This window comes from Microbacterium sp. ZW T6_19, from assembly GCF_044987465.1.
In the GTDB taxonomy this organism is placed as follows: Bacteria; Actinomycetota; Actinomycetes; order Actinomycetales; family Microbacteriaceae; genus Microbacterium; species Microbacterium natoriense_A.
On the sequence record NZ_JBJDRH010000005.1, the window covers coordinates 225,518 to 283,188 of the forward strand.

Genomic DNA, 57,671 nt, shown 5'->3' on the forward strand with positions numbered 1-57,671 from the left:
GCGGTGGACACGTCTTCTTCGACGATGGTCATCGTGACTCCTTCGACGGTGCCGCGGCGTCGGTGCTGCGCGGCTCTGGTCCGAAGGTAGGTCTGCAACCGTTGCACGCTCGTGCGTCACGTTGCATCGGGTTGCGCGATGCCGGATCAGGCCTCTGCTTCGAGCCGCTCGATGCGGGCCACGAGCGCGGCGCGCTTCGGCGAGCGCGCGGGAAGCATCTCGAGTGCGAGCCTCAGCACCTCGGCGTCGTTCTGCCCCTCGGGTATCTCGGCATAGGCGAGCAGGACGTCGAGGCTGGCCTCGGAGAACATCACTTCGCGCAGCGCGGCGCGCAGCGTCTCGCGGAACTCCTCCACACCGGGAGAGGTCGACTCGGGAAGCACGGGGCCGCGGTATGCGGTGAGAGCGACCCTGTGCGCTCCTCGATCGAGCAGTGACAGCACGTCCTGCGCATCCGTCTCCAGCGGCATGGGCAGCCGGTACGGACGCGACTCGGGGATCAGACCGCACGCCGTGCGCTCGAGGACCTTGCGCAGCCGCACCATCTCGGGGCGGAGCGTGTCGGGCGACGCCCCCTCGCCGTAGACGAGTTCGGTGAGCCGCTCGGCCGACAGCCCCTGCCGGTGCACGGCGAGCATGAGCATGATGGCCGCGTGCCGTCCGCTGAGCTCGATCACCCTCTCACCGAACTCGGTGTCGGTCTCGAGCCGGGCGCGATCGCGTCCGAGGACATGCAGGATGCCGCGCACCGTGCCCGTGCCGCTGCGGGAAGGGGTCGGCGGACGGGAGGAATCGGCGCGTTCACGCAACCTCGCGACGAGCATCTCCGACTCCACCGCCCGCGCCGTCGCGTCGACGAGAAGGCGCGCCTGCCGGCTCACCACCTCGTCACCGCCGGTGATGTCGATGACACCGAGCAACTGGTGCGTCTCGGGGTCTCGCACCGGAGCCGCGGTGCACGACCACGGATGCACGAGCCGGTTGTAGTGCTCTGCCCCGCGGATCTGCACAGACTGACCGAGCGTGAGGGCGGTGCCGGGTGCCGTGGTGCCGACGGCGTCTTCAGCCCAGTTCGCCCCGGCGACGAAACCCATTCCGTCGGTGAGCGAGCGCAACTGACTGTCGCCCTCGATCCAGAGCAGGCGTCCGGCCCGATCGCCGACCGCGACGACCACGCCGGAGTCCTCCGCCGATCCGGGCAGCAGCAGCGCCCTGATCATGTCCATCGCCGAAGCGAGCGGATGCGCCAGCCGATAGCGGTCGAGCTCTTCGCTGACCAGTTCGAGCTGCGGCGCACCTTCCGGGCCGACCCGACTGCGCCACGAACGCTCCCACGACTCCCGCACGAGCGGGCGCACCTGCTGAAGTCTGCGGTCGTCGAGGTTCCCGGCGATGAGCTCCTCGTGGGCACGCTCGATCAGAAGTCGCGACGCCTCAGGCGGGGCATCCCGTGACGCATTCCACGACGCAGCCACAGCGGTCTCCGATCATCGTGAGCGGACGGTCTCAGTGTACGAGCAGGGCGGTCGCGGGGGAACAGGGTTCACGTACCGTGTGCCTCGGCGATTCGCATCCGAGCGCCACGTTTTCGGTTCTCACGCTCTCGTGCCGTCGTCCCGGCGATCGGTCGCCGCCGGGCCTCAGCTCCGGCTCGCCCACCAGTCGCGCAGGCGCTGCTCGGCGGCATCCGCTCCGATCACTCCCTCGTCGAGGCGCAGTTCCAGCAGGAACCGGTAGGCCTCGCCGACCTCCCGACCCGGGGCGATGCCGAGGATCTGCTGGATCTGGTTGCCGTCGAGCTCGGGGCGGATGCTGTCGAGCTCCTCCTGTTCGCGGAGCGCCGCGATGCGGGACTCGATGTCGTCGTATGCGCTCGCCAGCCGGGCCGCCTTGCGCTTGTTGCGCGTCGTGACATCGGCGCGGGTCAGGATGTGCAGGCGCTCGAGGAGTTCACCGGCGTCGCGCACATAGCGGCGCACCGCGGCATCGGTCCACGCGCCCTCCGCATAGCCGAAGAAGCGCAGGTGCAGTTCGATGAGGGTCGCCACCGCATCCGTCGTATCGGTGTCGAACCGCAGCGACTGCAGGCGCTTGCGGGCCATGCGCGAACCGACCACGTCGTGGTGGTGGAAGCTCACCACACCGCCGTCTTCGAGCTTGCGGGTGCGGGGCTTGCCGATGTCGTGCAGCAGGGCGGCGATGCGCAGCGGCACGTCGGGCGCGGCGCCGGGGTGACGCGTGTGCTCGAGCTCGATCGCCTGGGTGAGCACCGTCAGCGAGTGCTCGTAGACGTCCTTGTGGTGATGGTGCTCGTCGATCTCGAGGCGCAAGGCGCTGATCTCGGGAAGGAACTCGTCGACGAGTCCGGTGTCGACCAGGACGCGGATGCCGCGCACCGGGTCGTCGGTCTGCATGAGGCGTACGAGTTCGCCCTGGATGCGCTCGGGGCTGACGATCTTGAGCGTCTCGCGCAGCTGCGCGATCGCCTGTTCGGTGGCCTGCTCGATCGAGAAGCCGAGCTGCGCGCTGAACCGGGCGGCGCGGAGCATGCGCAGCGGGTCATCGCCGAACGAGACGTGCGGGTCGGTCGGCGTGCGCAGGACGCCGGAGATCAGGTCTTCCACTCCGCCTGTGGGGTCGACGAGCTTCACGGACGGAACCTGCAGGGCCATCGCGTTGACGGTGAAGTCCCGCCGGACGAGATCGCCGTCGATCGTGTCGCCGAACTCGACCGTGGGCTTGCGGGTCACGCCGTCGTAGCTGTCGGCGCGGTACGTGGTGATCTCGACCTGTTCGCCCTGCACACGGGCGCCGATCGTCCCGAACGCACGGCCGATGTCCCAGCGCGCGGTGGAGATCGGCGTGACGATCTTCAGGATGTCGTCGGGGTGCGCGTTCGTCGTGAAGTCGAGGTCGTGCGTGGGGCGTCCGAGCAGGGCGTCGCGCACCGGCCCGCCGACGACGGCGAGGTCGAAGCCGGCCGCGGCGAACGCCTCGGCGAGGGTGCGGACGACCGGGTTCTCGGCGAGCGCGCCGAGACGGGCGAGGCCGTCGGCCATGTTGAGCATGGGTTCCAGCGTACCGGGCAGGTGCGCACAGGTTCACTTGGGAGGGGTGGCCGTGTGAAAAGTCGGAGCCGTGGCGTGACACGCCGTGCCGCGGCATCCGTCACCGCCGTGTCGACTCGAAAGTCCGACTTTTCGCACACGAGGATGCCGGACGTCTGGCCGCCCGGTACGGCGCGCGTCAGAACAGCGGGTTCTCTCCTCGGGCCTGTGCGATCGCCTGCGTCTGGGAGCGCAGGTGCGTCATGAGCATGGCGCTGAGCCCGAGTCCGCCGAGCAGAGCGACCCCGACGAGCACCAGGCGGCCGTTGTCGGGGTCGACCATGCCCAGCACGTAGACCACGATGACGGTGAGAGCGAGCAGCGCCCCCTCGACCACGGCGAAGACGATGAACTTCCGGTTCAGTCGGGCGGCGTAATCCTTGCGGACCGCTGCGACCCTGGCGTCGATCGACGAGTCGTCTGCGTGGCTCATGCCGTCAACGGTAGTGCAGTGCGTTCGCCGACGGAGCCAAGGGACGGATGCCGCGGCATCCGTCCCTTGCACGCTCAGGCTCTGCGCTTGCCGCGCAGCAACATCCCCGCGCCCAGCGCGAGGAGCACCAGCGCCGCGAGCCCGAGTCCGCCGAGCCACAGCCCCGAAGCACCGGTCGCGGCGAGGCCTCCGCCGTCGGGACCGCTCGAGCCGCTGCCGGAATCCGCCCCGCCGTCGCTCCCGTCGCTGCCGCCGCCGGTCTCACCGGCGATCGTCGTGAAGGTGCGCACCGCCGAGTACTCCACGCCGCCGAACGGCCCCGTCGTGCGGACGAACCATCCATGCGTCCCCTCGGAGAGTTCCTTCCAGGTGACCGCCGTCGCCTCTCCGCTGACGACGCCCTCTGCGCAGCCGACCTCTGTCGAGGTGAGGATATCCGCGCGGAACGAGTCGGTCGCGAGGGTCTTGGCAGTCGGCGCGATGCCGCCCGCCGCGTACGGGATCTCGAACTCCTGCATGCCCGCCGGGCTGTTCAGCGACGGCTCGTCGGAGTCGAAGTCGTCGAGCGACGGCGAGTAGGTACGCACGACGATGCGGCCGCCCTCGTTGTCGAAGTGCAGCAGGCGCAGGTACCCGAGGCCGCCCTCAGGCAGGCCCTGGTAGTCGAACAGCATCGAGTACACGGTGCGGTCCGCCGTGCCGTCTCCGTCGTCGTCGAAGTCGTCGAGCCGGGTGTAGGCATCGTGATAGTGCCCCGACCCGACGGCGATCACGTTGGCGTTCGGCGCCACGACCTCGTCGTAGATACGCTGCGGGAACGGGCCGAGACCGCCCGTCGTCAGCATGTACTCGTGCAGGTTGATCATGACCTTGCGCTCGGGGTACTGCGCGATGACCGAGTTCATCCACGCGATATCCGCCGAGTTCGACGCGGTGTCGTTGGGGTCGGGCCAGCCCATGTACATCATGAGCAGGTCGATGCCGTCGACGCTGACGAGGTCGTAGTGACCGCGATTGTCCTTGTAGGAGCCGCCGTACCAGGGGTTCTGCTCGAACCGCGACGCGCCGAAGTACGAGCTGTACGGTCCGTAATCCCCGTCGAAGTGGCCGACATCGTGGTTGCCCGCGAGCACACCGTACGGAAGACCGGCCTCGTCGAGGATGTCGTAGGCGGCATCCGCGTTCTCCCACTGATGCTGCTCGTTCTGATTGTCGACGATGTCGCCGGTGTGCGTCACGTACTGCAGGTTGAGGTTCTCGCGCTCCGCGACGAGGAACTCGTTGATGTCGATCTGGTGCTGGTAGTAGGTGTCCGAACCGCCGGTGCCGGCGCCGTGGCCCTCGTTGCTGTTGTAGTACTGCGTGTCGGACTGCCAGGCGAGGGTGAAGTCGTACTGCTCACGCGGGGTGGCGCCGGCGTTGTAGTCGGTCACCTGCGACTCGCGGCCGCTCAGGTCGGTCGCCGCCCACCCTTCCGAGTGCTGCACGAGGAAGGTGAGCTGGCCATTCTGCGCGTGCCCGGCGACGGGCACCTGTGCGTCGAGGGTGAAGCTGGTCGGCGCTTTCCCGGTGGTGACATGGCGATCGACCTCCTCCCACGCACCCCGGGTGGTCTGCACGTACAGCAGCACCTTCGCGTCGGCGTTCGCGGAGCCCGCCCAGGCCACCCGCACGTCGGAGCCTTCGTCGGCGCCCTCGGGCACGGCGACCGTGAACAGTTGGTACGGCATGGCGGTGTCGCTGGTCTCGGCGACCTCGAGACCGTCGGCGCCGGTCAGCTTGGCGAGGTCGTCGGCGCTCAGGGGTTCACCCTCACGATCGGTCGAGCTTGCGTCGGTCGTGGTGCCCGAGACGACATGCACCGATGAGTCGGCGGCCGTGTACGTGTAACCCTCGGCGAAGCACACCGCGAGCCGGTCGTCGACGTTGGATCCCGGAATCGCGCTGAGCTCGACGGAGTCGCCCTCGATCACCGCGCCGTCGGCGGGGTTCACGAGCATGGTGTGCGGCAGCTCGTCGGCGGTCGTGAAGCTCACGGTGCTCGTCGACACGTTGCCGACCGCATCCGACGCCGTGACGACCGCGACGTGGTCGCCCGGCGTCAACGTGAGCGAAGAGGTATCCGTCGGCAGGGTGATCTCCTCGCCGTCGAGAGATGCGGTCATCGACGCGAAACCCGATCCTGCATCCGTCGCCGATGCGTCGATCGTGAAGGGTCCGCGGTACGACTCGCCCTCGGCGAGGCTGGTCGTGATCTCGGGTGCCGTGTTGTCGACGACGACTGTGCGCGTGACGGTCTCAGCGACGGCCGCACGGGCAGCTGCAGCCTGACCGGCGGACGCCGTGATCCCGTGCGGTCCGTCTGCGACGGCTGTCGTGTCCCACATCGTCGAGACCGAGTCGAACGCGTCGTCGGGGATCGTGAACGTCGCGAGGAAGTAGACGAGGTTCGCGTCGCTGAGGTTGATCCGCTCGGCGGAGTCACTCGGGCACGCGCGAGCAGCGGCCTCCTGTCCCTCACCGGCACCCGAGCACGAGGTGGGGCGCAGCACACGCCCGTCGGGCAGCGCCAGACGCGGATTCATGATCGTGTAGTCGTCGTTGTTCTCATTCGGGTCGGGCTGCGGCCATGCCTTCGTGCCCGCGTAGACCCCGATCGTGAGCTGCTGGCCGTTGACCACCTCGTCGACCGGGACCGAGGCGTCGACCGTCACGATGCGGTCGTAGAAGCCCCCGTCGAAGATCTCCAGCACGTTGTCGCCGAGCTTGATGCCGTTGCGGAAGAACGCATCGGTGGCCGTCGCCTCGATCGCGAACACCGGGGCCTTCTCGAGGGATGCGGTGCCGTCGGCGATCGTCGAGCCGTCGATGCTGAGCTCGAGGGCCCCGACGTCGCCGTCGGTCGTGGCGACGACGGGAGTCTGGCCGTTCACGAACTGCCCGTCCGCGACGTTCAGTCGCACGGGCTCTTCAGCGGAGTGGTCGAGCGTGAGACGCACAGGACCCAGCGTGCTGACCTGGCTGCCGTCGCCTGCGGTGACGGTGTACTCCACCCAGCGCTTGCCGTACACATCGACCGCCGGAATCGAGTACAGATAGCGTCCGGCTGCGGAGAACGTGAGATTGCGCGTCTCGGTTCCGCCGAGGTCGTCGGTGACCGTGAGAGTCACGCGGCGCACGAGCAGGTCGTCGGTGATGTCGAAGCCCAGCTCGATGCCTCCCGTGTCGGGAACTTCGGATCCTCCGGTGAGGTCGACGATCACAGGCGCGGTTCCCGGCGCGGGGTACGGCACGAACGACACGGCGACCTGATCGTCGGTCACTGCACCGGGAGTCGGCGCGGCCAGGCCGAGCATGGTCTGCGTGGTGCCGGCGGGGTCGGGAGGAGTCCACAGGGCGGATGCCGCGGCGCCCGGGTTCCACGAGTACTGGATGGCAGTGCTCGCCGTCGTCTGCGCATCGTCGAAATAGTAGGCGCGAGAGATGTCGTGCCCGCTCTTCGTCTGCAGTTGCAGGCCTCGCGACCCCCCGTTCGCCATGCCGCCCGACGAGATCGTGAGGAGGTCGACGCCCAGCTCGAGATCGGTGCCGAACGCGCTGTTGAAGTCGGCCGCGGTGAGGCCGGCCGCGATCACGGCCGGGTTCTGGATCCACAGCACCAGCGTGCCGCCCGCCGGGATCACGGGTTCCCCCGGACTTGCGGGCCACAGCGTCGACGCGTTGGACTTCGGGTTGGTCAGGTCGTTGTCGGTGGTCAGGTAACTGAGCACGTAGTCGCCGAAGTTCACGGGGGCGTCGGCGGCGTTGTAGATCTCGATGAACTCGTAGGCGTCCGAACCCGAGACGTTCGCGGTGTCGGGGGCGACTTCGGTGATCTGCAGGACGGGACCGTCCGAGTCCGGATCCGTGGGCTTGGTGAGGGCGCTGGTGACCTGTTCGACCGTGATCGCTCCGGGGGTCGGCAGGGCGGTGGCGCCGGTGATGTCGTAGGCGAGCAGGCGGGCGTCGGGGGTCCCGATCAGGTCGGGCACGCCGAACTGCGCATTCCACGGCGTGGTGCCCACGGCATCGTCTGCCGGGACCCAGGCGCGTGTAAGGGTGGAGCCGTTCGCATCGGTCAGGCTGAAGCCGCGGTCGCCGCCATTCGCGAAGCCCGCCTGCGGGCCGAACCGGTAGATCGGAGTGTCCGCTGCCATGCCGTAGAAGGCCCGGAGTTGATCCTTGGTGAGGCTGCGACGCGCATCGCCGGGCGCGTAGTTCATCCAGAACACGGCCGAGGAGCCCGCGGGGATGGTCGCAGGCGCGTCGGCCTCGCCGTCGAGGTGGATCAGCGGCTGAACGGTGCCGGTGTTCCAGCGACTGGTGTGGTACCGGATCTGGATGCCGGCGGCCTCGAGGTCGATCGCGGCATCCGTCGTGTTGGTCACCTCGAGGAACTCGTAGGTGTCGGCGCCGGGGTTGTCGCCGTTGATCTCTGTGATCACGAGAGGCCAGTAGGCGCTCGCATTGCTCGCGGGGGTCGGTTGCGGTGCCACGAGCGGCGCGACATCGGATGCCGGCGGCTGCGCCGTCGATGGAGTCTTCGGGTCTTCGGTCGGCGTCGGGTCAGTCGGAGCCGGGGTCGGCGTCGGGTCGGCGGGCGCCGCGGTCGGCGTAGGAGTCGCGACCTCCTCTGCGGGCATCGTCGGCTCAGGCGAGGGCTGCGGTGACGACGTGTCCTCGTTGATGGCGGCAGCGGCGATGTCAGGAACCACGCCGGAGCTCAGCGCGGTGGCGACGACCAGCGCGCTCAAGGTGCTGGCGAGGGCGCGGCGGAGCGGTGAAGAGAGCATGAGAGACCTGTTCGGAGAGAGCGATCGGCAGACGTGCCTCCGACCTTTCTATGGCTTCGACGTGGCGCAGAGGTTGCCGGATGACTGCTCCCGGTTCACCCGGTTTGAACGGATGGTTAACGTCCCGCACGGCCGCCTCTCATCGACACCACGCGCCGCGCGTAGGATCGGCACGTGACCGACGACGACTCCCGCGGACGAACCGATCGGCGCGGGTTCCTGAAGTTGGGCGGCGCCGCTCTGGCGGGCGCCGCGATCGGCGGCGCGGGCGGCGCAGCCGTCGGAGCGTCCCTCGACGGCGCCGGCCACCACGGATTCGAGGCGGAGCCCGACCCGTTCGCGGCGCTCACGCCCCGGAGTGAACCGGGCTTCGACCACATCGTGGTGCTGATGGGCGAGAACCGCTCCTTCGACAATCTGCTCGGCTTTCTCCACACCCCCGACACGCTGCCCTCAGGCGAGAAGTTCGACGGGCTCGCGTTCGGCGCCCACAGCAACACGGCGCCCGACGGCACGGTCGTCGACGCTCACGTCTATCAGGGCCCGACCGATCGGATCATGAGCCTCCCCGATCCGGATCCGGGCGAGGAGTACCCGCACGTCAACACGCAGCTGTTCGGCACGATCGACCCGCCCGGAAACGCGGAGCTCTTCATCGATCAGATGACCGCGCCGTTCAACGCGCCCGAGCGCGGTGCGAAGGCCGACATGTCGGGGTTCCTGAAGGACTACATCGTGAACTTCCGTCGGCTCCGGCGAGGGGTCGAACCCTCGGTCGACGAGGCCAGGCACATCATGGGCTCGTTCTCGCCCGACATGCTGCCCGTGCTCTCGACCCTCGCGTCGGAGTTCGCCGTCTTCGACCACTGGTACGCAGCCGTGCCGTCGCAGACTTTCTGCAACCGTTCGTTCTTCCACGCTTCGACGTCGCACGGCTTCGTGACGAACGTCGGCGGTGGCGGGTACCGCAAGTGGCTCGACGCCCCGGAGACGCCGACGATCTTCAACCGTCTCGAAGACGCGGGACTCACCTGGAAGGTCTACTTCGACCAACTGCAACTGGTCTCGTTCACCGGGATGCTGCACGCTGCGGCTCTCGAGAAGTACTGGCGCACCTCGCATTTCGGCACGATGGAGGACTTCTACGCCGACGCGAAGAACGGCAGCCTCCCCGCCTACGCGTTCATCGAGCCTCGCATGGTCTACGACCACAACGACTTCCACCCGCCGTTCGGGAGGCTGCGTGAAGGCGACGTCGACGGGGATCCGGTGTTCGACAGCGCCATCTCCGACGTGCGTGCGGGCGACCGCCTCGTGCACGACGTGTACGAGGCGGTGCGCACGAGCGCCTCGCCGCACGGATCGAACGCCGTCAACACCCTGCTGCTCATCACGTTCGACGAGCACGGCGGTTGCTACGACCACGTGCCGCCGCCCGCGGCGACGAAGCCGACCCCCGAGTCGGGTGATGGCGAGATGGGATTCGCCTTCGATCGACTCGGATGCCGGGTGCCCGCCATCGCCGTATCGGCCTATACGAAGCGCGGCACGATCGTCCACGACGAGATGCATCACGGATCGGTCACCGCCACGCTCTCGCGCCTGCACGGCTTGAAGCCGCTGAACGACCGCGACGCCTCGGCGAACGCGCTGATGAACGTCGTGAACCTCGACCGACCGCGTCATCCGTCCGACTGGCCGATCACGGTACCCGCCTACACTCCGCCGAACCCCGAGCAGGGGCCGCCCGTCGATGCCGACCGCGACAAGCCGCTGACGCCGCCCGCCCGCGGACTGCTCGGCCTGCTGATCGCGCGCTACGGTCGCCCCGACGAGCCCGAGCCCGAGACGTTCGCCGATACGTTCCGCCTGCTGCACGAGCACGGCGAGGAGCTGTTCGGACCGCCCCAGGACCGCTGACCTGCGCACGAGGCCGGATCAGCACGCGTCAGCGCGCGGAAAGTCGGAGACTCCGCGCGCCACGCCGCACCACCGCATCCGCCGCCGGCGCGTCGTCACGCGACTCCGACTCTTCACATGGCGGACCGCTCGTCAGTCGTCCTTCGAGCGGCGACGCGAGACCACGAAGAGCACTCCGCCGATCACGAGCACGGCGGCGCCGATGCCGGCCCAGAGGAAGGTCTCGGGCGCGAGACCCGTGGCGGGAAGACGGGTGCTGCCGCTCGTCCCCGGGTCGGTGGGCGTCGGTGTCGGCGTGGGCGTGACCACGACGGCGGCGAGTGTGAAGTCCTGCTCGCCGAAGACCTCGCCGGCTGCGGTGATCACGACGGTCCGAGTGGCGTTTCCGACGATCGTGCTCCCCGACGGCGCGGTGACCGTGATCGTGTAGGTCCCCGGCGGGAGCGTGCCCAGACCGTAGGCGCCGTCGGCATCCGTGGTGAGCGAGTGCGAGCCGTCAGGTCCCTCGACCATGATCGCCACACCGGGTGCAGGGGTTCCGCCGTCTGTGCGCACCGTGCCGTCGATCGCTCCGAGGCGGGCGAGTTCGAAGTCCACGTCTTCGACGTCGGCCTCGCCGACGCTCTCATCGCGGGCGACCGGGCCCGACGCGATGTACCCGCCAGGCACCTCGATGCCGACGGAGTAGTCGCCGAGGGGCAGTCGCGGGAAGGAGTAGTCGCCGTTCGCATCGGTGACGGTCGAGAGCATCGAGCCTCCCGGTCCGGATGCCGTCACGGTGACGCCCGCGACGCCGGTGCCGTTCGATCGCACGGTGCCACTCAGTGACGGATTCTCGGCGACGACGAAGTCGACGCCGCTGATCGGCGTCTCGCTGTCCTCGGGCACGGTGAACGGCGGCGCCGAGGTCACGAGCGTGTAGCCGTCGGGGGTCGTGATCGTGGCGGTGTGCTCTCCGACCTCGACCTCGTCGATGATGTAGCGGCCGTCCGCGTCCGTCGTCGTGCTGCGGCCGTCGATCGTCACGGTGACCCCGGCGATCGGATTCCCGTCGACGTCCGTGACGCGTCCCTCGACCGACACGGGCACGATGTCGCGCACGGTGAAGTCTGCGACACCGTCTTCGTCCGTCAGGTCGACGTCCTGCGAGACCGCGCTCTCGGAGATCTTGCCATCCGGCGGCGTGACGCGCACCGTGTAGCCGTCGGTGGCGACGAATCCCGGGAACGCGTACGTTCCGCCGGCAGTCGTGGTGGTGGTCCCGACGACCGCGCCGTTCGCGTCGGTGAGGGTCAGCTCGACGCCCTCGAGCGGCCCGTCTGCGACGTCGGTCACGGTGCCGGTGATGTCACGCGCGATCGACGCGAACCACGTCTGGTACACGGGGAAGCCGGCGCGCCGCGTGAAGAAGAACGTCAGCGAGCTGATCGGGGTCGACGGCTCGAACCACGCGGCCGCGCCGCTGGTGTCGGCAGCCGCCTGATTGCCGGTCAGCGTGAGCGTCGCCGGGTCCCAGCTCGGGATGTCGGCGGCGACGCCTGTGCAAGACGGCTTTCCGGCGACTCCCGGCGCGCAGTAGTTGAAGCCCCCTCGGAAACCGAGCTCCGTCGCATCGAGAACGTGTCCGTCGCCCGCCACGGCGTGGATGCGCACGGAATCGGCGTCGATGTCGCCGAGCACGAACGTCCAACCCGATGCCGGGGTGGGCGACGCGAACGAGTACGTCGTCGTGGACGGGCTGGTGGCGTTATCGGCCTTGGGGCGGAGGTTGACGTACGACTGGTTGATGCTGCTGCCGTACTTCGCTCCGACCGGCGTTCCCTCCGAGAGCCAGGTCGAGGCTCCGGAGATGACGCCGACCTGTCCCCCGCGGGAGTCGCTCGTGACCGTTGCGCTGAGCACCGGCTGCGCCGCGATCTGCACCGACGACGTGTAAGCGCCTGCCGAGCCGCTCAACGGCTGCCAGCTCGCCCACGAGGTGGTCGTCGCTGCCGCCGCGGGCACTGCTCCGACCACGATCGCGACGAGCGCGATCACTCCTGCAAGAATTCCACCCCGGTGTGCACGCATGGCGCCAGAGTACCGGCATGCTGGAGCCTTGGCCAGGGTCGCGCACGACGCTGACCTACGCGGTCCGAGGCCTCGCGAAGCGGACGCCGCGGACCTGCTCAAACCGGGTCGCCCTGAACGGGACCCTCCGTGTTCGGCTTCCATCCGAGTGCCGGCGCCACGTGCGTCGCGAACGACTCGAGCACGTGCAGGTTGTACGCGGGGCCGAGCTGATTCGGGATCGTCAGCATGAGGGTGTCGGCGGCCATCACGGCCTCGTCGGCGAGGAGCTGCTGGATCAGCACGTCCGGCTCTGCGGCATAGGTCTTGCCGAAGGTGGAGCGGAATCCGTCGATGATGCCGACCTGGTCGGCGTTCTCCTCGCTGCGGAGCCCGAAGTACGCCCGATCCATGTCGGACACGAGGGGGAACACGCTGCGGCTGACCGAGACACGTGGCGCACCCGTGTGGCCGGCCTCCTTGTAAGCGGCGCGGAACAGATCGATCTGCTCCCGCTGCAGCTCGTGGAACGGCTGCCCGGTCGCCTCGGTGAGCAGTGTCGAGCTCATCAGGTTGAGCCCCTTGCGGCCGGTGTCCTCAGCGGTTGCGCGCGAGCCGGCTCCCCACCAGATGTGATCGCGCAGCGTGGGCGACTGCGGCTCGATCGACAGGTAGTGACCCGCCCCGACCATCCGCGGGTCCCCGGGTGCGACCCTGGCTCCGTCGATCGCCTCGAGGAACAGGTCGAACTTCTCACGGGCCATCACGCTGCCGCGCTCGGTGTCCTCCTCGTCGACGAATCCGAAGGTCTCGTAGCCTCGCAACGCCGTCTCGGGTGAGCCACGGCTCACACCCAGCGCGATACGGCCGTCGGCGATGTAGTCGAGGGCGGCGGCCTCTTCGGCGAACTGGAACGGGTTCTCGTACCGCATGTCGATGACGCCCGTGCCGACTTCGATGCGCTTGGTGCGCGCAGCCATAGCGCTCAGCAGAGGCATGGGAGACGCGGCCTGGCGCGCCCAGTGGTGCACGCGCACATACGCCCCGTTGACGCCGATCTCATCGGCGCCCTCGGCGATCTCGATGGTCTGCTTCAGCATGTCGCCGGCCGTGCGCGTCGACGAACCGGGCACGTCGGCGTAGTGACCGAACGAGAGGAATCCGAAAGCCTTCATGTTTATATGCAACAGAATGGATGCTGCGCTATTCCCTTCTCGAGCACCGCTCAGCCGAGCAGGAACCCGTCGAGCACGAGCTGGCGGATGCGGGGCTCGATGTCGGCCCACAGATCTGCCAGCGGCACCTCGAAGAGGTCGGCGAGGGCGGAGACGATCTGGACCACAGTCAGTTCGCCATCGCACGCGCCGACGAACGCGGCGAGCGCGGGGTCGACGGCGACCGTACGGCCGAAACCGCCGCCCTGGCGCAGCTCGATCACGCTCGGGTCATCGTTGCCGGGCAGCAGATGCCGCGCCTCGGTGACATCGGCGGCCGTGATCAGGGTGTCGGGCAATCCGCCCTCGGCGATCAGATCGTGGGCGGCGAGCCCCTGACGCAGCGCTCCGCCGACGTTCGACACCGGCTGCGGCATCCGCTCCGTCCTCCGCAGCGGCGCACGAGTCGAGCCTGCACTCGACGACCGCGGACGCCGCAGCAGGACATAGCCGAATCCGACGGCCGTGACGCCGCGAACGGCGAAGTCGTCGAGCCACGCGGACAGCAGCGGCGTGAACGCGGCATCACGCGGAGTGGTGCCGCCGTCACGGATCCACAGTTCGGCGTATCCGAGGGGCGACAGCTCTTCGCGCTGGATCGCCCAGAGGTCGATGTCGTCGGGCACCCAGGATGCGAGGCGGTCGAGTCCGCGCTCGTCGTCTCGCTTCGCCTGCTCAGGAAGCCGGGCAGACGAGGCGCGCGACTCCCAGTTGCCGAGCAGCTGAGCGATGCCGCCCGCGGTCAGATACGCCGCGACGCTGCGCACGAACTTCTCGACGAGCGCATCGCCGACCAGGCCGCCGTCGCGGTACTCGTACTCGGGCACGCCCTCAGCCCGTGGGGTGATCACGAACGGGGGGTTCGACACGATCAGATCGAACGCCTCGCCCTCGACCGGCTGGAACATGCTCCCCAGACGGAACTCGATGTTGCGCACCCCGTTGAGCAGCGCGTTCAGCTCGGCGAAGGCGAGGGCGCGAACGGAGATGTCGGTGGCCACGACCGATGCCGCGTGCCGCGCGATGAGGAGAGCCTGGATGCCGCATCCCGTGCCGAGATCGAGGGCGCGGTCGACCTCGATGGGCGTCACGATCTCAGCGAGCGTGCGTGAGGCGCCGCCGACGCCGAGGACGTGGTCGGCCGGGAGCGGTCCGTCGAGGGCGACTTCGTCGAGATCGCTCGCGATCCACCACTCGCCGATGCCGTCTGCGTCGACGAACGACTGCGGTCGCAGCAGCGCAGTGGGACGCACGGAATCCCGGTCGGCGACGGCCAGACCCAGGCTCTCGATCCCGTCGACTCCCACGTGCGCTAGAGCTGTCGCGACGGCCTCACGCGGCTGCGGCATGCCCAGGACGAACAGCCGGCCCAGCGTCGCGAGCACGCCGTCATCGCCGGTGATCGCACGGAGGATCGGCTCGCGCAGCCCCCGGGCGAGCGCGTCATCGGCCTCTTCGCCCCACAGGCGACGCAAGGGCTCGGAGCGGAAGTCGGCCGAATCGAGATCGGCCGCCAGAGCGGCGCACAACAGGGGGTCGGGCGTGGGGGGAGCGCTGTCGGACACGGCCGTCACTCTACGCGTCTTCAGGGATCTCTCCTACGCGCCCACCTAGAATCACAAGGTCAGCACTCACGATCAGCCCCTTCTCGGGCGTTCGAGGAAGACCCCCATGACCGTGACCATCCCCGAGAACGGTTTCCGCGCGCGCCTCGCCTGCGGAACCGTCGCCTTCGCGATGGCACTGGGCATCGGCGTCGTCGCCAGTCCCGCCGCACAGGCAGCGCAGAAGAGCGACTCCGAACCGCCCGTGCTGCATGTGTCCGCAGGATCGAACGGCGTCCTCTCCCCCGGGCTGTCGACGACGGCATCCGTCACTGTGCAGAACGACGCCGACACCTCGCTGTCTTCGGGCCGTGTGACGGTCTCGATCAACCGCACCCCGCTGGCAGGGGCCGAGGCCGTCGGCTCCTGGCTCGACTCGGGCGAGGTTGCGGGTGAGTTCGACGTGATCGCCGAAGACAGCACCGAACCGGTGGATGCGGGGTCGTCCTCGACGACCAGCATCGGCATCTCTCAGGATCTCCTGGCGACTCTCACGCCCGGCGTCTACCCCGTGCGAGCCGCGTTGAGCGGCACCGACGGCGCGTCGGGCGAAGACGTCTCGACGACGAGCGTTCTGGTGATCTCGGCGGATCCGCACCCGCCCGTGACCGTGTTCGTGCCGATCACTGCGACCCCGGCAGACGGAGCCGCCCTTCTCGGCTCGGACGAGCTGACGGAGCTCACGGCGGCCGACGGCGACCTCACGGCGCAACTCGACGGCGTCAGCGGCACCTCGGCCGTGCTCGCGATCGACCCTGCGATCGTCGCAGCCATCCGCGTACTGGGTTCCGCCGCACCCACGACTGCGGTCGAATGGCTGACGCGCCTCGAGAACCTGCCGAACGAGCGGTTCGTGCTGCAGTTCGGCGACGCCGACGCCACGACCCAGGCGCAGGCCGATCTACCAGCCCTGCTGACGCCGACGACTCTCGCGCCCTTCCTCGACCCGGCGAACTTCGCCTCCGCTCCCCCCGCGTCTGCCCTCCCGACCCCGACGGGCACGCCGTCGCCGGCGGCCACCGACGGCCCGATGCTGCCGGACGACGCGGCACTGACGACGATCGAGGGGGCGGCCGAGGGAATCCTCTGGCCGCGGGCGGATGTCACCGCCGACGACCTCGCCGCATTCCGCACCTATCTCGCCGGGACGGCGACGACCATCCTGCCCTCGACCGCGCTCGACGGCGCGGCGACCGGGCACGTGCTGGCCGGGGCAGAAGACGTGCTCGTGACGGATGCCGCGGCGTCCGATGCCCTGTCAGAGGCGGCCGGAGAGTCCGACGCCGACGCCCGCGCGCAGTCTCTGGCCGCAGCCAACGCCTATCTGTTCCTCGCAGGGCAGACGACCTCGACACCCCTAGCGGTCGGGCTCGACCGCGACGAGAACCGCACGGCCGATGCGCTGCGCGAGGTCGTCACGACGACCGATTCGCCGGGTGTCGATCTCACCTCGCTGCGCTCCACGCCTGCGGCCCCCGCGTCGGTGGACGGGGAGATCGACGACGACCGGGGCGCCTCGCTGCAGCTGCTCCTCTCGGAGGAGCAGACACTCGGTCAGTTCTCCACGATTCTCGACGACCCGCAGGTGCTGTTGAGCCCCGAGCGCATCCGCCTCATGCGGACGATCGCCGCCGGCCTCAGCTCCACGAGGTTCGACGAGGCTCTGGGCGACCACCGGCAGGCGACGCGTGACACGCTGGCCTCGGTCGACATCCCGCAGTCGAGCACGATCCAACTGCTGTCGGCGAACGCCGACCTGCCGTTCGGTGTGCGCAACGATCTCCCGTGGCCGGTGAACGTCGTGCTCACCGTTTTGCCGAGCGATCCGCGCCTCGAGGTGGAGTCGGTCACCCGCGCGACGATCCCGGCCGGGACGACCACCAGGGTCAAGGTGCCCGTGTCGGCCAGGGTCGGCAGCGGAGAGCTCGACCTGCGCCTGTCTCTCACGAGTCCCACCGGAGTGCCCCTCGGCCAGTCGCAGACCGTGCGGGTCTCGGTGCGCGCCGAGTGGGAGGGCATCGGCCTCGCCATCTTCGGCAGCCTGATCGTCATCCTGATCGTCCTCGGTGTCGTGCGCACGCTGCGACGGCGACGCAAGGGTGAGGATGTCGAGATGGCGGATGCTTCGTCGGCGGATGCTTCGTCGGCGGATGCCGCGGCGGTGGAGGCCCCGTCGACCGAAGTGGAGCCGACGGCCGTGGATGTCCCGTCGGACCCCACACACCCCGCAGAGCCCGCAGACCCCGCGAAGGATCCCCAGTGAGCAGTCTCGGCCGCGCCAGCGCCCTTCTGGGTGCCGGCACCCTCGTCTCGCGCGTCACGGGCCTCGTACGGACGATCGTGCTGGTGGCGGCGATCGGAAGCATCAGCAAGGCAGGAGATGCCTTCGGTGTCGCGAACCAGCTTCCCAACAACGTCTTCACCATCATCCAGACCGGCATCCTCACGGCCGTGATCATCCCTCAGATCGTCAAGGCAGGCGCGCACAAGGATGGAGGCCGGGCATACATCTCGAAGCTGTTCACTCTCGGCACCGTCGTGTTCCTCGCCGCGACAGCGGTCGCGATTCTTCTCGCACCGTGGTTGGTTTTCATTTACGCCAAGGGGTACTCGCCCGATCAGCTCGCGCTCGCGACGGCATTCGCTTACTGGTGCCTGCCGCAGATCTTCTTTTACGGCCTCTACGCTCTGATCGGCGAAACACTCAACGCCAAACGAGTCTTCGGGCCGTACACCTGGGCTCCGATCGTCAACAACGTCGTCTCGATCATCGGATTCCTGATCTTCATCGCCATGTTCGGCAACGACCGCAACCTGGTCGAGATGTGGGATCCGACGATGATCGCCGTGCTCGGCGGAACCGCCACCCTCGGGATCGCACTGCAGGCTGGCCTGCTGCTGTTCTCGTGGAGGCGCACCGGCCTGAGGCTGCGACCCGACTTCCGCTGGCGCGGCGTGGGCCTTCGCCATGTCGGCACACTGGCCGGCTGGACATTCCTCATGGTGATCGCCGGTCAGCTCGCGGGGCTGGTGCAGAGCACGGTCGTGTCGGAGTCCACGGGCCATCCGTCGGTGTTCTTCATGCAGGCCGCCTGGCTTGTATTCATGCTTCCCTATTCGATCTTCGCGATCTCCATCGGAACTCCCTATTTCACTCAGATCGCCGAGCACGCCTCCGAAGGTCGTCACGATGACGTTCGCTCCGACGTCGCCCGATGCATCCGCATCATCTCGCTGTTCGTGGTCGGCTCGGGAATCGCGCTGGCCGTCGCCGCGGTTCCTGCAACCCGCATCTTCACGACGACGGCGGAGCAGGCCGTTCAGGCCGCACCAGTTCTGATCTGCTATCTCGTCGGCCTTCTGCCGCTGGCTTTGCTCTTCATCGTGCAGCGCGCGTTCTACGCCTACGGAGACACCCGTACGCCCTTCTACTTCACACTCGTGCAGGTCGCATTGATCATCGGCCTCTCGGTCATCGCCGGAGCAGTCGCGCCGATCGAACAACTCGCCGCCGCGATCGCGCTCGGACAGTCGGTCGCTGGCATCGTGCAGACCATCGTCGCGATCTGGATCCTCCGCAACCGTCTCGGTGGACTCGAGCTTCCACAGACGCTTCTCTCCCTCGTGCGCTTCGCCATCTCGGCGGTTCCTGCTGGTCTCGCAGGGTGGGGCGTCTACAACCTTCTCGGTGCAGGTAGTGGCTGGATCGTCGGTCACAGCGGCTCCGACTTCCTCGACCGCATACTCGGCGCCGTCGGCACCGGCGTGATCGGTCTCGCATCCGTGATCGTCTACGTCGTCGTGCTGCTGATCCTGCGCGCTCCTGAGCTGTCGGCTGCCACGCGCATGCTGCGCCGGTTCCTGCCCGGTCGCTGAGCCGACGGCATCCATCCCCCGAGTCCCTCGCAGGGCTCTCCCCACGCCCCGGCAGTCCGAGGCGCGGGGAACTCCTGTGCAGGGAATGCCCCGCGGTTACCATTGGTTGAAGCAGCCGTACGCCCTTTTCGGGGAAGAGAGAGAGCACATGCGTCAGGTCATCATCATCGGCTCGGGCCCAGCCGGGTTCACCGCCGCCATCTACGCGGCGCGCGCGAGCCTCAAGCCGCTGCTCATCGCGAGCTCGGTCGAGGTCGGCGGCGAGCTGATGAACACCACCGAGGTCGAGAACTACCCGGGCTTCCCGGAGGGGATCCAGGGCCCCGAACTCATGGCGAAGCTGCAGGAGCAGGCCGAGAAGTTCGGCACCGAAGTGCTCTACGACGACGTCACCTCGCTCGACCTGAACGGTCCCGTCAAGACCGTCTCGCTCGGCAGCGGCGCGGTGCACGAAACCCGCGCGCTGATCTATGCGACCGGCTCCGCCTACCGCAAGCTCGGCATCGAAGGCGAAGAGCGCCTCTCGGGCTACGGCGTCTCGTGGTGCGCCACCTGCGACGGCTTCTTCTTCCGGCAGAAGACGATCGCGGTCGTCGGCGGCGGTGACTCGGCGATGGAGGAGGCCACGTTCCTCACCCGCTTCGCAGACAAGGTCTACGTGATCCACCGCAAGGACTCCCTGCGCGCGTCGAAGATCATGCAGGAGCGCGCGTTCGCGAACGAGAAGATCGAGTTCGTGTGGAACAGCGAGGTCGCAGAGGTGCTCGGAGGCGACTCCGTCGCCGGAGTGCAGCTGCGCAACACGGTCGACGGCACGCTCAGCGACCTTCCGCTCGACGGACTGTTCATCGCGATCGGCAACGATCCCCGCACGCACCTGGTGCACGACAAGCTCGAGCTCACCGCCGAAGGAACCATCTGGGTCGACGGCCGCTCGTCGAAGACCTCGGTTCCCGGTGTGTTCGCAGCCGGCGACGTGATCGACCCGACCTACCGGCAGGCGATCACCGCCGCAGGCTCCGGCACCGTGGCTGCCCTCGACGCGGAGCACTTCCTCGCCGATTTCGATGACGCCTCGGTGGAGGTTCCCGCTGCCGAGGCCGCCGAGGTCATCGTCGCCTGAGGCGTCGGGAACACTTTCCTCTCGCCCGTTGTTGTAGCGGACGAAACTCGAATCAAGGAGAAACTCTGATGAGTGCAAAGGCTACGAGCCAGGCGACCTGGGAGCAGGACGTGCTGCAGGCTGAAGGTCCCGTGCTGGTGGACTTCTGGGCCGAGTGGTGCGGCCCGTGTCGCATGGTCTCGCCGGTTCTGGACGAGATCCAGTCCGACAACCCGGAGAAGATCACCGTTCTCAAGCTGAACGTCGACGAGAACCCGCAGCTCGCGATGCAGTACCAGATCACCTCGATCCCGGCGATGAAGGTCTTCGTCGGCGGAGAGGTCAAGACGAGCATCATCGGCGCCAAGCCGAAGTTCGCCCTCGAGCAGGATCTCGCCGCCTACATCGGCTGAGTCCCCCTCAGACATCGGGCCGTCGTCTCTTCGGAGGCGGCGGCCCTTTCCGCGTCCCATGTCAGGACGCGACGGTCGGATCCCAGCGGCGATGGCGCTGCTTCTCATCGAGGAGCCCCCACACCGCGGGCGTCAGCTCGGGATACTCCAGCGCGATCTGACGCAGCACGCGGTAGTGCCTGGCCTCGTTCGGTCGCACCCCGTCGTTCGCGGCGATGTTGTCGGCCCGGAGGAGGTAGACGACGAGCTCGTCGACGCTCGGCAGCTCCTCCATGAACTCCCAGGGGTCCTCTCCCCCGAGCAGCCGCTCCTGGATGAGAACGGCGAGTTCGTCCGACGCCTCAGCACGCAGCACTTCGAGGCTGGCGCGGCGGGGAACGAACTCTGTCATACCTCCAGCCTAAGCGCGTGCAGGGCGTGTGCGGCGCTCGACCTTCGCATCGTCGGTCATCTCCTCGAGCTCCTTGCCCTTCGTCTCGGCGACCTTGAAGTACACGAAGAAGAACGACAGCAGGGCGAAGAACGCGTAGAAGCCGTAGGCGAAGGTCAGTCCGATCTCCGCGAAGGCGGGGAACGTCGTCGAGATGAAGAAGTTCGCCGCCCACTGCGCGGCCGCTGCGACAGCCAGGGCCCCCGCTCGGATGGAGTTCGGGAACATCTCGCCGAGCAGGACCCACACGAGCGGACCCCAGGTCGAGCCGAAGAAGACCACGAAGCCGTTCGCGCAGATGAGAGCGACCGTCGCCCACGGATCGGGAAGGGTGACCGAGCCGGCGGCGTCGAGGGTGCCGAACGAGAACGCGAGCGACATCAGGCCGAGCGTGACCGCCATCCCGATCGAACCGACCAGGAGCATGATCCGGCGCCCGACGCGATCGACCAGGAGGATCGCCACGATGGTCACGACGATGTTGGTGACGGAAGTGATCACCGAGGTGAGCAGTGCACTCGACTCGTCGAACCCCACGGACTGCCACAGCGTGGTCGAGTAGTAGAAAATCACGTTGATGCCCACGAACTGCTGGAACACCGACAGCAGGATGCCGACCCAGACCACCGGTTTCAGGCCGAAGCGGCTGCCGCGAAGATCACGCAGCGACTCCTTGCGCTCAGTGTCGATCGTGTCGGTGATCTCCTTGATCTTGCCCTTCACGTCGAGGGTTCCGGTGACCGTCGACAGCACCTCGGATGCCCGTTCGATCTCCCCCTTGCGAACCAGATACCGCGGGGACTCCGGCAGACGCAACGACATGATGCCGTAGACGAGGGCGGGAAGGGCTGCCGAGATGAACATCCAGCGCCAGGCGGTGAGGCCCCACAGCGGAGCTGCTGCCTCGCCAGCGATCCCGGCGAGCAACGCGTCGGTGAGCAGAGAGGCGAAGATTCCGGTGACGATCGCGAGCTGCTGCAGCGATCCCAGTCGCCCTCTGATCTTCGCCGGCGACACCTCGGCGATGTAGGCGGGCGCGATGACGGATGCGGCGCCGACTCCGAATCCGCCGATCACGCGCCAGATGATGAGGTCCACCACGCTGAACGCGAGCCCCGACCCGATCGAGGAGATGAGGAACATCGCCGCCGCGACGACCATGACGGGGATGCGCCCGTACTTGTTCGAGATGGGCCCGGCGAACCACGCGCCGACTGCGCAGCCGATCAGTGCGGACGAGACCGCGAACCCTTTCAGCCCGACGTTGAGGTCGAAGCCTGACACGTTCCCGGCCAGGGCGTCGACGGCGCCGTTGATTATCGCGGTGTCGAATCCGAACAGGAATCCGCCGAGGGCTGCGGCGATGCTGACCGCGACCACTCGCCTCTGGAATCCGGCTGGGGTCTGAACCTTGGACATGACTTTCCCCCTCATCGTCGAAGATGACGCGAGTCTAGGCGAAACGACCCGTCACCGGGTCCTCAGCTCCTGCCGTAGCCCTCTTCGCCGAGCTCATCTAGAATTCGATTCAGATCTTGGATCGACGAAAATTCGATCGTGACCTGGCCTTTCCTCGCGCCGAGAGCGATCTTCACGCGGGTGTTGAGGCGGTCGCCGAGCTTGCCGGCCACCTCGTCGAGGTACGCGCGACGAGCGCCAGGCGTGGCCTTCGCAGTGCGGGTCGGAGACGTCGGCTCGGTCTTGGCGGCGACCTCGGTGGCGCGCACAGAAAGATCTTCGTTGACGACCTTGTCGGCGAGACGCTGCATCGCCTCGGGATTGTCGAGGCTCAGAATGGCGCGGGCGTGGCCTGCGCTCAGAACACCGGCGGCCACACGCTGCTGTACGGGCACGGGCAGTTTGAGCAGACGGATGGTGTTGCTGATGCGAGGACGCGAGCGCCCGATACGCGTCGCAAGCTCCTCCTGCGTGATGCCGAAATCCTCGAGCAGCTGCTGGTATGCCGAGGCTTCTTCCAGAGGGTTCAGCTCGGAGCGGTGCAGGTTCTCGAGAAGGGCGTCTCGCAGCAGGTCCTCATCGGCCGTGTCCCGCACGACGGCCGGAATCGATGCCAGACCGGCTTCGCGCGCGGCACGCGTGCGGCGCTCACCCATGATGAGCTCGTAGGCTCCATCGCTGTTCTTGCGGACGACGACAGGCTGCATCACGCCGAACTCTCGGACGCTGTGCACGAGCTCGGCAAGATGTTCAGCGTCGAAGTGCGTACGCGGCTGTCGCGGGTTCGGGACGATCTCGTTCGGATCGATCTGAATCAGATGGATGCCGGGTACCGGCTCGAGTTCGGCCGCGGCATCCGCCTCGATCTGCTGCGCCTCTGCCAGCTTCTGGATCGATGCCCCTGGGAAGAACACGTCCACCGGGCGCTCGGCCTGATCTGCGGTGGGAATGAGGGCACTGATGCCCCGGCCCAGCCCTGTGCGCTTCGCCATCATTTCTCCTTGCTCTGCGTCGCACGCGACGCGATCTCGACGGCGGCCTCGCGGTAGGCGACGGCGCCGGCGGACTGCCCATCGTAGGCGATCACGGTCTGTCCGAAGCTCGGCGCCTCCGAGACCCGCACAGAGCGCGGAATCACGGTGTCGAGGACCTGCGTCGGGAAGTGGGTGCGCACCTCTTCGGCCACCTGGTGGGCCAGTCGGGTACGCCCGTCGAACATCGTCAGAAGGATGGTCGACAAGTGCAGCGAGGGATTCAGGTGCTTCTGGATCATCTGGATGCTCCCGAGAAGCTGACTCAGTCCCTCTAGCGCGTAGTACTCGCACTGGATCGGGATGAAGACCTCGGATGCTGCGGTGAACGCGTTGATCGTGAGGAGACCAAGAGAAGGCGGGCAGTCGATGATCACGAAGTCGACCGGGTGGTGTTCCAGGTACTCGTGCAGCGCCCGTCGCAGGCGGTGCTCGCGGGCGACCTGCGCGACGAGCTCGATCTCGGCTCCGGCGAGATGGATCGTACTCGGCGCGCAGAAGAGATTCTCATTCTCGGGGCTCTGCTGCACGATCTCAGCCAGCGGCATCTCGTTGATCAAGACGTCGTAGATGCTCGAGACTTCGGTGGTGTGCGTGACACCGAGCGCGGTCGAGGCGTTTCCCTGCGGGTCGAGGTCGATCACGAGGACCTTCGCGCCGAGTCCGGCGAGAGCGGAAGCGATGTTCACCGCCGTGGTCGTCTTGCCGACGCCGCCCTTCTGGTTCGACACCGTGAGGATGCGGGTCTCCCCGGTGAACTCGATCGTGACCTCTTCGAGAACCCGGCGACGAGCGCTCAGGTCGGCGATCTCCCGTGCGAGCGGGGTGTCGATCCCGAAGGTGTTCGGCGATTCCTTTTCGGATTGTTTCACGTGAAACATCCACTCCTTTCGGGGCCGTGTTCCACTCTAACTGCAACAGCCGACGCTCTCGTCTCCTCGCCGGGTCGATTCCCACGCTGCGGGCTTGTGGAGTGCATCTCCACCCTCTCTGAGAGGGGTTCTCCCCCGTCGCAGCTCGGATCCATGAGCTAGTCCGCTAGGTCCCGCGCGCGTTCAGGGAGCGCTCAGGGTGGAAGTCGGACTTTGCCGGTTCTTTCTCGCGCGCAGGCACGTTGGGTGACTGTCGGGCCCGTCACCCCCTTGTGGACGGCGTCAGGTTCCGCTCCAGGCACGCACTAGGCGACGGGCAGGTGTAACCAATGTTTCACGTGAAACACTCCCCCAGACCGGGCGCGTCGAGTGCAACCCGCAGATCACACTCGGACTCCCCTCATCCAATCCGGGCGTGCGCAGGCGGGAATGCCAACGGGTGTCGCCGGCACGCACCCGCGATAGAGCTCGGATTGGGAAGAGGTTCTCTGTGTTCTCGTCGGCGCCTCCTCCGGAGACCTATCCGCGTCTGCCGATCGTCGCGGAAGCGCGCCGATTGTAGACGCGAGTGTGCCGTGCTCTCGCAACGGACACCCGGCCTGGATCCGAGAGTGGAACCTCTCGTGGTCCTCTCCTTATCCTGCCCACGTCGACATTTCCGGTACAAGGGCGGGTTCTACACACGATGTTTCACGTGAAACCACACATCTCGAACTTGTACCTACTCAATGTCAGTCTTCAGAGATCAACACACGTCGTTAGCGCCCCACCCTGGCAATCCAACAGCTGCTCAGCTGTTCCAGGCCAGATCCTCGCGTATCGCTCGCCACCACTCCCCTTTTCCTTGTCGCTTTCCTTGTCACTATGAGCAGTGCCATCCGAGGAACGCGGTCGCCAAACACCTCCAACTCAGTACCTCTCGCGCTCATGTCCACGCAGCCAAGCCTTCAGGTAGCCGATCCACGTTTCGTGCCGACAGCGACGGCGTCTGGCATGGGGTGGCGGCAAAGGGTGCTGTGTTTCACGTGAAACACTGGACAACCTCGTTGCTTCCACTGCAGGCTCGATCTTCGACAGTCTCACCGCGCTGATAGAACGAGTGCCCCTGCACCAGACAACACCGCACTACTGCGACGCCGCATCGATCCGCAGGCGTGAAGATTGGACCCGGATCACTCCAGCAACCCCACGGATCGTGGACAAGGTTCCGTCAGGGCACAACTGTTGATGGAGTCGTGACGCAACTCACCATCCGTCTGTCCGTCAACGTGCGGCAGTGGCAGTGCGTTGACGGCAGCGGAGATTATGGTCATCGATGTCGTCGATGGCGCAATCGAATCCGCGATCGTCGGCTCTGTCGTCCGAGACGTCGGTCTACGACCAGCAGCGACATCCGGCGCGGCGTCGGACGCATACAGATGGCGCCCTCAGATCACGACCTTGCCATCACACTCCGTCGCGATCACTAGCAGTGGTCTCCTGACCCAAAATCGACCGATGGCGCGTACTCGAAACGGATGATCTGAACCCCACTCGTACTGTGCGATCACTGCGGGTCTCACTTCGTCATCGCAATGAGGCACTCACCTGCGCGTTATCTAGAGATGTTTCACGTGAAACCTCGCCTTAGGTCACCGCGTGCACGGCATGGCAGAAGATTCGCGATCAATCAGCACCCAGCGATGATGTTTCACGTGAAACACGTCGTATCAGCCCCGCGGTTCTGCCCTCGTAACGAGCTGCACCGCTCCCGTAGTGCGAACACATTGGGCCTCCGTACCCTCGCCGACGAGCTGACTTAGAAGACAGTCCGACGGTCATAGCTACGCAGCAGGCACCTCGATAGATGCAATCAGGAGAGGATCCCGAACCGCACAGCTCAGAGAACCGCACTGGCGGTGAGAACAGACGGAAGGCCCAACGCTCACCGCACGAACAGAACGTGACGACCACGCTTCTGCGGACGTAAGCTCCCCCGCGCCACCGTTTCACGTGAAACGGGTACTTCAATAAGCCGCGTGCGGGCATGCCGGCAAAAACACCGAGTGTCGGAGTGTGTCAGGTGCATCGCTCTCACCGCCATCCGGATACTGTTGTCCATCGCGGACGGAGCGTGGGTTGGCGCGCTGCACCTTACCCTTGCCTCGAAGACAAATTCCACGGGTACTCAGTACTCAGGGTGCCGGATTCCTCACCGAATGCACAGTTCGGCAACCCCGGAGGATCTCGCTCTTCAATCACAGAACGATGTCGTTCCGCGCGGAAGACCCGCCGGTAGCCACAACCGCCAGTCAAACGCATTGATGTTTCACGTGAAACATCCAACTGCGATGAGGTCAGCGAACAGTAGCGCGCAGCACTCGCGTGGTCTCCCCCAGCACACCTTCGCCGAGAACCTCGACGCGCACGTTCGACAGACGATGCTTCTTGATGGCCTTCTGAGCGGCGTCGATCTCGTTCTCGACGTTCAGCCCTTTGAGGAACGCGAGCTCACCGCCGTCTCGCACGAGCGGTGCGGTGATCGGGACCAGGGTGCGCAGCGCACTGACGGCACGTGCGGTGACGACATCGAATCCCTCGGCTGGGCGAACGTCTTCAGCCCGCGCGCGCAGCACCTCGACGTTCTCCAGTCCGAGTGCCGTTACCTGCTCGTTCAACCAGGTCACGCGCCGTTCCATCGGCTCGATCAACGTCCAGCGCACGTCGGGGCGTGCGATCGCAAGCACCAGACCGGGCAGACCAGCACCTGAACCGATGTCGGCGACACGTCCATGGAAGAGCGGCGCCGCGATCACGCTGTTGAGGATGTGCCGCGTCCACAGACGAGGAAGCTCCAACGGTCCGATCAGACCACGCTCCTCCCCCTCGCGGGCGAGTGCATCCGTGAACTGGCGTGCGACGTCGATCCGGTCGCCGAAAAGCTCGGCCGCGGTCGCCGGCTCCACCTCTACTTCAGCAGCGTCATCCATCGCACTCACTTCGTGTTCACCAATGTTTCACGTGAAACATCAACGACGGCGCAATACGGTGTGGCGGTCGGCGCCCTCTCCGTACGACTCCGACACGAGACCACGCTCGGCCGCGATGTCATGCACCAGCTTCCGCTCGTAGCTCGACATCGCCGGCAGCGACGCCTGCGATGCACCTTCGTCGAGCTTCACAGCTGCGGCATTCACGAGCGTCTCCAGCTGACGTCGACGGGTGTCGCGGGATCCACCGATGTCAAGGATCAGGCGCGAGAACGATCCGGTCTTGCTCTGCACCGCCAGACGGGTGAGCTCCTGCAGGGCCTGCACGGTGTCGGGAGCCGACAGCAGCGCGAGTCCATCTCCCTCAGCTTCGACCGACACGTAGGCACGGCCCTGGCGGACGTCGAGGTTCAGGTCACCGTCGATGTCGGCGATATCCAGCAACTCCTCGAGAAAGTCCGCGGCGACATCGCCCTCGTTCTCGAGCTGAGCGACCGTCGGCTCAGTGGCTTCGATCACGTTCTCACTCATGCGCCTGGACCCTTCTTCTTCGCACGCTTCTTGCCTACCGGCTGCTGACGCTTCGGAGCCTCGGCCTTCGCCTTCTCGACCTCGGCCACCAGTCGCTGTTGCTCTGCCTCATAAACGGACATCGGAACGACCTTGCCTTCCGAGTTGATCGCCTTGCCCTTGCGAGCCAGTCGCTCTTCGCGGGCCTTGGCCGCCTCGGAACCGGGAGTGGGCATCTCGCGGATGACGACGAACTGCTGCCCCATGGTCCACAGGTTCGAGATGAACCAGTACACGACCACGCCGAGCGGGAAGAACACACCCGAGAAGATGAAGCCCAGCGGCAGCACGTAGAGCATGATCTTCTGCATCTGGTACGCCTGGCCGGTCTTGGCCTCGGGCGACAGGTTCTTCGAGATGATCTGCAGCTGCGTGTAGAACTGCGATCCGATCATCAGGACGACGAGAGTCACCAGAATGACGATCGCCGTGGTGTTCTGCGTCTCCCACGCGTTGCCGAGGGTCTCGTGCAGGGAGGCCACACCGAACAGCTTGGCGTCGTAGAACTCCTTGGTCAGCTCCGGGCTGAGGAGGCCGACACCGCCGATACCGTGCTCAGCGTGCTTCTTGACGTCGCTCAGCACGCTGTAGAGCGAGAAGAACACGGGCATCTGCACAAGCAGCGGAAGGCAGCTCGACATCGGTGTCGTGCCGTGCTTCTTGTACAGGGCCATGGTCTCGCGGCTCATCGCCTCACGACTGAGCTGATCCTTCTTGCCGCGGTACTTCTCCTGGACTTTTCGCAGTTCAGGAGCGATTTCCATCATCTTGCGCTGGCTCTTGATCTGCTTGACGAAGAGCGGCGTGACCGCAGCGCGGACGACGATCACGAGACCGATGATCGACAGCACCCAGGTCAGACCGGATGCCGCAGGCAGACCCACGGCGGTGAGCAGCCAGTGCCAGGCGACGAGCACGAGCTCGACCACCCACTTCAGCGGCCAGAGGATGGTTCCGAGCAGGTCGAATCCACCCGCGGCAGGTGCCGGGCTGGGTGTCGCACTGGCGAGCAGGAGGTCAAGACCCACCGATCAGTCCTTTCGGGCAGGGACGACGAAACCGCGGGGGGTCAGGTCGTAGCGGAAGTGTTCGTGCGGATGGACGTCGTCGACGCCTCCGCGAGTCCAGGGGTTGCAGCGGAGGATGCGCCATGCCGAGAGAGCAGTCCCCCTCACAGCGCCGTGCTGTTGCACCGCACCTACAGCGTAAGCCGAGCAGGACGGATAGTACGCACACACATCGCCGTACAACGGCGAGATGACCGAGCGGTACGCCGTAAGAAAGCCCAGCACGAGATTTCGTGGGATCAGCGGGATGCTACGTGCGAGATCAGCCGACTGCATCCGAGCCGTACCGATCGAGGTGGCCGGCAGCGCGCTCATGCCGGCATCCGCTCGAGGCGTCCGATGCAGCGATTCACGTCTGCGCTCAGCTCGGCGTAGCTCGCGGTCGCGGATGCAGGAAGGGCACGGATGACGACATCCGTGCCCTCTGGGACACGCGGGAGCGCCTCCGCACACACGGCTTTGAGTCGCCGGCGAACGGTGTTGCGCACCACCGCGGTGCCCACCTGCTTGCTGATGATGAACCCGAACCGCGGAACTCTGCTCTCGCCCGTCGACAACATCGAGGTCACGACGCGCGACCCGCCACAACGGGCACCGCGTCGAACGACCAGTCGATAGTCGCTCCCGCGGGTCAGCCGGAACGGGCGGGCGAGCACAGTGGCTTACGCGGAGAGCTCGACGCGGCCCTTCGCGCGGCGAGCAGCGAGGATGCCGCGGCCGGCGCGGGTCCGCATGCGAGCACGGAAGCCGTGCTTCTTGGCGCGGCGACGGTTGTTGGGCTGGAAGGTGCGCTTAGTCATGGAATCACTCCGGGAATGCTGTCACCGGAATCAGTTTCGACCGGAGACATAGGGATCTGCCGTTCAGGCATAAGTCAACCGATTAAGGGTACGTCCTGCCGGCGCGCAGAGCAAATCTGCGCGCTCACAGGCTTGTCATCCTCCGAAATCCGCACAGCCATTATCCACAACCCCGCGCGGTCCGTCGAGCACAACACGCCCGCGGATTCACAGGGGCAGGTTGCCGTTCTGTCCACAGGTGACTACCGTGGCAACCGAAGTTATCCACAGGGGGGACGCGTTCTCGTGCCTTCCCACTCGATCCCTGCCCGGAGCGTCATGTCATCACCTGCCCAGCCCGACGTCCCGATCTGGACCACTGTGCAGGATCTTCTCGAGGCGGACGACCGGGTGACCCCCCAGCTTCAGGGATTCCTGAGCCTGGCGGTTCCTGCAGGCGTGATGGCCGCGACCCTCTATCTCGAAGTCCCCAACGACCTCACAGCGGCGCAGATCAACAAGCGTCTGCGCCTGCCGATCATGGAGGCACTCGCCCACGTCGGCGAAGAGGTCACCTCGTACCGGGTCGTCGTGAACCACGAGCTCGCAGAGCAGCCCACCGCATCGATCGCAGTCGCCGACTACGGCCGCCAGGAGCAGCAGCGGCCCGAATCGCCCATGGAGCAGCCGACCGCGCTGCGCCACGAATCGCGGCTGAACCCGAAGTACACGTTCGACAACTTCGTGATCGGTCAGTCCAACCGATTCGCCCATGCCGCCGCAGTCGCCGTCGCAGAAGCTCCGGCCAAGGCGTACAACCCGCTTTTCATCTACGGCGACTCTGGTCTCGGCAAGACCCACCTCCTGCACGCGATCGGCGACTACGCGCAATCGCTGTATGCGGGCGTCAAGGTGCGGTACGTCTCGAGCGAGGAGTTCACGAACGACTTCATCAACTCGATCGCGAACAACCGCGGCGCCGCCTTCCAGGCTCGATACCGCGAGGTCGACATCCTCCTCATCGACGACATCCAGTTCCTGCAGGGACGGGCGGAGACGCAAGAGGCTTTCTTCCATACCTTCAACACGCTGCACGACCACAACAAGCAGGTCGTGATCACCAGCGATGTCGCCCCGAAGCTCCTCACCGGATTCGAAGATCGGATGCGCAGTCGTTTCGAGTGGGGCCTCATCACCGATGTGCAGGCGCCCGACCTCGAGACGCGCATCGCGATCCTCCGCAAGAAGGCCCAGAGCGAGTCGCTGCACATCCCCGACGAGGTCCTCGAGTACATCGCCACTGTCGTCTCCTCGAACATCCGCGAGCTCGAGGGCGCACTGATCCGCGTGTCGGCCTTCGCGAGCCTGAACCGCTCGGCCCTCGACATCTCCCTCGCCCAGACGGTTCTGCGCGACATCATCGACACGGCGGAAGACAACGTCATCTCGCCGACCGACATCATCACCGCCACGGCGCAGTACTTCAAGCTCACGGTCGACGATCTCTACGGTTCGAGCAGATCGCAGCAGATCGCTACGGCCCGCCAGATCGCCATGTATCTGTGCCGCGAACGCACGAGCCTGTCGCTGCCGAAGATCGGCCAACTTTTCGGCAATCGCGATCACACCACGGTGATGTACGCGTACAAGAAGATCAGCGACCTCATGAAGGAACGACGCTCGATCTACAACCAGGTGACCGAGATCACCACGCAGCTCGGTCGGCGCTGAGCGCCCCGCATCCGTCTCACCTCGAAAAAGGGGGATACGGCGTCTTCACGGACGCTGTGTCCCCCTTTTTGCCGACTTGACAGGCATCTGAGGCACCGGATACGGGGTTTGCACACATGTGGATAACTTGTGGATGAATCGCGATCAGGTCGGGACGACTGTGGGGTTAACGGGGCAACCTGTGGATAACTCGGTAGTGCTCCACAAGTGAGCGGATGCCGTGAACCCGCGGTTTCCTCAGGGATTCCACAAGTGACAGGCGTGTAGTTCCCTACTCGCGTCTGCTTTCCACCGACTTATCCACAGTTTCCACAGTTGTTAACACCGTTAAGGAGTTAACCCGTTTAAGGCGCGATCCGATCACCAGACGGTGGAAATCCGTCGACGAGCTCAGGAACCCCGGCATGAATCACAAGTCGTAGGGAACTGTTCGACTGTGGGGCTAGCATGGGAAGCCCTGCAGTGGCAGGGCTGCGCACATCGTGTCATTCCGCCGGCGATGCGGCGCTCAGAGAACGACGAGGAGCACCCGTGAGGTTTCAGGTCAACCGCGATGTCTTCAGCGAGGCTGTCTCCTTCGTGGTCAAGCTGCTCCCGCAGCGCAACCCCCAGCCGATCCTCGCCGGAGTGCTGATCGAAGCGGACGGCTCCGGTCTGACCCTGTCGGCGTTCGATTACGAGGCGTCGGCCCGCACGACGATCGAAGCCACGGTCGACACACCGGGCACGATCTTGGTTCACGGTCGGCTGCTCTCCGACATCGCCAGCCGACTGCCGAACGCCCCGATCGAGATCGCGGTCGAGGAAGACGGCGGCATCGCGGTCACCTGCGGATCCGCGCGCTTCACGCTGGCGGCCATGCCTGTTGAGGAATACCCGTCGATCCCGGAGGTGAGCGGCACCTCGGGCGTCGTTCCGGCAGACGATTTCGGCACCGCGATCTCTCAGGTCGGCTTCGCTGCGTCTCGCGACGACGTGACTCCTGTCCTCACCGGCGTGCAGCTCGAGGTCTCGGGCCAGAACCTGAGCCTCGTGGCCACCGACCGCTACCGCGTGTCGCTGCGTGACGTGCCGTGGGACGGTGAGGCCGTCGAGTCCAGCGCTCTCGTTCCCGCCCGCACTCTGGTCGAGGTCGGCAAGACGTTCGGGCATGCCGGCACGATCCAGGTCGCGTTCTCCGGAGCGGGCGACCGCGAGATCATCGCCTTCACTGCCGGCAACAAGACCGTGACCTCTCTGCTGATCAAGGGGAACTTCCCGCCGGTTCGGCGCCTGTTCCCCGAGCAGACCGATCACTACGCGGTCGTCAACACCGCTGATCTCATCGAGGCGGTCCGCCGCGTCTCCCTCGTTCTCGACCGTGCGGCTCCGCTGCGATTCACGTTCACGAGCGACAGCGTGACCATGGACGCCTCCGGCAGCGAGCACGCGCGGGCATCGGAATCTGTCGATGCGATCCTGCACGGCGGCGATGAGGTGACGCTCGGCCTGAACCCGCAGTACCTGACCGAGGCGCTCGGCGCTGTGAAGAGCGAGTTCGTGCGCGTCACGTTCACCTCGAGCGACAACGCCAACAAGCTCAGCCCCGTGCTCATCACCAGCCAGACCTCGGTGGATCAGGCCGGGCTCGACTCGTTCAAGTACCTGCTGCAGCCCAACCTCCTCCTTCGCTGAGGTCGGCTCGGTCCGCCGTGACCGGTCTGGGCGCCGACTGAGTCCGCCGCAGGATCGTTCCTGACGACGGTTTCCGCTCTCATCGACGCCCCCGCGTCTAGAAGGGTGCGGATTCGCGCCCGGAAAGCGCCTTCTGCTGCGCGGTCCGAGACTTCCCGACGGCGCCCGCTCATGCCCGAATGCACCGGGCTCGTGCGTTACGTGGCGGAAATCGCCGCGCAGAGTGCACGAAACATCATCCTGCGAGAGTCAGCCGTACCCGAAGAGCACGGCTGCTCCGCATAGCCGTGCGGCCGAGCTCGTCTTCCCAGACGAAGGATGCCTCGCATGCCGGAAAAACACCCTGCCCGCCTTCCCCGAACACTTGCCGCGGGTCTGACGCTCGCGGCATCCGTCGCACTCCTTCTCGGTACCGCGAGCACGGCGGCAGCTGCGGAGGGTGCCGCGTATGACTCGATCACGATCACTGCCGCCCCTCTCACCGTGGCCGTCGGCGACTCCGTCACCGTGACGGCATCTGCCGCGGGTCTCGTCGACGCCTACGCCTACGATCTCGATCTCGCCTACGACCCCGCGCTGCTCACCTTCGTCGCCGACAGCGACGTGACGCCGGCCGGCGGATTCGCAACCGCCACCGACGAAGGCGGGCGGGTCTCGGTCGTGGCGACTCGCCTCGGAACGTCGCCCGGTCTCACCGGAGATCAGGTGCTCGTCACCCTGACGTTCACGGCGATCGCTCCGGGAACGGCTGACATCACGATGTCCGAAGGTCGCGTCGTCGACTCCGCGGGAACCGCTTCGGCCATCGACGCCGCGGGGCTGGCCGCATCCGTCGAGATCACCGCCGACGAAGACACCGGCTCCGCCTCGGCCGATACGACGGGATCCGGCACCGCCAGCGGTACCGGATCCGTCGGCGGAGATCCCGTGAACGCAGGCGGCGGCACCGGTCCTCTCGCCACGACCGGTGCAGATGCCGCTCCCTGGCTGATCGCCGGAGGCATCGCCGCGGTGGCGATCGTCAGCGGCGCCGCTCTCATGCTCGCCCGCAGGAGGACCCGATGAGAAGCGGAATCGGCCGAGCAGTAGCCACTCTCAGGACCGGAGACAAGAACGTGAAGAGCACTTTCATCCGCATCGGCGCCATGACGACGGTCGTCGCGGGCGTCGCAGCCCTGACGTCCTCCTTCGCAGGGGCCGCGAGCGCGGCGACCAGCGATGCGGGTCCGATACTGGCCCCCTATTACACGCAGCTCGACGTCACCGGCGACCAGCAGGTGACCGTCGATGATCTGTCGATCGCGGCAGCCGCACTCGGAATCACCGAGACCTCGCCCCAGTGGAGTGCGCTCTCGGCGCTCGACACCGATGCTGACGGTGTGCTCACGGTCGTCGACCTCACGGACCTGTCGCATCGGATCATCTACGACGACGGACCGTTCGAGCTGGTCGAAGCCACCGTCGTCGACATGCAGGCCGCTATGAACGCCGGCGTGACGACGTCGGCGAGCATCACGCAGAAGTACCTCGACCGCATCGCCGCCTATGACCGCACAGTCATGGGCGGCGGGAGCAGACCGTTGAACTCGGTGATCACCGTGAACGAGCACGCGCTCGATGCGGCGGCCGAGGCCGATGCGATCCGCGCCCGCGACGGCATGACGAGCATGCTGCTGGGAGTGCCCATAGCGCTGAAGGACAACTACGACACCGCGGACATGGTCACCACGGGCGGCTGCGGATGCTGGAACGAGAACCAGACCGCGACGGACGCGTCGATGGTCACCGGCCTCCGTGCCGACGGAGCGGTGATCCTCGCCAAGACGAGCCTCGACGAGTTCGCATACGGGTTCGTCTCGGAGTTCTCGTCGTTCCAGGCGCCCGGTTCCTCGCTGCTGGTCGCCAGCCCCTACGACACCACGCGCACCGCAGGCGGGTCGAGCGGTGGAACCGGCGCGGCGATCTCGGCGAACCTCGCCGGTATCGGCTTCGGCACCGACACCGGTGGGTCCATCCGCGTCCCCTCGTCGTACAACCAGCTCGTCGGCGTGCGCCCGACCGTCGGACTCGCCAGTCGCGACGGGATCATCCCGCTCGCGCTGTCGCAGGACACCGGCGGCCCGATGGCCCGATCGGTGCTCGATGCCGCCGTGGCGTTGGATGCCGTCGTGGGCATCGACGGGGCCGATCCGGTGACGTCTCGACAGGACGGAAAGGTGCCTGCGTCGTACACCGCGTACCTCGACCCGTCGGCACTGGCCGGCGCGCGCATCGGATACGTCCCGTCGATGATCGGCTCGAACGCGGGGACCGTCCGTCTCTTCGACCAGTCGGTCGCTGCCCTGACCGCTCAGGGTGCGACGGTCGTGCCGGTCACCCCGCCGACCGGGTTCGCGGCCGTTCTCGGCGAGGGCTCGGGTTCGACGAACGAGTTCCTGCACGATCTCAACGGATACATCGAGACGCACCTGGGCCCCGACGTGCAGGCGCGGACGCTCACCGACATCCTGGCCACGGGCAACTACGTGACCTCTCGACAGTCCGTGTACGAGGCGCGCAACGCCGTCACCGACGTGACGTACGAGGCCTGGGCGGGAGAGAGCGGGAGTCACACGCTGCAGCTGGCCGCGGGCAAGGACCTGGTGACGCAGATGATGGACGACCTCGATCTCGACGCGTTGATCTATCCGAGCACCAACGCGTACGGCACGCAGGGGACGAACATGCGCCTCAGCCCGAATACGGGGATGCCGGCTGTCACCGTCCCGATGGGGCAGACCGCGGCCGGCGAGACGGCTCCGGGGAGCGGAGTGAACCTGGAGTTCCTCGGACGGGACTTCGCTGAGGGTCCTCTGCTCGGTCTCGCCTACGCGTTCGAGCAGGCGACGAACGCGCGCACGACTCCGGGGTTGTACGGTCCGCTGCCCTGATCGTCGCCGACGGCGGTCGTTCGAGATCTCTCGGGCGACCGCCGATCGGCACGGGAGGCCGTCGCCGTGATTCGCGCGCGAGAACAGCGGGAACCACGAGCTCGTCGGCCGATTCAGCGGCGACCCGTTGTCAGACCCGAAAGGTAGGCTGACTCCCGTGATTGTGGAGCACCTGAGTCTGGTCGATTTCCGCAATTACGCGACCGCTGAACTCGCTCTGCACAAGGGCCCCAACGTGCTCGTCGGCCGCAACGGTCAGGGCAAGACCAATCTCGCCGAAGCGGTCGTCTTCCTCGCGACTCTCGGGTCGCACCGGGTCTCGTCCGACGCCCCGATGGTGCGCGACGGCCAGGAGTTCGCGATCATCCGCGCTCGCCTGTCGCACGGCGAGCGCAAGGTCCTCGCCGAGGTGCAGCTGAACCGCCAGGGATCCAACAAGGCGCGCATCAACGGATCCCCCTCGAAGACGAACGAACTCCCCAGGTACGCGCACGTCGTCCTGTTCGCTCCGGAAGACCTGCAGATCGTGCGCGGCGATCCCTCCTCCCGACGGCGATTCTCCGACCAGATGCTCGTGCAGCGCACGCCTCGGATGTCAGCCGTGCTCGCCGACTACGACCGCGTCCTCAAGCAGCGCACCGCTCTTCTGAAGTCGGCGCGCGCCCGCGGCGTGCGCGGCGAGGGCCTGAGCACGCTCGACGTATGGGACGACAAGCTCGTCGCGCTGGGTTCCGAGATCATCGCCGCACGGCTGAAGCTCGCGGCCGATCTCCAGCAGCCGGTCGCGGCGGCCTACGCCGCCATCGCCGGCGAAGACCATCGACCGCAGCTCGAATGGGCTCTCTCGGTGCGCGGCGGCGACCCGGAGGAGGGGACGGATGCCGCTGCCACCGAATCCACGGGCGACATCTCCGACATGTTCCGCGCCTCCCTCGCGGCGAAGCGCACACAGGAGCTCGAGCGCGGGCTCACCCTCACCGGACCCCACCGCGACGACCTGATCATGCGGGTACGCGGACTTCCGGTGAAGGGCTACGCCTCGCACGGAGAATCCTGGTCCATCGCGCTCGCTCTGCGTCTGGCATCGGCCGAGCTGCTCCGCAACGAGTCGCCGGCCGGCGATCCGGTGCTCATCCTCGACGACGTCTTCGCCGAGCTCGACGCCGACCGCCGGCAGCGACTCGCCGCGCTCACCGCCGATTACGAGCAGGTGGTGGTGACCGCCGCCGTGGAGGAGGATATCCCCGAGATCCTGCATCGTCACGTGGTGCGGATCAGCGCGGGAACCATCAGCGACGAGAGAGGCCCTTCGACGAGCTCAGGGACCCAGGCGGATGACCGGAAGGACGAAGGATGACCGACATCGCAGACGGCGTCGCGGCCGCGGCATCCGACACCCCCGAGACCGTCGCGACCTATCTGCGTCTACGCGGTCTGCAGCCCAGTTCGAAGAACTGGAAGCGCAAGCGCCGCATCTCGACCGACGACGACAACGCTCCCTTCACCCCGGGGCGCGATCCCGGCTCGCTCGGCGCCGTTCTCGACAAGCTCACGAGGGACTCGGGCTGGCAGGCGGCCCTGGCCCGTGAGAACGTGGTGCTGCAGTGGGACGAGCTCGCCGGCGCCGACACCGCGAAGCACTCCGAACCGGTGTCGCTCGAGCGCGGTCTGCTCACGGTGAAGTGCGATTCGACGGCGTGGGCGAAGAACCTGCAGTACATGCGCGCGACGATCCTCACCGAGATCGGCCGACGCTATCCGGATGCCGGTGTGGAGAACCTCCGCTTCATCGGACCGGACGTCCCCTCGTGGAAATGGGGCCCCAGAGTCGTTCCAGGGCGGGGTCCGCGCGATACCTACGGGTAGGAGACCAGTTATGGGGTCTGAATCGCTCAGAAGGCCACACACGGCGTTCTAGCCGACATTTGCTCATGAAAGCCCGCTAGAATGGGAGTTCGTGATATCGATGTGGAGACTGCCCTCTGATGACGCCTGAATCCCCTGAAGAGACGGAGCCTTCGACCGGCTCAGGGACCCCGACACCATCGAACACCCCCGCACCCCGGGTCCAGCAGCCGGGTGAATACGGCGCCGACTCCATCCAGATCCTCGAGGGTCTCGAAGCGGTCCGCAAGCGCCCGGGTATGTACATCGGCTCCACCGGCCCCCGGGGTCTCCACCACCTCGTGTACGAGATCGTCGACAACTCGGTCGACGAGGCTCTCGCCGGCTACGCCGACACGATCTTCGTGACCATGCTCGCCGACGGCGGTGTCCGGGTCATCGACAACGGTCGAGGCATCCCCGTCGATCCGCACTCCTCGGACCCGACCAAGTCCACGGTCGAGGTCGTGCTGACGATCCTGCACGCCGGCGGAAAGTTCGGCGGCGGCGCGTACGCCGTCTCCGGCGGTCTGCACGGCGTCGGCTCCTCGGTCGTGAACGCTCTCTCGACGCGCTTCGACGTCGAGGTCAAGCAGAAGGGCTTCGTGTGGCGGCACAGCTTCGCGAACGGCGGAGTCCCGCAGCAGCAGCTCGAAAAGGGAGAGCCGACCGACGCGACCGGAACGACAATCACGTTCTGGCCGGACCCCGAGATCTTCCAGGAGACGGTCGAGTTCGACTACGACACGCTCCGCACCCGTTTCCAGCAGATGGCCTTCCTCAACAAGGGTCTGCGCATCGAGCTGACCGATGAGCGCGAAGCATCCGCCTACGAGGTCGAGGTCGACGGTCAGACCGTCGCCAAGCAGCCGAACGACGTGTTCTTCTACGAGCGCGGCCTGGTCGACTACGTCGAGTACCTGAACAAGGTGCGTCACGCAGAGGTCGTCAACGAGGAGATCATCGCCTTCGAATCCGAGGACACCGAGCGCAAGATCTCGCTCGAGGTCGCGATGCAGTGGACCACCTCGTACACCGAGAACGTGTTCACCTATGCCAACACGATCAACACGCACGAGGGCGGCACGCACGAAGAAGGTTTCCGTGCGGCGCTGACCACCCTCGTGAACAAGTACGCCAGGGCGAACAACATCATCAAGGAGAAGGACGACAACCTCTCCGGCGACGACGTGCGCGAAGGACTGACGGCGGTCATCTCCATCAAGCTCGGGGAGCCGCAGTTCGAGGGCCAGACCAAGACGAAGCTCGGCAACACCGAGGCGAAGGCCTTCGTGCAGAAGGTGGTCGGCGATCAGCTGGGCGACTGGTTCGAGCGCAACCCCTCGCAGGCCAAGAACGTCATCCGCAAGGCGATCGACGCCGCGACCGCACGCCTCGCCGCCCGCAAGGCGCGCGAGACCGCGCGACGCAAGAGCGTGTTCGAGTCGGCGGCCATGCCCGACAAGCTCAAGGACTGCACGAGCAAGGACCCCTCGATCAGCGAGATCTTCCTCGTCGAGGGAGACTCGGCAGGCGGTTCGGCCGTGCAGGGTCGCGACCCGCACACGCAGGCGATCCTGGCGCTGCGCGGCAAGATCCTCAACGTCGAGCGTGCGCGTCTCGACAAGGCACTGGGCAACAAAGAGGTCCAGGCGATGATCCAGGCCTTCGGCACGGGCATCGGCGAGGACTTCGACATCGAGAAGGCCCGCTATCACAAGATCGTGCTGATGGCGGATGCCGACGTCGACGGTCAGCACATCACGACCCTCCTGCTCACGTTGCTGTTCCGCTACATGCGAGGACTCATCGAGGCGGGCTTCGTCTACCTCGCGATGCCTCCGCTGTATCGCCTGAAGTGGTCGAACTCCGCTCACGAGTACGTCTTCAGCGACGCCGAGCGCGACGCCCTGCTGAAGCACGGTCTCGACAACGGCAAGCGCATCCCGAAGGATGCCGGCATCCAGCGCTACAAGGGTCTCGGCGAGATGAACCCGAAGGAGCTGTGGGAGACCACGATGGATCACTCCACTCGTACCCTTCAGCAGATCACCATCGAGGATGCCGCGGCCGCCGACGAGATCTTCAGCGTGCTGATGGGTGAGGACGTCGAGTCGCGGCGCAGCTTCATCCAGCGCAACGCCAAGGACGTCCGCTTCCTCGACATCTGACATGCGTTTCGTCTCGCTCCGCTCGCTCAACGACCCGTGCTCTTCCCCGGTCGTCGAGCGAGGAGCGCAGCGACGAGACGAAACGCCTCACGATGACTCTTCCAGACGAGAGATGAACACATGACTGACGACATCCGCCCCGAGCCGGAACACGACCACGGCAAGATCGACCAGGTCGACCTGCAGTCGGAGATGCAGCGCAGCTATCTCGACTACGCGATGGCCGTGATCGTGGGCCGCGCGCTCCCTGACGTGCGCGACGGACTCAAGCCGGTGCACCGCCGAGTGATCTACGGCATGTACGACGGCGGATTCCGCCCCGACAAGTCGTTCTCGAAGTGCGCCCGCGTCGTCGGCGAGGTCATGGGTCAGTATCACCCGCACGGCGACTCGGCGATCTATGACGCCCTCGTCCGGCTGGTGCAGCCGTGGTCGCTGAGGTATCCGTTGGCGCTCGGGCAGGGCAACTTCGGCTCTCCCGGCAACATGGGCGCCGCAGCCCCCCGATACACCGAGACCAAGATGGCCCCGCTCGCGCTCGAGATGGTGCGCGACATCGAAGAGGACACGGTCGACTTCACCGACAACTACGACGGTCAGACCCAGGAGCCGACGGTCCTCCCCGCCCGCTTCCCGAACCTGCTCGTCAACGGATCCGTCGGCATCGCGGTCGGCATGGCGACCAACATCCCCCCGCACAACCTGCGCGAGGTCTCGGCCGCCGCTCTCTGGGCGCTGGACAACCCCGGCCTCTCCCGCGAAGAGCTTCTCGACGGACTGATCCAGCGCGTTCCCGGTCCCGACTTCCCGACCGGCGCGCAGATCCTCGGCACCAAGGGCATCCACGAGGCGTACCGCACGGGTCGCGGCTCGATCACGATGCGTGCTGTCGTCAACGTCGAGGAGATCCAGGGTCGCACCTGCCTCGTCATCACCGAGCTGCCGTACCAGGTGAACCCCGACAACGTGGCGGTGAAGATCGGCGACCTCGCCCGTGACGGCAAGATCACCGGCATCGCCGACATCCGCGACGAGTCCTCCGACCGCACCGGTCAGCGCCTCGTCGTCGTCCTCAAGAGGGATGCCGTCGCCAAGGTCGTGCTGAACAATCTCTACAAGCACACCCAGCTGCAGGAGAACTTCGGCGCGAACATGCTCGCGATCGTCGACGGCGTGCCGCGCACGCTCGCGATCGATGGATTCATCACGCACTGGATCACCCACCAGCTCGAGGTCATCGTCCGTCGTACTCGTTTCCGCCTTGCGAAGGCCGAGGCGCGCATGCACATCCTGCGTGCGTATCTGAAGGCGCTCGACGCGCTCGACGAGGTCATCGCCCTCATCCGCCGCTCGCCCACGGTCGACGAGGCGCGCAGCGGATTGAAGGCCCTGCTCGACATCGACGACGACCAGGCCGATGCGATCCTCTCTATGCAGTTGCGCCGCCTCGCGGCACTGGAGCGTCAGAAGATCCTCGACGAGGCCGAGGAGCTCGAAACCCTCATCGCCCAGTACAACGCGATCCTCGCCGACGAGGCGCTCCAGCGCGACATCATCCGCGAGGAGCTCACCGGAATCGTCGACCGCTTCGGCGACGAGCGCCGCACGCACATCCTGCACGGCTTCGACGGCGACGTCTCTATGGAAGACCTCATCGCCGAGGAGGAGATGGTCGTCACCGTCACGCGTGACGGCTACATCAAGCGCACGCGCAGCGACAACTACCGGTCGCAGCACCGCGGCGGCAAGGGTGTAAAGGGCGCACAGCTGCGCGCGGATGACATCGTCGAGCACTTCTTCGTGACGACGACGCACCACTGGCTGCTGTTCTTCACCGACAAGGGCCGCGTCTACCGGTCGAAGACCTACGAGGTCCCCGAGTCCGGTCGCGACGCGAAGGGCACGCACGTCGCGAACCTCCTCGCGCTGCAGCCGGGTGAGAAGATCGCGCAGATCCTCGACATCCGCGACTACGAGGTCGCCGACTACCTCGTGCTCGCGACGCGCGACGGACTCGTGAAGAAGACGAGCCTGTCGAGCTACGACACGAACCGTCAGGGCGGCGTGATCGCGATCCGCCTGAACGACGAGGACGAGCTCGTCTCGGCGCTCATGGTGAACGCCGAAGACGACATCCTCCTGATCAGCCGCCGAGGCATGTCGGTGCGCTTCAGTGCGACCGACGGGGCGCTGCGCCCGATGGGCCGGGCCACCGCCGGCGTCAAGGGCATGAAGTTCCGCGACGGCGACAGCCTGCTCTCGGCCTCCGTCGCCGCCCCCGGTCAGTACGTGTTCATCGTGACCGATGGCGGCTACGCGAAGCGCACCGCGATCGACGAATACCGCGTCCAGGGACGCGGCGGATTCGGCATCAAGGTGGCCAAGCTGAACGACGATCGAGGCACTCTCGCGGGCGGTCTGATGGTCGCCGAAGACGACGAGGTCCTTGTGGTTCTGTCCAGCGGCAAGGTGGTACGCTCTGCCGTGGCCGAGGTGCCCGCCAAGGGCCGCGACACCATGGGTGTCGTGTTCGCTCGGACCACAGAAGCAGACCGCATCCTCGCCATCGCCCGCAACGGCGAGCGGGGACTCGGCGAAGACGAGGCGGAGGCGGACGAAGAATCCGCAACCACAAACACGGAAGATTCGGATGAATCATCCAACCCTGGAGAGGGCCAAGACGCATGAGCACAGTAGCCGACAAGCTGGCGAAGAAGTCCACGCGCAAGACCAGCGGCAAGCAGGTTCGCCTGCGCCTGGTCTACGTCGACTTCTGGTCGGCCGTGAAGCTCTCCTTCCTGGGTGCCGTCGCACTCGCGATCGTCACGATGGTGTCGTTCTTCCTGATCTACATGGTTCTGCAGGCCACGGGCATCATCGCCCAGGCCGACGACTTCGTCGCGCAGTTCACGGACAACAGCATCCGCCTCACCGAGGTGGCAGGTCTTCCGCAGGTCATGGCGTTCGCCGCCGTGGTGTCGATCCTCAACCTGATCGTCTTCACGGTGCTCGGCGCCGTGGTCGCGGGCATCTACAACCTGGCGGTCAAAGTCACAGGCGGCTTGCTCGTCGGCTTCATGTCGAACTGACCTTCAGCTCACGAGAAAGGCGGATGCTCCGGCATCCGCCTTTCTCGTTCTCACACGATGCCGGTGGTGCCGAGCAGCGTGCCGATCAGCCACGTCGCGGCGAGGGCGAGCCCGCCGCCGATGACGAGTCTGATCGCGGCGCGCGCCGGTCGCGATCCGCCGATCCGGGCGCTCACCGCCCCCGTGACGGCCAGAGCGATCAGCACGGCGGCGAAGGTGATCGGCACACGGACGGACGCCGGGGGCAGCAGGATCGCGAGCAGGGGGAGCAGCGCCCCGAGTGTGAAGGCGATCGCGGATGACATCGCCGCATGCCAGGGATTGACCAGGTCGTCCTGGTCGATGCCGAGCTCGACCTCGAGATGGGCCGCGAGCGCGTCGTGCGCGGTGAGCTCTTCGGCGACCCTGCGTGCGGTGTCCTCACTGAGACCGCGGTCTCGATACAGACCTGTGAGCTCGGCGAGCTCGGCATCGGGCATCGTCCGCAGCTCCTCGCGCTCTTTCGCGATCAGTGCCCTTTCGCTGTCGCGTTGGCTGCTCACCGAGACGTACTCGCCGAGTGCCATCGAGATCGCTCCGCCGACGAGCCCGGCGAGGCCGGCCGTCAGCAACGCCGCGTTGTCGGTCGTCGCGCCGGCGACGCCGACCACGAGAGACGCCACCGAGACGATCCCGTCGTTCGCGCCGAGCACGCCGGCCCGCAGCCAGTTCAGGCGCTGGCCGAGTCCGCCTTCGTGCGCCTCGCCCTCATGAGTGGTCATGGTGACAGTGAACCAGAAGCCTGCGGGGCCGGGGCCGTCGGCGGTAGGGAAAACCCGAAGCGCACTGTCCGGGTGCCTCCGTGTCGCGCGCTTCCGCACCGCCGTACCTTGGGACTATGACCACACAGACTGCGACCCCACGGGACACGGGCTCGGCGAGACCGCCGCTGCGGATCGTCCTGACGATCCTTCATCTCGGCGCACTCGGTGTCCTGGGCGCCGCGATCCTCGGAACCCTCTCGGGCCTGTTCGGCGCCGGCCTCGGACTCCTCTTCGTCTTCGGCGTCGGCATCTTCCTGCTCATCGGGTTCGTGTACGCGCTGTTCGGCCTCGGCTGGTTCGAGGTCGAGAGGATCGCAGCTCTCTACAAAGTGCCGATCGCGCCGCTCCGGCGACGCCGCAGCGTCCACACCGGCTTCGCCGGGTGGATCCGCTCGATCGGGCGGCAGGTGATCGACGGACGCATGTGGCGGGCGCTGGCGAACTTCGCGCTCGCGTGCATCGCCGGTGGACTCGTGCTGCGCCTCGTCTGGGGAGTGGTGTGGTCGGCGATGATCTCGTTCGCACCCCTCACCGGCGACGGCGTGGTGGCAGGGCCCTTCGGCAACGTGATCGAGGCGTCGTGGGCGCCTCTGGTCGGCATCCTCGGTGTTCTCGCGTCCGCCGCGGGCATCGTCGGGCTGGCCCTGTTGCATCGGGTGCTGTCGCTCGCGATCGTCGCCCAGAGCCGCGAAGCCGAGCTCACCGAGCGCGTGCGCACCACCACCGCCCAGCGCGAAGGCGCGGTACGGGCGGCCGATGTCGAGCGCACCCGCATCGAGCGCGACCTGCATGACGGCGTGCAGCCTCGGCTGGTATCGGTCGGCATGACGCTCGGGCTCGCGCATCAGAAGATCGACGACGACCCGGCGGCGGCCAAGGAGCTGATCTCCGAGGCGCACACGTCGACCAAGGCGGCGATCACCGAGCTCAGGCAGCTCGCCCGCGGCATCCACGCCTCGGTTCTCGACGACCGTGGTCTCGACGCCGCACTCTCGGCGCTGGCCAGCCGATCGCACATACCGGTGAGCCTCGACGTCCGGATGGACGGACGCTGCAGCCGCGAGGCCGAGGCGGCCGTGTACTTCGCGATCGCCGAGTCGCTCACCAACGCGGCCAAGCACTCGCGAGCCAGCGAGGCCAGGGTCATCGTGCGACTCCGCGAGGGCAACGTCCTCTGGGCGCGCGTCGAAGACAACGGCATGGGCGGCGCGCAGGTGCAGCCGGGCGGAGGTCTCGACGGCATCTCGAACCGCATCCTCGCGGCCGGCGGAACGTTCCGCCTCGACAGCCCCTTCGGTGGCCCGACCAGTCTCGAGGTGAACGTGCCATGCGCATCCTGATCTGCGAGGACTCGGTCCTTCTGCGCGAAGGGCTGGTGCGTCTTCTCGAAGACGCCGGCCATCAGGTGGTCGCCGCCCTTCCCGACATCGAAGGCCTGACGGAGGCGGTGGCGGATGCAGCGCCCGAGCTCTGCATCCTCGATGTCAGACTCCCGCCCACGTTCACCGACGAGGGGATCCGCGCCGCCCTCGGACTGCGCCAGACGAACCCTCAGCTGCCGCTGCTCGTGCTGTCGCAGTACGTCGAGGAGCGCTACGCCTCCGATCTCATCGCCGCCCAGGGCGGGCCGCTCGGGTACCTGCTCAAAGACCGGGTCGCCGATGTCACCGAGTTCCTCGAATCGGTGAACCGCATCTCTGAAGGGGCGACCGTGCTCGATCCCGAGGTCGTGGCGCAGCTGCTCATGCGGCGCCATCGCGACGATCGGATGCTGCGCCTCACCGAGCGCGAGCGCACCGTGCTCGCACTGATCGCCGAGGGCAAGTCGAATCAGGCGATCGCCGCGCTGCTCTTCCTCTCCGAGGCGAGCATCGAGAAGCACATCACATCCATCTTCCAGAAGCTGGGCCTCGAGCAGGACGAATCGGGAAACCGCCGCGTGCTCGCCGCTCTCGCTCACATCGAGAATCTCGGCGGCGCGACGCCGCCGGCCGGTCAGACAGGAGCCGCACGATGAGCATCAGCACTCCCCCGCCCGCCCGCACCGCCGGGCAGCCGTGGATCACCATCACCCTCGCCGTCTTCGGCGGCCTCGCTCTGGCGGGAGCCGGCGCGACGGCCGCGGTCGCGGCGTCGGCGGACCTCGATCGCACCGACGTGGTGCAGCGGATCGACGTCGACGGCGTCGAGAGCCTCGATCTCGACGCCAGCGCGAGCGACGTGCGGGTCGAGTTCGGCGACGTCGACGAGGCGGAGCTGTCGGTCAAGGGTGGTCGAGGCGGCGCGTGGACCATCGAGAGAGATGGCGACGAGCTTCTCGTCCGCAGCCCTGATTCGGGGTTCGGCTGGTGGTTCGGGCGTTGGTTCGACGACGACCGCACGGCCGTGCTGACGCTGCCGACCGAGCTCGAAGGACTCGACGCGAGCTTCAGGCTCAACGCGGGCGGGCTCGACATCACCGGTTCGTACGGCGAGCTCGACCTCGAACTCGCCGCGGGCGATCTGAACGTCGACGGATCCGCACGGTCGCTCGAGGCCGACGTCAGCGCGGGAGGCGCCGATCTGCTCCTCGACGGCGTGGACGAGGCCGATCTCTCGGTGGCGGCCGGCGACCTCTCCGTCGAGCTGACCGGTTCGGCGCCGAGTCGTGTGACGATCACCGCGAACGCCGGTTCGGCCGATCTCACCCTGCCCGACACCGGGTATCACGTCACCCAGAGCGTGAGCGCCGGCGAGCTCGACAACAGGCTCGAGCAGTCGTCGGACTCGCGGAACTCGATCGAGGTGACCCTCTCCGCGGGGACGGTCACACTGCGTCCGGGCAGTTGATCGAGAAGCGGATGCCGGGCGGCGGTGCCCGGCATCCGCTGTTCCTTGCCCCGATTGGGATTCTGGCTGATCTTCGGGTAAAGTCTTTGAGGTTGCGGGGCTATAGCTCAGGCGGTTAGAGCGCTTCACTGATAATGAAGAGGTCCCAGGTTCAAGTCCTGGTAGCCCCACCATCAAACTCAAGAAATCCCGTTACGGGGCCTTAGCTCAGTTGGTAGAGCGCCTGCTTTGCAAGCAGGATGTCAGGAGTTCGAATCTCCTAGGCTCCACAGAGATCCGAAGAGGGCCCGAGCGTATGCACGGGCCCTCTTGGCGTATGCGAGGGTGGAGGCATGGCATCTCCGCAGGCGCTCAGCGAGCCGGATCGACGGATCGTCGCTCTGTGGGCGGCTGACTGCGCAGAGCGGGTGCTGCCTCTGTTCGAAGCCGAGGCGCCGGATGACGACAGGGCGCGAGACGGCATCGATCGCGCCCGAGCGTTCGGGCGGGGCGAACTCGATACGGCCGGGGAGATCCGCAGACGGTTCGTCGCCGGCCGCTCGGCTCATTCGGCGACATCACCCGCGGCAGTCGCCGCCGCGCGTTCGGCCGGGCAGGCATCAGGTGTGGCGCACATGGGCGCGCACGCTCTGGGCGCCGCCGCCTACGCCGCCAAGGCCGCCTCCCTCGCGGCGGTCGATCACGACGCTGCCCACCGCGACGAGGTCGGCTGGCAGCTGGGTCACATGAGCGACGAGGTCCGTGCCGCGCTGGCACGCCTTCCGCTGCTGGGAACGGACTCGGCTGGCCCCCTGGGCGCGGGACTGCTGGCATCCGGAGCGCTCGGGGCCACCATTCGGGAGATCCAGGCGGAGCTGCGGAGTTGACGTATGGGCCCATCGACTCCGCACGGGAGTCGGTGAGCCACGGCATCCGTCCGTGATCCGCGCGCATGATTCGAAGGAGTTCTCTCGTTCTGAAGGAGGAATCTCGCCGAACTCTCCTCCCGATCGTGTGTTCTCCTTCGGAACGTGTCAGCCGATCGACACTGCTCGGCCCAGCCGGATGCCGGTGTCGAGAGCCGTCTGGATCACGTCGAGCAACTGTCGTCCGTCGGACGTGACGAAGTAGTTCGAGAGGTCCGTGATGCTCGCTGCGATGTCGTCGCCCCACGGTGGCGCGGCGGCCGGGTCGTCGAGGTCCCAGATGAGGGCGGATGGCGGAAGCAGACTCAGCTGCTCGCGAATGCCAGAGAGCTCACCCCTGGCCGCATCCAGATGACTGACGTCGAGTTCGCCGTGCTGATACAGATCGCCGAGGCGCGGGAAACGGCGTCCGCGCGCGCCGTCCTCCAGCCGACCGGTGACGGTGTCGAAGAACGCGCCGAGGAAAGCGCCCGTTCCGATCGGATACGCGATGGGACCGACTCGAAGGCTCACGCCCATTCACCTACTCCCTCCGCCACGATCGAAAACCACTCTACGACCGCGCACGATCCGAAGGACTTCGCACGTTCGGGAGGAGAGATCACGCCGAATCCTCCTCCCGAACCTGAGTTCTCCTCCGGAACGGGGGCAAGCGCGCCGACCAGTGCGCAAGCCCGGGTTAACCCCGCCTCGCGAACCTCTTCCGCGTCTCGGCATCCGCGGTGTACACCACGAGCTGCACGTCGGTCTGGTCTGAGGGCCGCATCTGATGGTGCTCGAACACGAGCCTGCCCAGGGTCGGATGCTGGAACACCCGCTCGCGCGACTCGAAACCGCCGACCCCGTGACTCTCCCAGCGCTCTCGGAACTCGCCGCTCGCGTCCATCAGCCGCCCGACCAGGTCGCGGTAGCGGGTGTCGCCCAGCCGGGGCCCGACCTCGGCTCGGAACTCGGCCAGGAAACGACGGCTCGTGTCATCCCAGTCGTCGAGCAGCGACCGCACCGCGGGATCGGTGAAGATCAGCCACAGCAGATTGCGATCCTCGGGGTCGACGGTGGCGACGTTCGGGTACAGCGCCTCGTACGCCGCGTTCCACCCGGCGATCCCCCAGTCCGGCGCCAGGGCGTATGCGGGATGCTCGTCGAGCGCGTCGAGGAAGCGCTGCACGTGCGCGGGTGCCGTGGCGACGGCGGAATGCGTGCCGGGCCGGGACGGCGCGAAGCCCGCGAGCGTCAGCGCGTAGTCATGCTCGGCGACCGTCAACCGCAGCGCGGTGGCGACGGCATCCAGCACCTGTCTCGACGGGTTGATGTCGCGCCCCTGCTCCAGCCAGGTGTACCAGGTGACGCTGACCCCCGAGAGGTATGAGATCTCCTCGCGGCGGAGGCCCGCAGCGCGACCCCGACCGGCGGGCGGCAGCCCGAACGACGCGCGGTCCAGCGTCGACCGCCGGGCGCGCAGGAACGCGCCGAGCTCCTTGCGCTGCTGCTCGTCCGTCGTCACATCACAAACCCTTCGTCGTCAACAAACCCTTCATCATCAACAAACCTAGTGCTCTCACTACTAGTATCAGCGCCGTCTTCCGGCGACGCACCTGAGCGACCAGGGTGGAAGAATGCCCACCCCTCTTCGCTCCCGCACCGTCACGCACGGCCGCAACGCCGCCGGCGCCCGCGCCCTGTTCCGCGCCGCCGGTGTGAACGCCGCCGACTTCGGCAAGCCCATGATCGCCGTCGCGAACAGCTTCACCGAGTTCGTGCCCGGCCACACGCACCTGCAGCCCGTCGGGCGCATCGTCTCCGACGCGATCTCGGCCGCAGGCGGCATCCCGCGCGAGTTCAACACGATCGCGGTCGACGACGGCATCGCGATGGGACACGGGGGGATGCTCTACTCCCTCCCCTCGCGCGACCTGATCGCCGACTCGGTCGAGTACATGGTCAATGCGCACCAGGCCGACGCGCTCGTGTGCATCTCGAACTGCGACAAGATCACCCCGGGCATGCTCATGGCCGCGCTGCGACTGAACATCCCCACGGTCTTCGTCTCGGGCGGTCCGATGGAGTCCGGCCGCGCCACGCTCGTCGACGGCTCGGTCCGCACGCTCGACCTCGTCGACGCGATCTCCGAGGCGGCCAACGACACGGTGTCGGACGCCGACATCAAGCGCATCGAGGAGAACGCCTGCCCGACGTGCGGCTCGTGCTCGGGCATGTTCACCGCGAACTCGATGAACTGCCTGGTCGAGGCGCTCGGCCTCGCCCTGCCGGGCAACGGCTCGGTGCTCGCGACCCACACCGCACGCCGCGCGCTCTACGAGAAGGCCGGCGAGGTCGCCGTGCAGATCACCAAGGCGTTCTACGACGAGGACGACGCCTCGGTGCTCCCTCGCGCGGTCGCGAGTCCGGCGGCCTTCGCGAATGCCATGGCCCTCGACATCGCGATGGGCGGCTCGACCAACACGATCCTGCATCTGCTCGCCGCCGCGCACGAGGCAGGCATCGACTTCGGTCTCGACGAGATCGACGAGATCTCGCGGCGAGTGCCGTGCCTCGCAAAGATCGCGCCGAACCCAGCCTACGGCCGCATGTACTACATGGAAGACGTGCACCGCGCCGGCGGCATCCCCGCCGTCCTCGGCGAACTGCGCCGCGGCGGACTGCTCGACGAGAACGTCAGCACGATCCACTCCGAGTCGTTCGCCGCCTGGCTGGACGACTGGGACATCCGCGGTGGCAAGGTCACCGACACCGCCAAGGACCTCTGGTACGCCGCACCCGCCGGCGTGCGCTCGTCGAGCGCCTTCTCGCAGTCCGAGCGCTGGGCTGCGCTCGACGAAGACGCCGAGAGCGGATGCATCCGCGATATCGCGCACGCCTACTCGGTCGACGGCGGTCTCGCCGTGCTGCGCGGCAACATCGCGGTAGACGGCGCCGTCGTGAAGACCGCGGGCGTCGACCCGTCGATCCTCGTGTTCTCCGGACCCGCCGTGGTCTGCGAGTCGCAGGAGGAGGCCGTCGCGAAGATCCTCGGCAAGAAGGTGCAGCCCGGCGATGTCGTCGTCATCCGCTACGAGGGCCCCAAGGGCGGACCGGGGATGCAGGAGATGCTGCACCCGACATCGTTCCTCAAGGGACGCGGACTCGGCAAGGTCTGCGCGCTCATCACCGACGGGCGCTTCTCGGGTGGAACGTCGGGCCTGTCGATCGGCCACGTCTCGCCCGAAGCGGCGAGCGGCGGCGTGATCGCGCTCGTCGAAGACGGCGACATCATCGACATCGACATCCCGACCCGCGGGCTGAGCCTGCGCGTCGACGACTCCGTGCTCGAAGAGCGCCGTGCGCGCCTGCTCGATAACGGCGGCTACCGTCCCGTCGATCGGCAGCGCCCGGTCTCCCTGGCGCTGCGCGCCTACGCCGCGATGGCGACCTCGGCCGACCGGGGCGCCGTGCGCGACGTCGAGGCCGTGGAGCGTGCGCTGCGGGAGCAGGAGATCCGTCAGGCGGGTGCGCTGGTCTGACGCCGCACCTCCGGTAGGAAACGTCGGACTCTCGAGCCGACACGCCGTGATGCGGATGCCGCGGGCCGACGTGTCGGCGATGATCTCCGACTTTTCGCGCGGTGACCCGTCGCGAGCGCTGTTCAGGCGCCCCGCTCGACCAGCCGCATCGGGATCGTCACGTTCTCGAACTCGCGCGTGCGGTCTCCCAATCGGGCGACCGCGAGGCGTGCGGCTTGCCGGCCCAGGGCCTCGACGTCTCCGGTGACGACGGTGATGCCGAGGACCTGCGCCCACTCGGGATCGTCGAAACCGAGTACGGCAGGGCCATCGGAAGCCGGCGTTCCGGAGAGCTCCTCCATGACGCCGAGCAGGATGCGGTTGTTTCCTGCCACGATCGCGGTGGGCGGATGCTCGAGCGAGAGCAGTTCGCGCACACGAGCACGCGATGAGGCGACGTCGTGTGCGTCGGTGCGCAGCAGACCGCGCCAGTCGGAGCCGGAAGCGTCGAGCACATCGCCCATTCCGGCCATGCGCTCGCGGAAGGTGGGCAGCCATGCGTAGTCGCCGATGAACGCGATGTGCGTGTGCCCGGCATCGATCAGGTGCTGCGCAGCGAGGCGCCCGCCGTCGCGGTTGTCGAACACCACCGAATCGGCAGCGAGGTCGTCGGCGGGTCGATCGACGAAGACGACGGGGATGCCGCGGGCCTGCAGAGCCGCGTAGTCATGATGCTCGGGCATCGCGGAGACCGTGATGACGGCCTTCGTCTGCCGGTCGGCGAGGTCGAGCGCGACGCGGCGCTCCTGCTCGGCGGACTCGCGCGAGTTCGTCACCGACAGGTGCATGCCATGCGTGCGGATCTCGTCTTCGATGGCCTGGGCGAGCGCGGAGTAGAACGGGTTGGTGAAGTCGCCTGTGATCAGGCCGATCGAGTCGGCCAGTCGTCCTGAGGCGAGCAGGCTGGCGGCCGAGTTGCGCTGATAGTCCAACTCGCGGGCCGCCTCGAGCACGGCGCTGAGCGTCTTCTCGCTGACGTACGACTCGCCTCCCAATGCTCGGGATGCCGTCTTCAGGCTGACCCCGGCGCGGGCGGCGACCTGTGCGAGGGTCGGCCGCGCGGGCTGTGGCGCGGCATCCGTTGTCGTCATCGTTCCCCCAGTCGGCCATCGGCGTCTCTCTGATTATCGCGGTGGATGCGCAGATCGCGTCTTCCGTGTGCCGCGTGAGCTGTGGTAGCGTCCTCATTATATGACAGCGCTGTCATGATGGACAGCGCGGCGGTGGACAGCAGGTCGACCGCAGACGACACACCGCAGTGGAGTTCAAGGAGCAACCATGACCGTTCCATCCCCGAGGAACGCACGACTCGGCCGACGTGGCTGGGCGGCCGGAGGCATCGCCCTGGCAGTGACCCTCGCGACCCTGACGCCGCTGCAGGCGACGGCCGCAGGAACCACGTCCTTCCGATCGTCTTTCGAGACCACGGATGCCGCGCCCGCCCTCGTCGGCACCGGCGCCGCCGTCAACGTCACTGGCGAACGCTTCACTCCCGGCAGCGTGCTCGGACAGGTGTCGGCAGTGACCGCATCCGCCCAGAACACTCCGAACGAGGTCGCGGCCAACGTGGCCGACGGCAATGCGGGCACCAAGTGGCTCGCGTTCCAGAACACCGGCTGGGTGCAGTACCAGCTGAGCACTCCGCAGCCGATGGTGCGCTACACGCTCACGTCCGGAGGCGACGCGCAGGATCGCGACCCCAAGGACTTCCGGGTGCAGGGCTCGAACGACGGCACCGAGTGGACCACGGTCGACCAGCGCAGCGGCGAGCTGTTCACGGGCCGTGGCGAGACCCGCAGCTTCACCCTCGCGACGCCGAGCCCGGCGTACACGTACTACCGCCTCGACGTGCAGGCCGTGCGCGACCCCAGCAAGAACATCATCCAGCTCGCCGACTGGGAGCCGATCGCCGTCGACACCGCCACGCCTCCCCCCAGCGACCTGTACCTCGCCACCGGATCCGGTCCCGCCAGCTCCGACACCGCCAAGACCGGAGTCGGCTTCACCGGCGTGAAGGCCCTGCAGTACACGGGGCGCAACCTCGATGCAGGCCCCGCCTCGTCGACCACCGCGCTGTACAGCGACGTCGACATCGCGGTCGAGGACGACACCGCCCTCTCGTACGCGGTCTTCCCCGTGCTCGACGGAGAGCAGACGTACGCGGCCACGTTCGTCGCGGTCGACCTGCGGTTCACCGACGGAACGACGCTGTCCACGAGCGGCGCCGTCGACACCTACGGCTACGCGGCGAACGCGAAGGCCAAGGGGCAGTCGAACAGCCTGTGGCCGAACCAGTGGAACAAGGTGACCGTCGACCTCGGCCAGTTCGCCGGACGCACGGTCGACGACATACTCTTCACCTACGACCACCCCGGCGCCGGTGTGCACGCGGTCGAAGCTCCCACCGCAGCGACCGCCTTCACCGGCTGGATCGACGACATCAAGATCGCCGAGGTCGCCGCGCGTGACACCTCAGCCGGACTCGTGTCGTACGTCGACACCCGCCGCGGCACGAACTCCACCGGCGGCTTCTCGCGCGGCAACAACTTCCCCGCGGTGGCCTGGCCCAACGGCTTCAACTTCATCACTCCGATGACCAATGCCGACAATGCGGGCACGCTCTACCAGTACCAGCGCGCCAACAACGCGCAGAACCTGCCGACCTTGAACGGCATCGGCATCTCGCACGAGCCGAGCATCTGGATGGGCGACCGCAACTCGCTCGCCGTGATGCCCGCTGCCAACGGCAATCCCACGTCGTCGCTGAACGACCGCAAGCTCACGTTCAGCCATGACAACGAGACTGCCCGCCCCGACATCTACAGCGTCGACTTCGACAACGGCATCCAGACCGACGTGACCGCCACCGACCACGGGGCAATCTACCGCTTCGAGTTCACCGGCGCTGCGAGCTCCGTCGTCATCGATCAGCTCGTGAACTCCTCGAAGCTCAGCGTGAACGGCGACACCGTGACCGGCTGGGTCGACGGCGGCTCCGGCTGGCCGGGGCGCACCCGCATGTTCGTGTACGGCACCTTCGACCGTCAACCCACGGCTGCCGGGGCCACGACCAACGGCGACCGCAACGGCACCGCCCGCTACGCGGCGTTCGACACCGCGACCGACCGCACGGTCGAACTGCGCCTGTCGACGTCGTTCATCTCGCAGGACCAGGCGCGCCACAACTTCGATCTCGAGCTGGCCGGAGTCTCCTTCGAGCAGGCGCACACCGCCGTGCAGGAGGCATGGAACGACCGCCTGGGCGTCGTGCACGACGTCAAGGGGGCTACCGACACCCAGCTGGTGAACCTCTACTCCAGCCTGTACCGGCTGAACCTCTACCCGAACTCGCAGTTCGAGAACACGGGCAGCGCGGCGAGCCCGGACTACAAGTACGCGAGTCCGGTCTCTCCCACGGCCGGATCGGCCACCGACACCCAGACCAACGCCAAGATCGTCGACGGCAAGATCTACGTGAACAACGGCTTCTGGGACACGTACCGCACCGCATGGCCGCTGTACTCGCTGCTGTACCCCGACGTGACGGAAGAACTCGTCGACGGTTTCGTGCAGCAGTACCGTGACGGCGGCTGGGTGGCACGGTGGTCTTCGCCGGGCTACGCCGACCTCATGACCGGCACCAGCTCGGACGTCGCGTTCGCCGAGGCCTACCTCGCAGGTGCCCTCGACACCGGCACCGCACTCGAGGCTTACGACGCCGCAGTGAAGAACGCCACGGTGCGACCGCCGTCGAACGACGTCGGCCGCAAGGGCATCGCGCAGTCGATCTTCCTCGGATACACCGAGGCGAGCACGCACGAGAGCGCTTCCTGGGGCCTCGAGGGTTTCATCAACGACTTCGGCATCGCCGAGATGGCGAAGGCCCTCTCCGAGGACCCGCAGACACCCGCATCCCGTGTCGAGCAGCTGAAGGAGGAGGCGACCTACTTCGAGGCGCGCGCCGAGCACTACTCCGAGATGTTCAACCCCGAGGCCGGCACGTTCACGTCGCGCAACGCCGACGGCACCTGGACGTCCGGCGCGGACTTCGACAAGAAGGCCTGGGGCGGTGCCTTCACCGAGGCCAGCGCCTGGACGTTCGGGTACCACGCCCCTCACGATGTCGACGGCCTCGCCGCGCTCTACGGCGGCCGCCAGGGGCTCCTCGACAATCTGCACGATTTCCTCACGACCCGTGAGAAGGCCGACTACTCCGGCATCCACGAGGCACGCGAGGCGCGCGACGTGCGCCTCGGGATGCTGGGCATGTCGAATCAGATCTCGCACCACATCCCCTATGTGCTCGCCGAAGCCGGCGATCCCTCGGGTGCGCAGGCCCTGATCCGCGACATCCAGGACCGCCTCTTCGTGGGCTCCGACATCGGCCAGGGCTATCCGGGCGACGAGGACAACGGCGAGTTCTCGGCCTGGTACGTCTTCTCGGCGCTCGGCTTCTACCCGATGGAGGTCGGATCCGGGAACTACACAGTCGGCACCCCGCTGTTCGACAGCGCGACCCTGTCGATCGGCGACACGGACCTCGTGATCAACGCCCCCGGTGCGTCAGAGGGCGCAGACTACGTCGCCGGCGTCAGCATCAACGGCCAGGCGATCGCCGACACCACGTTCGACGGAGACCTCGTCCGCGGCGGCGGGACGCTCGACTTCACGATGAGCGCGACGCCCTCGGCCTGGGGTGCGAAGGACCTGGGCGAGCAGCTCGAGGCCCCGACCGCCCTGGTCGACGCGACCAAGGCCGGATACGGCACGACCGCGGCATCCGACGGCACACCTGTCGGATCACTCGTCGACGACAACATGAACTCGACGGTCTCCTTCACGGGCACGACGGCCGAGCTGGTCTGGACATCCCAGTCCGGTCCGGTGTCGGTGGGCCAATACACGCTCACGGATGCCTCGAAGAGCGGCGCCCCGTCGAACTGGACGCTCTCCGGCTCGGCCGACGGCACGACCTGGACCGAGCTCGACTCGCGTCAGGGCGAGATCTTCGCGTGGGACTCGCAGACCCGGCCGTTCACAGCCCACGGCACTGGCGGGTTCACCCGCTTCAAACTGTCGCTGTCGACCGAGGGCGACGCGCTCTCCCTCGCCGAGATCGAGCTGTTCGCGAAGTCGGCAGGATCGGGCGCGCTTTCGATCACCCCTGCTGCAGAGCAGCGGGTGGCGGTGGACACCCCGTTCACGGGCGCGCTCGCGACGATCATCGGCCAGGAGACGGATGCCGCCGGCTACAACGTCACTGTCGACTACGGAGACGGCTCCCCCGTCACCGACGCGACGCTGACCCGCGATGCGCTGGGCGGCTGGAAGGTCAGCTCCCCGCACACCTTCACCGCCCCCGGCACGTACACCGCGACGATCGTGGCGACCGACTCGACGAGTGAGACGGCATCCGCCGCGGCATCCATCGCCGTCTACCGCGACGAGACCCTCGTCGGCAGCTTCAACACGGTGTGCATCGGCGATCTCGGCGTGACCGCGGCGAACTGCGACGATCAGGGCTACGGATACTTCCGTGACAAGCTCGCCGCCGACGGATTCGTCCAGGGCCAGACCCTGACCATCCCGGGCACCTCGCTGACCTATGACCTGCCGGCCGTGGCTCCCGGTGCGCCGGACAACATCACCGGCGAGGGTCAGACCGTGAAGATCGACCTGGGCACGGAGGCGACGCAGATCGCCTTCGTCGGCACCGCGACCGAGAAGGCACGTCAGCCTGAGGCCGTGCTGCACTTCACCGACGGCACCACCCAGACCGTGCAGATCTCGTTCGGCGACTGGGTCGGAGCATCCGGCAGCCCCGCGTTCGGCAACTCGGTGGTCGCGGTCTCCGAGGGCCGACTGTCCGGCACCGCCGCAGAGTCGAGTGCGAAGAACACTGCGATCTACGCGACTGCTCCGATCACGCTGGACCTGGACGCGAATGGCGTTCCGAAGATCGTCGAATCGCTGACCATGCCGGAGGAGCCCGGAACGCTGCGGGACGGACGCGTGCACGTGTTCGCGATCGCATCCGACGGCGACCGTGCCGCGCAGGCCCCGCTCGCGGTGACGGCGCTGACGGTGGCCGATCAGGTCGCCGGCACGGCGTTCGACGCCGCGCTGGCCACCGTGGCGGGCGGCGCGGGCGATGTCTCCGCGATCATCAACTGGGGCGACGGCACGCCGGTCTCGGCTGTCGACGTCGCATCCGGCAGCGTCACGGGCTCGCACACGTACACGGCGGCGGGAACCTACGCGGTGACCGTCACGGCGGATGACGGCGTGAAGTCGGCTCAGGCCGGGCTGCAGATCGTGGTGACGGCTCCTGAGCCGGTCTACGATCCGAAGATCACGGTCGAGCCCGGC

The 57,671-nt window shown here is 67.0% G+C and carries 42 protein-coding genes and 2 tRNA genes (2 of these 44 running past the window's edge); 22 read left to right on the top strand and 22 right to left on the bottom strand.

What is annotated here, in order from left to right:
* The 5 genes from ACI3KT_RS09975 to ACI3KT_RS09995 all read right to left on the bottom strand — a co-directional run.
* Window positions 1-32, bottom strand: the 5' portion of a protein-coding gene (locus ACI3KT_RS09975) for an aldehyde dehydrogenase family protein (protein ID WP_404903987.1). The gene continues 1,516 nt to the left of window position 1, outside the view; only the first 32 of its 1,548 coding nucleotides appear in the window; the start codon lies at window positions 30-32; its stop codon lies beyond the left edge, outside the window.
* A gap of 114 nt (window positions 33-146) precedes the next feature.
* A complete protein-coding gene (locus ACI3KT_RS09980) occupies window positions 147-1,475 on the bottom strand; it encodes a transcriptional regulator (RefSeq protein WP_404903989.1) in 1,329 nt (442 codons plus the stop codon).
* Window positions 1,476-1,640: 165 nt separating this feature from the next.
* Window positions 1,641-3,068 (bottom strand): CCA tRNA nucleotidyltransferase, encoded by a 1,428-nt coding sequence (locus ACI3KT_RS09985; protein WP_404903991.1) that lies wholly within the window; start codon window positions 3,066-3,068, stop codon window positions 1,641-1,643.
* A 178-nt stretch (window positions 3,069-3,246) separates the two neighbouring features.
* On the bottom strand, window positions 3,247-3,540 hold the full coding sequence (locus tag ACI3KT_RS09990) for a hypothetical protein (RefSeq protein ID WP_292908494.1): 294 nt from the start codon (window positions 3,538-3,540) through the stop codon (window positions 3,247-3,249).
* Between the two features lie 74 nt (window positions 3,541-3,614).
* Complete coding sequence (locus ACI3KT_RS09995; protein WP_404903993.1) at window positions 3,615-8,372, bottom strand: lamin tail domain-containing protein; 4,758 nt, start codon at window positions 8,370-8,372, stop codon at window positions 3,615-3,617.
* 174 nt (window positions 8,373-8,546) lie between these two features.
* On the opposite strand from ACI3KT_RS09995, the gene ACI3KT_RS10000 reads away from it, so the two are divergent.
* Window positions 8,547-10,292: an alkaline phosphatase family protein gene (locus ACI3KT_RS10000; RefSeq protein WP_404903995.1), complete on the top strand. Its 1,746-nt coding sequence runs from the start codon at window positions 8,547-8,549 to the stop codon at window positions 10,290-10,292.
* Window positions 10,293-10,424: 132 nt separating this feature from the next.
* Here ACI3KT_RS10000 and ACI3KT_RS10005 read toward each other — a convergent pair whose 3' ends face one another.
* The 3 genes from ACI3KT_RS10005 to ACI3KT_RS10015 all read right to left on the bottom strand — a co-directional run bounded on the left by ACI3KT_RS10005 (window position 10,425) and on the right by ACI3KT_RS10015 (window position 15,129).
* A complete protein-coding gene (locus tag ACI3KT_RS10005; RefSeq protein WP_404903997.1) occupies window positions 10,425-12,362 on the bottom strand; it encodes a carboxypeptidase regulatory-like domain-containing protein in 1,938 nt (645 codons plus the stop codon).
* A gap of 98 nt (window positions 12,363-12,460) precedes the next feature.
* Window positions 12,461-13,516 carry an LLM class flavin-dependent oxidoreductase gene (locus ACI3KT_RS10010; protein ID WP_292908488.1) on the bottom strand — a complete coding sequence of 352 codons (1,056 nt, stop codon included), beginning with the start codon at window positions 13,514-13,516 and terminating at the stop codon, window positions 12,461-12,463.
* 50 nt (window positions 13,517-13,566) lie between these two features.
* A complete protein-coding gene (locus tag ACI3KT_RS10015; protein ID WP_404903999.1) occupies window positions 13,567-15,129 on the bottom strand; it encodes a methyltransferase in 1,563 nt (520 codons plus the stop codon).
* Window positions 15,130-15,226: 97 nt separating this feature from the next.
* Between ACI3KT_RS10015 and ACI3KT_RS10020 the strand changes: the two genes are divergently transcribed.
* The 4 genes from ACI3KT_RS10020 to trxA all read left to right on the top strand — a co-directional run bounded on the left by ACI3KT_RS10020 (window position 15,227) and on the right by trxA (window position 20,550).
* The gene (locus ACI3KT_RS10020; protein ID WP_404904001.1) at window positions 15,227-17,422 is read left to right on the top strand and encodes a DUF6049 family protein; all 2,196 of its coding nucleotides are present in this window, start codon (window positions 15,227-15,229) and stop codon (window positions 17,420-17,422) included.
* Complete coding sequence (murJ, locus tag ACI3KT_RS10025; protein ID WP_404904003.1) at window positions 17,419-19,035, top strand: murein biosynthesis integral membrane protein MurJ; 1,617 nt, start codon at window positions 17,419-17,421, stop codon at window positions 19,033-19,035. Before ACI3KT_RS10020 ends, murJ begins: the two co-directional genes overlap by 4 nt.
* 148 nt (window positions 19,036-19,183) lie before the next feature.
* A complete protein-coding gene (gene trxB, locus ACI3KT_RS10030) occupies window positions 19,184-20,158 on the top strand; it encodes a thioredoxin-disulfide reductase (protein ID WP_292908480.1) in 975 nt (324 codons plus the stop codon).
* A 68-nt stretch (window positions 20,159-20,226) separates the two neighbouring features.
* The gene (trxA, locus tag ACI3KT_RS10035; protein ID WP_292908478.1) at window positions 20,227-20,550 is read left to right on the top strand and encodes a thioredoxin; all 324 of its coding nucleotides are present in this window, start codon (window positions 20,227-20,229) and stop codon (window positions 20,548-20,550) included.
* Between the two features lie 61 nt (window positions 20,551-20,611).
* Here the strand turns inward: trxA and ACI3KT_RS10040 are convergent, their stop codons facing one another.
* From ACI3KT_RS10040 to rpmH, 10 genes are all read right to left on the bottom strand, one after another.
* Entirely contained in the window at window positions 20,612-20,941 is a 330-nt protein-coding gene (locus ACI3KT_RS10040) for a tryptophan synthase subunit alpha (RefSeq protein WP_292908476.1), read from the bottom strand.
* 9 nt (window positions 20,942-20,950) lie between these two features.
* Window positions 20,951-22,399 (bottom strand): sugar porter family MFS transporter, encoded by a 1,449-nt coding sequence (locus ACI3KT_RS10045; RefSeq protein ID WP_292908474.1) that lies wholly within the window; start codon window positions 22,397-22,399, stop codon window positions 20,951-20,953.
* Window positions 22,400-22,461: 62 nt separating this feature from the next.
* Entirely contained in the window at window positions 22,462-23,430 is a 969-nt protein-coding gene (locus ACI3KT_RS10050) for a ParB/RepB/Spo0J family partition protein (RefSeq protein WP_307293169.1), read from the bottom strand.
* Window positions 23,430-24,350: a ParA family protein gene (locus ACI3KT_RS10055; protein ID WP_307293172.1), complete on the bottom strand. Its 921-nt coding sequence runs from the start codon at window positions 24,348-24,350 to the stop codon at window positions 23,430-23,432. The genes ACI3KT_RS10050 and ACI3KT_RS10055 overlap by 1 nt, the downstream gene beginning before the upstream one ends.
* A 2,327-nt stretch (window positions 24,351-26,677) precedes the next feature.
* Complete coding sequence (rsmG, locus tag ACI3KT_RS10060) at window positions 26,678-27,310, bottom strand: 16S rRNA (guanine(527)-N(7))-methyltransferase RsmG (RefSeq protein WP_404904005.1); 633 nt, start codon at window positions 27,308-27,310, stop codon at window positions 26,678-26,680.
* Window positions 27,311-27,349: 39 nt separating this feature from the next.
* Entirely contained in the window at window positions 27,350-27,841 is a 492-nt protein-coding gene (locus ACI3KT_RS10065; protein WP_292910452.1) for a R3H domain-containing nucleic acid-binding protein, read from the bottom strand.
* On the bottom strand, window positions 27,838-28,908 hold the full coding sequence (gene yidC / locus ACI3KT_RS10070) for a membrane protein insertase YidC (protein ID WP_292910454.1): 1,071 nt from the start codon (window positions 28,906-28,908) through the stop codon (window positions 27,838-27,840). The genes ACI3KT_RS10065 and yidC overlap by 4 nt, the downstream gene beginning before the upstream one ends.
* A 3-nt stretch (window positions 28,909-28,911) precedes the next feature.
* Window positions 28,912-29,262: a membrane protein insertion efficiency factor YidD gene (gene yidD, locus ACI3KT_RS10075; RefSeq protein ID WP_292910456.1), complete on the bottom strand. Its 351-nt coding sequence runs from the start codon at window positions 29,260-29,262 to the stop codon at window positions 28,912-28,914.
* Window positions 29,259-29,603: a ribonuclease P protein component gene (gene rnpA / locus ACI3KT_RS10080; RefSeq protein ID WP_292910458.1), complete on the bottom strand. Its 345-nt coding sequence runs from the start codon at window positions 29,601-29,603 to the stop codon at window positions 29,259-29,261. Before rnpA ends, yidD begins: the two co-directional genes overlap by 4 nt.
* Window positions 29,604-29,609: 6 nt before the next feature.
* Window positions 29,610-29,747 (bottom strand): 50S ribosomal protein L34, encoded by a 138-nt coding sequence (gene rpmH, locus ACI3KT_RS10085; RefSeq protein WP_292910460.1) that lies wholly within the window; start codon window positions 29,745-29,747, stop codon window positions 29,610-29,612.
* Window positions 29,748-30,188: 441 nt separating this feature from the next.
* Here rpmH and dnaA point away from each other — a divergent pair, with 441 nt between their 5' ends.
* The 9 genes from dnaA to ACI3KT_RS10130 all read left to right on the top strand — a co-directional run bounded on the left by dnaA (window position 30,189) and on the right by ACI3KT_RS10130 (window position 43,205).
* Entirely contained in the window at window positions 30,189-31,457 is a 1,269-nt protein-coding gene (gene dnaA, locus ACI3KT_RS10090; protein WP_373426313.1) for a chromosomal replication initiator protein DnaA, read from the top strand.
* A gap of 531 nt (window positions 31,458-31,988) precedes the next feature.
* On the top strand, window positions 31,989-33,131 hold the full coding sequence (dnaN, locus tag ACI3KT_RS10095) for a DNA polymerase III subunit beta (protein WP_292910464.1): 1,143 nt from the start codon (window positions 31,989-31,991) through the stop codon (window positions 33,129-33,131).
* A 327-nt stretch (window positions 33,132-33,458) separates the two neighbouring features.
* On the top strand, window positions 33,459-34,196 hold the full coding sequence (locus ACI3KT_RS10100) for a cohesin domain-containing protein (RefSeq protein WP_404904008.1): 738 nt from the start codon (window positions 33,459-33,461) through the stop codon (window positions 34,194-34,196).
* Between the two features lie 50 nt (window positions 34,197-34,246).
* Complete coding sequence (locus tag ACI3KT_RS10105) at window positions 34,247-36,061, top strand: amidase family protein (RefSeq protein WP_404904010.1); 1,815 nt, start codon at window positions 34,247-34,249, stop codon at window positions 36,059-36,061.
* A 157-nt stretch (window positions 36,062-36,218) separates the two neighbouring features.
* Window positions 36,219-37,418: a DNA replication/repair protein RecF gene (recF, locus tag ACI3KT_RS10110; RefSeq protein ID WP_404904012.1), complete on the top strand. Its 1,200-nt coding sequence runs from the start codon at window positions 36,219-36,221 to the stop codon at window positions 37,416-37,418.
* The gene (locus tag ACI3KT_RS10115) at window positions 37,415-37,927 is read left to right on the top strand and encodes a DUF721 domain-containing protein (RefSeq protein WP_404904013.1); all 513 of its coding nucleotides are present in this window, start codon (window positions 37,415-37,417) and stop codon (window positions 37,925-37,927) included. Before recF ends, ACI3KT_RS10115 begins: the two co-directional genes overlap by 4 nt.
* A 119-nt stretch (window positions 37,928-38,046) precedes the next feature.
* The gene (gene gyrB / locus ACI3KT_RS10120; protein WP_404904015.1) at window positions 38,047-40,116 is read left to right on the top strand and encodes a DNA topoisomerase (ATP-hydrolyzing) subunit B; all 2,070 of its coding nucleotides are present in this window, start codon (window positions 38,047-38,049) and stop codon (window positions 40,114-40,116) included.
* A gap of 120 nt (window positions 40,117-40,236) precedes the next feature.
* Window positions 40,237-42,804 (top strand): DNA gyrase subunit A, encoded by a 2,568-nt coding sequence (gyrA, locus tag ACI3KT_RS10125; RefSeq protein WP_404904017.1) that lies wholly within the window; start codon window positions 40,237-40,239, stop codon window positions 42,802-42,804.
* Window positions 42,801-43,205, top strand: a complete 405-nt coding sequence (locus ACI3KT_RS10130; RefSeq protein WP_130495163.1) for a DUF3566 domain-containing protein — start codon at window positions 42,801-42,803, stop codon at window positions 43,203-43,205. The genes gyrA and ACI3KT_RS10130 overlap by 4 nt, the downstream gene beginning before the upstream one ends.
* A gap of 50 nt (window positions 43,206-43,255) precedes the next feature.
* Here ACI3KT_RS10130 and ACI3KT_RS10135 read toward each other — a convergent pair whose 3' ends face one another.
* Complete coding sequence (locus ACI3KT_RS10135) at window positions 43,256-43,966, bottom strand: VIT family protein (protein WP_292910483.1); 711 nt, start codon at window positions 43,964-43,966, stop codon at window positions 43,256-43,258.
* A gap of 116 nt (window positions 43,967-44,082) precedes the next feature.
* Here ACI3KT_RS10135 and ACI3KT_RS10140 point away from each other — a divergent pair, with 116 nt between their 5' ends.
* The 6 genes from ACI3KT_RS10140 (at window position 44,083) to ACI3KT_RS10165 (ending at window position 47,703) form a co-directional block, all read left to right on the top strand.
* Window positions 44,083-45,348 carry a histidine kinase gene (locus tag ACI3KT_RS10140; RefSeq protein ID WP_404904019.1) on the top strand — a complete coding sequence of 422 codons (1,266 nt, stop codon included), beginning with the start codon at window positions 44,083-44,085 and terminating at the stop codon, window positions 45,346-45,348.
* On the top strand, window positions 45,336-46,025 hold the full coding sequence (locus ACI3KT_RS10145) for a response regulator transcription factor (protein WP_292910487.1): 690 nt from the start codon (window positions 45,336-45,338) through the stop codon (window positions 46,023-46,025). Before ACI3KT_RS10140 ends, ACI3KT_RS10145 begins: the two co-directional genes overlap by 13 nt.
* Complete coding sequence (locus tag ACI3KT_RS10150; RefSeq protein ID WP_307293206.1) at window positions 46,022-46,837, top strand: DUF4097 family beta strand repeat-containing protein; 816 nt, start codon at window positions 46,022-46,024, stop codon at window positions 46,835-46,837. The genes ACI3KT_RS10145 and ACI3KT_RS10150 overlap by 4 nt, the downstream gene beginning before the upstream one ends.
* A 96-nt stretch (window positions 46,838-46,933) precedes the next feature.
* Window positions 46,934-47,010 (top strand) — tRNA-Ile (locus ACI3KT_RS10155).
* A 23-nt stretch (window positions 47,011-47,033) separates the two neighbouring features.
* Window positions 47,034-47,106 (top strand) — tRNA-Ala (locus tag ACI3KT_RS10160).
* A 63-nt stretch (window positions 47,107-47,169) separates the two neighbouring features.
* On the top strand, window positions 47,170-47,703 hold the full coding sequence (locus ACI3KT_RS10165) for a putative immunity protein (protein ID WP_404904021.1): 534 nt from the start codon (window positions 47,170-47,172) through the stop codon (window positions 47,701-47,703).
* A 147-nt stretch (window positions 47,704-47,850) separates the two neighbouring features.
* Here ACI3KT_RS10165 and ACI3KT_RS10170 read toward each other — a convergent pair whose 3' ends face one another.
* Window positions 47,851-48,255 (bottom strand): Imm70 family immunity protein, encoded by a 405-nt coding sequence (locus ACI3KT_RS10170; RefSeq protein ID WP_404904022.1) that lies wholly within the window; start codon window positions 48,253-48,255, stop codon window positions 47,851-47,853.
* 166 nt (window positions 48,256-48,421) lie between these two features.
* Window positions 48,422-49,246: a helix-turn-helix transcriptional regulator gene (locus ACI3KT_RS10175; RefSeq protein ID WP_404904024.1), complete on the bottom strand. Its 825-nt coding sequence runs from the start codon at window positions 49,244-49,246 to the stop codon at window positions 48,422-48,424.
* Between the two features lie 112 nt (window positions 49,247-49,358).
* On the opposite strand from ACI3KT_RS10175, the gene ilvD reads away from it, so the two are divergent.
* Window positions 49,359-51,263 (top strand): dihydroxy-acid dehydratase, encoded by a 1,905-nt coding sequence (gene ilvD, locus ACI3KT_RS10180; RefSeq protein ID WP_404904026.1) that lies wholly within the window; start codon window positions 49,359-49,361, stop codon window positions 51,261-51,263.
* 122 nt (window positions 51,264-51,385) lie between these two features.
* Here ilvD and ACI3KT_RS10185 read toward each other — a convergent pair whose 3' ends face one another.
* The gene (locus ACI3KT_RS10185) at window positions 51,386-52,393 is read right to left on the bottom strand and encodes a LacI family DNA-binding transcriptional regulator (protein ID WP_404904028.1); all 1,008 of its coding nucleotides are present in this window, start codon (window positions 52,391-52,393) and stop codon (window positions 51,386-51,388) included.
* 187 nt (window positions 52,394-52,580) lie between these two features.
* Between ACI3KT_RS10185 and ACI3KT_RS10190 the strand changes: the two genes are divergently transcribed.
* Window positions 52,581-57,671, top strand: the 5' portion of a protein-coding gene (locus ACI3KT_RS10190; protein ID WP_404904030.1) for a GH92 family glycosyl hydrolase. 927 nt of this gene lie beyond the right edge of the window; only the first 5,091 of its 6,018 coding nucleotides appear in the window; the start codon lies at window positions 52,581-52,583; its stop codon lies beyond the right edge, outside the window.

Coding starts and splice junctions, on each gene's coding strand:
- ACI3KT_RS09985 (WP_404903991.1), bottom strand. CDS start 3,068: ATGCTCAACATGGCCGACGGCCTCGCCCGTCTCGGCGCGCTCGCCGAG.
- ACI3KT_RS09990 (WP_292908494.1), bottom strand. CDS start 3,540: ATGAGCCACGCAGACGACTCGTCGATCGACGCCAGGGTCGCAGCGGTC.
- ACI3KT_RS09995 (WP_404903993.1), bottom strand. CDS start 8,372: ATGCTCTCTTCACCGCTCCGCCGCGCCCTCGCCAGCACCTTGAGCGCG.
- ACI3KT_RS10005 (WP_404903997.1), bottom strand. CDS start 12,362: ATGCGTGCACACCGGGGTGGAATTCTTGCAGGAGTGATCGCGCTCGTC.
- ACI3KT_RS10010 (WP_292908488.1), bottom strand. CDS start 13,516: ATGAAGGCTTTCGGATTCCTCTCGTTCGGTCACTACGCCGACGTGCCC.
- ACI3KT_RS10020 (WP_404904001.1), top strand. CDS start 15,227: ATGACCGTGACCATCCCCGAGAACGGTTTCCGCGCGCGCCTCGCCTGC.
- trxB (WP_292908480.1), top strand. CDS start 19,184: ATGCGTCAGGTCATCATCATCGGCTCGGGCCCAGCCGGGTTCACCGCC.
- trxA (WP_292908478.1), top strand. CDS start 20,227: ATGAGTGCAAAGGCTACGAGCCAGGCGACCTGGGAGCAGGACGTGCTG.
- ACI3KT_RS10040 (WP_292908476.1), bottom strand. CDS start 20,941: ATGACAGAGTTCGTTCCCCGCCGCGCCAGCCTCGAAGTGCTGCGTGCT.
- ACI3KT_RS10045 (WP_292908474.1), bottom strand. CDS start 22,399: ATGTCCAAGGTTCAGACCCCAGCCGGATTCCAGAGGCGAGTGGTCGCG.
- ACI3KT_RS10050 (WP_307293169.1), bottom strand. CDS start 23,430: ATGGCGAAGCGCACAGGGCTGGGCCGGGGCATCAGTGCCCTCATTCCC.
- ACI3KT_RS10055 (WP_307293172.1), bottom strand. CDS start 24,350: ATGTTTCACGTGAAACAATCCGAAAAGGAATCGCCGAACACCTTCGGG.
- rsmG (WP_404904005.1), bottom strand. CDS start 27,310: ATGGATGACGCTGCTGAAGTAGAGGTGGAGCCGGCGACCGCGGCCGAG.
- ACI3KT_RS10065 (WP_292910452.1), bottom strand. CDS start 27,841: ATGAGTGAGAACGTGATCGAAGCCACTGAGCCGACGGTCGCTCAGCTC.
- yidD (WP_292910456.1), bottom strand. CDS start 29,262: ATGAGCGCGCTGCCGGCCACCTCGATCGGTACGGCTCGGATGCAGTCG.
- rpmH (WP_292910460.1), bottom strand. CDS start 29,747: ATGACTAAGCGCACCTTCCAGCCCAACAACCGTCGCCGCGCCAAGAAG.
- dnaA (WP_373426313.1), top strand. CDS start 30,189: ATGGCCGCGACCCTCTATCTCGAAGTCCCCAACGACCTCACAGCGGCG.
- ACI3KT_RS10100 (WP_404904008.1), top strand. CDS start 33,459: ATGCCGGAAAAACACCCTGCCCGCCTTCCCCGAACACTTGCCGCGGGT.
- ACI3KT_RS10115 (WP_404904013.1), top strand. CDS start 37,415: ATGACCGACATCGCAGACGGCGTCGCGGCCGCGGCATCCGACACCCCC.
- gyrB (WP_404904015.1), top strand. CDS start 38,047: ATGACGCCTGAATCCCCTGAAGAGACGGAGCCTTCGACCGGCTCAGGG.
- gyrA (WP_404904017.1), top strand. CDS start 40,237: ATGACTGACGACATCCGCCCCGAGCCGGAACACGACCACGGCAAGATC.
- ACI3KT_RS10130 (WP_130495163.1), top strand. CDS start 42,801: ATGAGCACAGTAGCCGACAAGCTGGCGAAGAAGTCCACGCGCAAGACC.
- ACI3KT_RS10135 (WP_292910483.1), bottom strand. CDS start 43,966: ATGACCACTCATGAGGGCGAGGCGCACGAAGGCGGACTCGGCCAGCGC.
- ACI3KT_RS10140 (WP_404904019.1), top strand. CDS start 44,083: ATGACCACACAGACTGCGACCCCACGGGACACGGGCTCGGCGAGACCG.
- ACI3KT_RS10145 (WP_292910487.1), top strand. CDS start 45,336: ATGCGCATCCTGATCTGCGAGGACTCGGTCCTTCTGCGCGAAGGGCTG.
- ACI3KT_RS10150 (WP_307293206.1), top strand. CDS start 46,022: ATGAGCATCAGCACTCCCCCGCCCGCCCGCACCGCCGGGCAGCCGTGG.
- ACI3KT_RS10165 (WP_404904021.1), top strand. CDS start 47,170: ATGGCATCTCCGCAGGCGCTCAGCGAGCCGGATCGACGGATCGTCGCT.
- ilvD (WP_404904026.1), top strand. CDS start 49,359: ATGCCCACCCCTCTTCGCTCCCGCACCGTCACGCACGGCCGCAACGCC.
- ACI3KT_RS10185 (WP_404904028.1), bottom strand. CDS start 52,393: ATGACGACAACGGATGCCGCGCCACAGCCCGCGCGGCCGACCCTCGCA.